The following is a 45959-nucleotide window of genomic DNA, read 5'->3' on the forward strand; positions in this document are numbered from 1 at the left end:
TATCTGGCGTTGACTTTTGGCACGCTGTTGAGTTCTCAAGGAACGGACGCTTCCTTTGTACTCACCCTCGCGGGCTTTCCTCCGGGCTTTCGTTCAGTATTTCGTGTTTCCGACTCTATCAGACTCTTTCTGTCCGACTTCCTCGGTGCTTTCCAGGTCTTCGCTTTCGCGTTTCCCTTTCCGGCGATTCCGACTCTATCAGTGCTTTTCCGTCTCCCTGACCATCGTCCTGCGGACATGCAGAATTTCAGATTAGGGATAGGGTCTAGACCTGTCAGAAGCTACCGAGCCACGGACCCACAACGGGGTGGGTGCCGGTCTCAAGCAGGACTACGACACTACATCGCTCCGGCAGACGAGGCAAACCGTTGCCGGTGCACCCCTAGGTCCGCCAAGCGGCAGCTCTCGTGCGGAACCGGGACTTCTAGTGATTTACCCTACTGAAAAGTACGCCGTCCTCGACAGGTAGTGACGGCGGCACACGAACTCTCCACCCCTGGGAGGCCCCCATGACCAGCGTGACGTCCCCTCTTGCTGGACGCGCCATCGCACTGGCCGCAGTCCCTGACCCGGTGTTCTCCGGCGCGATGGTCGGTCCCGGCACCGCAATCGACCCCGTGCGTGAGCCGTCGGAGGCTGTCGCTCCCGTTGACGGTGTCATCGTCTCCCTGCACCCGCACGCGTATGTCGTCGTCGACGGCGACGGGCACGGAGTTCTGACGCACCTGGGCATCGACACCGTGCAGCTCAATGGTGAAGGCTTCGAGCTGCTCGTGAACAAGGGGGACACGGTGACGCGCGGCCAGGCGATCGTGCGGTGGAACCCGGCAGCCGTCGAAGAAGCCGGCAAGTCGCCGGTGTGCCCGATCGTGGCGCTCGAGGCCACGACCGACTCCCTCGGCGACGTCAGGGAGGACGGCGACGTGAAGCCCGGAGACGAGCTCTTCAGCTGGCAGTGACGCCGGCGCCGTAAGGGCGACCGCGGGTACGACATCCATCGCGGGGGGACTGGACAGGGTCTCGCCGCAACTATCGGAGACGGTGAAATGGAGACAACGCTGCGAGGCGTCGGCGTGAGCCACGGTGTGGCGATCGGCGAGGTTCGGCACATGGGCACGGCGGTTCTCGAGCCGCCGGCCAAGCAGATTCCCGCAGAGGAGGCGGAGCGCGAACAGGGGCGTGCCCGCCAGGCCGTGGAAGCTGTGGCAGCCGACCTGATTGCGCGCGGCAACCTGGCCGGCGGCGAGGCACAGCATGTGCTCGAGGCGCAGGCCATGATGGCGCAGGATCCCGAGCTCATGGCGGATGTGGACCGGCGCATTGCCGTCGGTAGCACGGCCGAGCGGGGGGTGTACGACGCTTTTGCCGCGTACCGGGCTCTGCTGGCCAATGCCGGCGAGTACCTGGCCGGTCGTGTCGCGGACCTGGATGACGTGCGGAATCGTATTGTCGCCCGTCTGCTGGGCGTGCCGATGCCGGGTGTGCCGGACAGTGACGAGCCCTATGTGCTGATCGCGCGGGATCTGGCTCCCGCCGACACGGCTCTGCTCGACCCCACGCTGGTTCTCGGCTTCGTAACCGAAGAGGGCGGGCCGACCAGCCACAGTGCGATTCTGGCGCGGGCCCTCGGTGTGCCCGCAGTGGTGGCTCTTCCAGGTGCCGGCGAGCTGGCCGAGGGCACGGTGATCGCGGTGGACGGCAGTACGGGCGAGATCTTTGTCGAGCCCACTGCGGACAAGCGTGCCGAGCTTGAGGCGGCTGCCGCCGCACGCAGGGCCGCGCTCTCGGCGTCGACGGGTCCCGGTGCGACGTCCGACGGTCACAAGGTGCCGCTGCTTGCCAACATCGGCGGTCCCGCCGATGTGCCGGCCGCGGTCGAGGCCGGTGCTGAGGGTGTCGGTCTGTTCCGTACGGAGTTCCTCTTCCTCGACGACAGCAAGCAGGCGCCGTCTGAGGAGAAGCAGGTCGAGGCCTACCGCAAGGTTCTGGAGGCGTTCCCCGAGGGCCGTGTGGTCGTTCGGGTGCTGGACGCGGGCGCGGACAAGCCGCTCGACTTCCTGACGCCGGCCGAGGAGCCGAACCCGGCGCTCGGTGTGCGGGGGCTGCGGTCGCTGCTCGAGCACCCGGATGTGCTGCGTACGCAGCTGACCGCGCTGGCCAAGGCCGTCAAGGGCCTGCCGGTGTACCTCGAGGTCATGGCTCCGATGGTCGCGGACCGTACGGACGCCAAGGCCTTCGCGGACGCGTGCCGTGCGGCCGGGCTGCAGGCGAAGTTCGGCGCGATGGTCGAGATTCCGTCCGCCGCACTGCGGGCGCGGTCGATTCTGCAGGAAGTCGAGTTCCTTTCACTGGGGACGAACGACCTGGCTCAGTACACGTTCGCCGCGGACCGGCAGGTCGGTGCGGTGTCGCGGCTCCAGGATCCGTGGCAGCCCGCGCTGCTGGACCTGGTGGCGGCGTCGGCCGACGCCGCCAAGGCCGAGGGCAAGAGCTGTGGCGTGTGTGGTGAGGCTGCGGCCGATCCGCTGCTCGCATGTGTGCTGACCGGCCTCGGTGTCACCTCTCTGTCGATGGGCGCGAAGGCGATTCCTTATGTCCGCGCGACGCTGGCGAAGCACACGCTCGCGCAGTGCGAGCGCGCTGCCGCGGCGGCGCGTGCCACGGACACCGCCGACGAGGCTCGGGCGGCCGCGCAGGCGGTGCTGTCCGGAGAGTAATTTCCGGACGGTTTTCGTGTGGACTCGAGGGGCTCCCGGCCGTGCGGCCGGGAGCCCCTCGAGCGTTCACTGGTGGATGTCGGGCTCTTCGATGTCGAAGCCCGGGCAGTACTCGACATCGGGCTCCGGGGATACGGGATCGCCGGTGTCCGCGTCCGTGCAGTAGGCGCTGAATACCTCGCCCGCGGTGAGTGCGACCAGGCGGCCCCGGTGGAGCCGCCAGCCGTGGAGCCGGTCCGGGGCTCCGGGCTCGGTGGTCCTCAGCACTACTCCCCCGGTGCTTTCCACGGCGATACCGGCTGCGAGGACCGTCACGAACTCGGCGCCTTCGGCCTCGGTCAGGCGGACCGGCTCGCTCGCGGTGCACTCCGCGTGGAGCACGGCGAGGAGTTGTTCCTCTTCGGCCGGGACGCTGCAGACGAGGTGGTGGCTGCCCTGGCCGGCCTGTTCGAGCAGGCGGGTGACGAGCCGCGATGCCCTGTCGAGAGCCTCGCGGCCGATGTCCTCGCCGCATTCGGCGCAGTTGCCGAGCCGGGCCAGGAGCAGGGTCGCGTACTCCCAAGTGGCCTGGCGGACCGCTTCGTTGATCAGCATGGGTACGAGGCTGTCGATGGGCTGGCCGGTGTACGGGACGCAGGCGCCGCAGGCCGCGACTTCCGCGGTGAAGCGGGTGCGGCTCTCCGCCGTGTCCGGGTCGATTCCGGTGGTGCGGCAGAACTCCAGGAAGTCTTCGGGATCGAAGAGCGCGACGGTGGTGTGCACGCCCTGGGCCGCGAGGGCCCGGAGCAGCCCGTCGACCTCCTGGAGGTAGGCCGTGTGGTCGTCGAAGGCGAAGGTGCCGTAGCCCGTCATGGAGGCGAAGTCGTGCTCGTCGGCCAGCAGGCCTACGGTGCTGGGTACTTCGCGGCGGAGCGTACGGCGCATGGCCTTGTTCTTGTGGTGCTTCGTGGACTTGGTGCGCGCCATGATTCCCCCTGAGCGCAGTCGGTCATTGCTCACTCAACGTAACCGACTGCACTGACAACGCACTCAGCGTGCGCGCCTCAGCGACGGGTGCGGGCCAGGGACTCGTAGAAGCTCAGGAGGTCGAGGTTGTCGACCGAGCCCGGGTTGACCGCCTTGGGGAGGGGGGTTCCCTGGAGGAGTCGCTTTACGGGCACCTCGATGCGCTTGCCGGTGAGGGTGTGCGGGATGCCGGGGACCTCGATGATCTCGTCGGGGACGTGCCGCGGCGAGAGCTCGGTGCGGATGGCCTGCTTGATGCGGGTGCGCAGGGCGTCGTCGAGGGTGGCGCCCTCGGCGAGGTGGACGAAGAGCGGCATCCAGTATCCGCCGTCGGGCTCTTCGAGACCGATGACGAGGGACTCCCTGATCTCGGGAAGGCGCTCGACCACCTCATAGATGTCGGCTGAGCCCATCCGGACGCCCTGGCGGTTGAGGGTGGAGTCGGAGCGGCCGTGGATGATCACCGAGCCGTGGTCGGTGATGGTGATCCAGTCGCCGTGCCGCCATACGCCGGGGTAGGTGTCGAAGTAGCTGTCGTGGTAGCGGCTGCCGTCGGGGTCGTTCCAGAAGTGGACCGGCATGGACGGCATGGGGTTGGTGACGACCAGTTCACCCACCTCGTTGGTGAGCGGCTTGCCCTGGGGGTCCCACGCCTGGAGGTCGGTGCCGAGGCAGGCGGCCTGGAGCTCTCCGATGTGGACGGGGAGGGTCGGGACCGCGCCGGCGAAGCAGCTGCAGACGTCCGTGCCGCCGCTGACGGATGCGATCCAGAGATCAGAGGTGACCTCGTCGTGGAGCCAGCGGAAGCCGTCGGGCGGGAGGGGGGATCCGGTGGTGGCTACGCATGTGATGCGGGAGAGGTCGTAGTCGCGGGCGGGGTGGACCTCCGCCTTGGCGCAGGCCATGACGTACGCGGCCGAGGTTCCGAAGAGGGTGGCCCCGGTGAGTTCGGCGACGCGCCACTGGGCGCCGGTCTCGGGATAGCCGGGGCTTCCGTCGTACAGGACGACTGTGGTGCCTGTGAGGAGGCCGGAGACAAGGAAGTTCCACATCATCCAGCCGGTGGAGGTGTACCAGAAGAAGCGGTCCTCGGGGCCGAGGTCGCAGTGGAGGCCGATCTGCTTGAAGTGCTCCAGGAGGATGCCGCCCTGGGACTGCACGATGGCCTTGGGGAGGCCGGTCGTACCGGAGGAGTACAGGACCCACAAGGGGTGCTCGAAGGGGACCTGCTCGAAGACCGGTTCCGTGTCCGCGGAGGTGAGGGCGGACCATTCGACGGCGCCTTCGGGGGCCTCGGTGCCGAGGAGCGGGATGTGGACCACGGCGCGAAGGGTGGGCAGCTCGCGGCGGAGCTCGGCGACGGTGTCCCTGCGGTTGTGTTCCTTGCCGCCGTAGCGGTAACCGTCGACGGCGAACAGGACGACGGGCTCGACCTGCTGGAAGCGGTCGAGGACGCTGCGGGCGCCGAAGTCGGGGGCGCAGGAGGTCCACACTCCGCCGACGGCGGCGGTGGCGAGCAGGGCGATGGTGGCCTGGGGGATGTTGGGGAGGTAGCCGCTGACGCGGTCTCCGGGGCGTACGCCGAGGGCGCGCAGTTCGGCGGCGAGGGAGCCCACCTGGCGGCGCAGTTGGGACCAGGTGACCGGGGTGGGCTGGTGGGTCTCGTCGACGTGGAGCAGGGCCGGGTCGTCCGCGCGGGACGGGTCTTCGGCCGTTCGCAGGGCGTGTTCGGCGTAGTTCAGGGTGGCTCCCGGGAACCACTGGGCGCCCGGCATGGAACGGTCGGAGAGGACCGTTTCGTACGGGGTGGAGAAGCGCACGTCGAACCAGTCGGCGACAGCCTTCCAGAAGGTGTCGAGTTCGTCGACCGACCAGCGGTGCAGCGCCGCGTACCCGCCCTCGGCGGGTGCTCCGTACCGCTCGGCCGCCCAGCTCTGGAAGCGGGTGACAGTGGCGGCGGCGATGCGGTCCGCGTCCGGCTGCCAGAGGGGCGCGGTGTTCGCTGCTGAGGACATGGGGCGGCTCCCGGGCTGTACGCGTGGTGTGCGTGTGTCGCGCGCACGTGCGAAGGGTGTGCGCACGAGGCGGCTGACAGGGACGATGCCACGTGATCGTCCCGCACACCAGGGCGGGCCCCCCACAGTCGGGTATCCGGTCATGTGCGCACACCACGGGTGAACGGAAGTTGAACGGCCCCCGTGCGTGTCCGGCCGGGTGGCAGGGTGAGCCGCATGGACGGTCGTGACCTGGTGCGCTCGGTGAAACTGGTCGGTACGGTGCAGGGACTGCGCTTCGCGCGTTCCGCGTGGCGGCGGCGTCGTACGGATGCCTGGGGGCTGCGGCAGCGGGGGCCGGAGCGGGCCAGGGTGCCCGGTGCGGTGACGGGCGCGGAGCCACAGCCGGGCGGCGGGGTGATGCGCTTCGCCCGTTCCGAGCTGCGGGTGATGGTGGCGGCGGGAGGGGCGGTGTTCTGGGGCTGGGACGGCGCGAGTCCGGAGCCCTCGTACGCGCTCGTCGGTGCGTACCCCGAGCCCGATCCCAGGGCGGAGCTGGAGCCGGACAAGGACGGCGGCTGGCAGGTGGTGTCGGAGCGGCTCACGGTCGCCGTTTCGCGGCACGGCGGTGTCGAGGTCCGTACGCCGGGCGGCGTGGTGCTCCGCCGGGATGTGCCGCCGCGCTGGTGGGAGCCGGTCGCGGGAGGGCGTGCGCGCTGGCTGCAGCGCAGTGAGGTGCCGGCGGACGCGCGGTTCTTCGGTCTGGGCGGGCGGTCTTCGGGGTTCCGGCTGCGGAGCGGAACGTACCCCTTGTGGAACAGCGATCCCGGCGGGAGCTTCTCGGGGGGCGACGAGCCGCTCTCCGTCACCATGCCGGTGCAGCTGGTCGTGTCGGACGCCGGCACACATCTCGTCTTCCACGACAACACGTGGGAGGGGCGGGTGACGGTGCGGGAGGGCGAGGAGGGGGCCGGGTCGGGCCATGACCGACCTGGCCTGAGTGAGCTGCGCATGGATGGCGGGCCGCTGCGGTGCTGGGTCGTGGCCGGGACGCCGACGCGTGTGCTGCGGGGCTGGACCGCGCTCACGGGTGCGCCCGCGCTTCCTCCGTCCTGGGCGCTCGGGCCCCAGCACGCGCGGCGGGGGCCCGGCAGCGAAGGGGAGGTGCGGCAGGTCGTCGCCGGCTATGAGGAGCGGGGGCTGCCCCTGTCCGCGTTGCATCTGGACATGGGCGGCCGCGAGGGGTTTCCGGGACTGCCCCGGGTTGCCACGGATCTGAGGGAGTCGGGGGTGCGGCTGGTTTCGGTCCTCGGTCCCGCCGTCAGGGCTGAGCCCGGGAACGCGCTGTACGAGAGCGGAACGGCCGTGGGGGCGTTCGTACGGGACGTACAGGGGAACGAGGTGCGCGGAGCTCTCCGGTCCGGGGAGAGCGTGTATCCGGACTTCACCGATCCCGGTGCGCGGGCCTGGTGGGGAGCGCTGTACAAAGAACGTCTCGCTCAGGGCTTCTCCGGGGTCTGGCACGAAGTGAACGAGCCTGCGGCCTTCGCTCCCTTCGGTGAGGCGACATTGCCGCGCTCCGCACGGCACGACCTGGAGGGCCGCGGTGGCGATCACCGGGAGGCGCGCAATGTCTACGGCTTGGGGATGGCGCGTTCCGGTTTCGAGGGGCTGCAAAAGGCGCGTTCCCGGGAACGGCCGTTTCTGTTCTCGTGTTCCGGCTGGGCCGGCGTGCAGAGGTACGGCGGCACTTGTTCCGGGGGTGTGCCGGCAGGCTGGCCGGGGCTGCGTGCCTCGCTCTCTCTGGTGCTCGGTCTCGGGTTGTGCGGGGTGCCGTACTCGGGAACCGATGTCGGAGGCTTCCGCGGCACGCTCTCGCCTGAGCTGTATCTGCGCTGGTTTCAATTGGGCGCCCACCTGCCGCTGTTCCGGACGCGGGGAGCTGTCACCACGGGCCCGAGGGAGCCGTGGGAGTTCGGCCCGCAGGTGCTCGCACACGCGAGGGCGGCACTCGCCGAACGTGAACGGCTGCGGCCGTATTTCGTGACGCTGTCCCATCTGGCCCGCCTCACCGGTGCGCCTTATGTACGTCCCGTGTGGTGGGGTGCGCCTGAGGACCGGGCGCTGAGGGACTGCGAGGACGCTTTCCTGCTCGGAGACTGTCTGTTGGTCGCTCCCGTACTGGAGCGCGGCGCGGACCGCAGAGCGGTGCGTCTGCCGCGCGGACGGTGGTACGACACGGCGACCGGCGAAGCGTACGAAGGCCCAGGACAGGTGCTGCTTGAGGCACCCCTGTCGCGTATCCCTGTGCTGGCTCGGGCCGGCGCCGTGATTCCTGTCCGCGGTGACGACGGTGGGCAGGCGCTCGAGGTGTGGGCGCCGGCTGCCGGGCGCAGCGGAGGAGGGCTCGTCGTGAGGGATGCGGGTGACGGCTGGGAGAGGGCCGAGATCGAGCGGTTCACTACGCGGGTGAGCGGTGGCCGGGTACTCGTGGAGCGTGAGGGCGGCGGGCAGGTCGGGCTCCCGGTGCGGGTGCTGGGCGGCTAGTCGACGTACCGGGGAACGCTCGTTACGTGTGGCTGTAACTTCCCGAGAACCATCGGCGTACCGCTTCGGTGTGGAGGGGGAAAGCCAGCTCGGCGGGGTCTCGCAGGAGGTGCCAGCCGGTCGTTTCGGTGGTGGGGGCGGACGGCGGGAGGCCGGCGGCGGCGCGTTCGGGCAGCAGGCCGAAGAGGAGAAGGTGTCCGGCCGGGGAACTGAGCGCGTCGGCGAGGCGTACCTGTCCCGCCGCGGCTTCGATGCCTGTCTCTTCGCTCAGTTCGCGTACGACCGCGTGCTGCCAGTCTTCGCCGTGGTCGATGAAGCCGCCGGGTAGCGCGATTTTACCGAGCCGCGGTTCGATGGCGCGAGTGATGACGACGAGTCCGCCGCCCTGTGCGTCGCGTACGGGCAGCAGGGCCACGGCGACGGGCAGCGGATTTCGATAGGCCGTGTCACCGCAGACGGGGCAGGTGCGGGGCCAGTCACCGGCGGGCCGGTACGGCGCTCCGCAGCTGGAGCAGTGGGAGTCCTTGACGGGCTTCTTCGAGGGTGCGGACACGCGCGGACTGTATCCGATCACCCTTCCCTCACGCGGCGTTGACCTGATAGACGGAGGACCATGACACGACTTGCCTCCGCAGTGCGCGCCCTTGCCACCACCGCCGTCACCCTGCTCGCCGTCACAGCGGCCTCGCCCACGGCGCAGGCGAAGCCAGAGCCCAAGGCCCCGAGGGAGTTCGTGTCCCTGCGGTCCGTCGACCCGACGATCATTCAGGAGATGCGCTACACCACCGCGCACAATTTCGTGGGCGTACCGGTGGACGGCTATCGCCAGCCACTCTGCATTCTCACCAGGCCCGCGGCGAACGCCCTGCACGAAGCTCAGACGAAGCTGCTGCGGCGCGGCTATTCGCTCAAGGTGTACGACTGCTACCGGCCGCAGCGGGCCGTCGACCACTTCGTACGGTGGGCGAAGGATCTCGACGACGAGGCGATGAAGGCGGAGTTCTATCCTCATGTCGACAAGTCCGCTCTGTTCGCGGACGGTTACATCGCGGAGAAGTCCGGGCACAGCAGGGGCAGCACCGTTGACCTGACGATCGTGAAGCTTCCCGCAAACGCCACGAGGCCGTACGTCCCCGGAGAACGGCTCGTATCCTGCTACGCGCCCAAGGAAGAGCGCTTCCCTGACAATTCAGTCGACATGGGGACCGGTTATGACTGCTTCGACACGCTGTCCCACACGGAAGACCCGCGCATCCAGGGCGCCCAGCGCGCCAACAGGCAGCTACTGAAGGGACTGCTCGGTGAGCTCGGTTTCGTGAATCTCGCTGAGGAGTGGTGGCACTTCACGTACAAGCCGGAGCCCTTCCCGAACACCTACTTCGACTTCCCCGTCGCCCGCCGGTCGGTCGCCGGGCACTGACGCGGCCGTATCCGGTTCTCCGCCGAGCCATTACCGTGCGCGTATGGAGCAGCGGACTTTCGACTCGTACGAAGAATTCTGGCCCTACTACGTCGCCATGCACTCCAGGGCCGCGACCCGGTGGGTGCATCTCACGGGAACTCTCACCGGACTCGCGGTCAGCGTCTACGGTCTGGCCCGCGGCCGCAAGCGGTACGCCGCCGCGCTGCCGCTCATCGGGTACGGCGCCGCCTGGCCTGCGCATTTCCTGATCGAGAAGAACAACCCGGCCACGTTCGGGCACCCTGCCTGGTCGCTGCGCGGCGACGTACAGATGATCGGGATGATGCTCGCCGGGCGCGACCGGGAGCTCGCGGAGACCGCCGCGAAGTGGCTCGCGGAGAACAACCGCTGACCCCGGTTCCTACCGTGGTGCTCCCGGCCAGCGGTTGCTGTCCATGACCTTGACGCTCCCTCACCACCGGTGAACCATGCTCGTCACGTACGCCGGGCGGGGAGCTGGGACCCTCACTCCGGCTCAGCAGCCATGGGAAACGCACTGCGCACTTCAGAACCGGGGCTGCGGCCCCGGGCGAGGGCCTAGGAGCCGCCATGAGCAACGGGGACATCTTTGCCGGTGAGGTCATCGGCACCGCGATCCTGATTCTCTTCGGCGCCGGTGTGTGCGCCGCGGTCACGCTCAACCACTCGAAGGCGAAGGCCTCGGGGTGGATCGTCATCTCCTTCGGATGGGGCATGGCCGTGCTGGCCGGGGCCTACACCGCCGCCCCGCTGTCGGGCGGGCATCTCAATCCGGCGGTGACCGTGGGCATCGCCGTCGACACCGGCGCGTGGGGCAAGGTCTGGATCTACGTACTCGGGCAGATGATTGGCGCGATGCTCGGGGCCGTTCTCGCGTATCTCGTGTACTACGCCCAGTTCGCGGCCAACAGAGACAAGGAAACGGCGCTGCCGACGCTGGGGATCTTCTCCACCATTCCGGAAATCCGCAGCCCTGTCGCCAATCTCCTCACCGAGATCATCGCGACGGTCGGACTGGTGCTGCCCGTCCTGGCGTTCGGGATGACCAAGGGACTCGGCGAGTCCGGCACCCAGGTACTGATCGTGGCCCTCCTGGTCGTCGGTATCGGTCTCTCCCTCGGCGGCCCCACGGGGTACGCGATCAATCCGGCCCGCGACCTGGGGCCGCGCATCATCCACGCGGCACTGCCGATCCCGAACAAGGGGACGTCCGACTGGGGTTACGCCTGGGTGCCGGTGGCGGGACCGCTGATCGGCGGGGCCCTGTCGGGCCTGATCTACAACGCAGCCTTCTGAACGCAGACGAGGGGACGTCATGACGGAACAAGCCGAGAAGTACGTAGCCGCCATCGACCAGGGCACCACCTCCAGCCGCTGCATCATCTTCGATCACTCCGGGGCGATCGTCTCCGTCGACCAGCGTGAGCACCGCCAGATCTTCCCCAAGCCCGGGTGGGTCGAGCACGACGCGACCGAGATCTGGTCCAAGGTGCAGGCGGTGGTCGCGGGCGCGCTCGCCAAGGCCGGTCTGCGCGCCGGGCAGCTCAGCGCTCTGGGCATCACCAACCAGCGCGAGACGACGGTGCTGTGGGACCGGGCGACGGGCAAGCCGGTGCACAACGCGATCGTCTGGCAGGACACGCGTACCGCCGGCCTCTGCAACGAGCTGGGCGGGGCGGACGGCCAGGACCGGTTCAGGGAAGCGACCGGTCTGCCGCTCGCCAGCTACTTCTCCGGCCCGAAGGTGGCGTGGCTGCTCGACAACGTTCCCGGGTTGCGCACGCGCGCGGAGCGGGGTCAGATCGCCTTCGGGACCATCGACTCGTGGCTGATCTGGAACCTCACCGGCGGCACGGAGGGCGGCGTACACGTCACGGATGTGACGAACGCGGGGCGCACCATGCTGATGGACCTGCGAACGCTCCAGTGGGACCCGGCGATCCTGTCCGCGATGAATGTCCCCGAGGCCGTGCTGCCGGAGATCAGGTCGTCGGCCGAGGTGTACGGGACGGCCGTCGGGCAGCTCTCGGGTGTGCCCGTGGCCTCAGCGCTGGGCGACCAGCAGGCCGCTGTGTTCGGGCAGGCCTGTTACGACGTGGGCACCGCGAAGAACACGTACGGGACGGGCAGTTTCCTGCTGCTCAACACCGGTAGTCGGCCGGTTCCTTCGAAGAACGGGCTGCTGACCACCATGGGGTACAAGATCGGCGGGGAGGCGCCGGTCTACTGCCTGGAGGGGTCGATCGCGATCACGGGGGCGCTGGTCCAGTGGTTCAGGGACCAGCTGGGGATCATCCGTTCCGCGGACGAGATCGAGACGCTCGCGGGAAGCGTCGACGACAACGGCGGGGCGTACGTCGTGCCGGCCTTCTCCGGTCTCTACGCGCCCTACTGGCGCGCCGACGCCCGCGGTGTGATCACGGGTCTCACCAGGTACGTCACCAAGGCGCATCTGGCGCGAGCTGTGCTGGAGGCGACCAGCTGGCAGACCAGGGAGGTCGTCGACGCGATGTTCCAGGACTCGGGCGTGGCCATCACCACGCTCAAGGTGGACGGTGGCATGACCAAGAACAACCTGCTGATGCAGCACCAGGCGGACGTGCTCGGGGTTCCGGTCGTGCGACCGAGGATCTCCGAGACGACCTGCCTGGGCGCGGCGTACGCCGCCGGGCTGGCGACCGGCGTGTGGTCGGACCTGGACGAGCTGAAGTCGCACTGGCAGCGGGACGTCGAGTGGACACCGCGGATGGCGGAGCGGGAACGCGACCGGGAGTACCACAACTGGCGCAAGGCCGTGGAGCGGAGCTTCGGCTGGGAGGAAGAAGGCGGCGAGGGCTGAGCGAGCCGCGCCGGACCCTGTGACCGCGGCCCGTACCCCTGTCGGTGGGGGTACGGGCCGCTCGGGGCGCGTCGTGCGGGCCGCCGAAGGTCAGGTGGCCGCCGCCGTCCGGCGCCGGTCCGCCGAGCGGGCCAGTGCGTGCTCGACGACCGCTATGAGCACTCCCTTGACGGTCTCGCGGTCCCGCGCGTCGCACAGCAACAAGGGGACGCCCTCGTCGAGGTCGAGTGCCGCACGCACCGTCTCCGGCGGATAACGGTCGGCCCCTTCGAAGCAGTTGACGGCCACGGCGAAGGGGATGCCCCGGCGCTCAAAGTAGTCGATGCCGGCGAAGCAGTCCTCCAGGCGGCGGGTATCGGCGAGCACGACCGCTCCGAGTGCCCCCTGTGCCAGCTCGTCCCACAGGAACCAGAACCGGTCCTGGCCGGGCGTACCGAAGAGGTAGAGCACCAGGTCCTCGCGGAGCGTGATCCGCCCGAAGTCCATGGCCACGGTGGTGGTGTTCTTGCTCTCGACGCCGTCGGTGTCGTCGACGGGGCGGCCCGCCTCGGTGAGCACCTCCTCGGTGCGCAGCGGTCTGATCTCGCTGACCGCGCCCACCAGGGTGGTCTTGCCCACCCCGAAGCCACCCGCGACGAGGATTTTGAGCGTCACCGGTTCGATCGGTCGCTTCTTGTGGCTAGAGCGCCCGAAGACCATTGATTACCTCGCGAAGGATGCTCTCGTCCGGCAGCTCGGCCGGAGGTACGGGTCGGGTCACGTGTACCAGCTCGTCTTCGACGAGGTCGCCGACGAGCACTCTGACCACTCCTACGGGGAGGTCGAGGCCCGCCGCGAGCTCGGCGATCGACTGCGGCGTCTCACTGCAGAGTTCGACAATCTCGACGTGCTCGGGAGCGAGCGTCTGGTCGCGCCCGGGATCGTCGGCCGCGGGTTCGGGGACGACCAGCGCGATCAGGTCGAGCCGATGCCGGCTCGCGCTGCTCGTACGGCCACGCGTCATCGCGTACGGGCGTACTACGGGGCCCGCGTCGTCGTCGAACCAGTGCGGCGAGCCCTGCTGACCTGCTTCGCTCATGTCAGCCCACTCACCCTCCGGCGGGCAGACCGGAACGTGGCGCGGTCGTCAGGTGGACGCCGACCCGCTTGACCATCAGCGTCATCTCGTACGCCACCTGTCCAACATCGGAGTCGGAGTCCGACAGCACGGCGAGGCAGCTGCCGTCGCCCGCCGCGGTGACGAACAGGAAGGCGTCGTCCAGCTCCACGACGGTCTGCCGGACGCTGCCCGCGTCGAAGTGGCGGCCGACACCCTTGGCGAGACTGTGGAAGCCCGAGGCGACGGCGGCGAGGTGTTCGCCGTCCTCGCGCGTCAGGCCCTTGGACGTGCCGGTGGCAAGCCCGTCGCTGGAGAGCACCACGGCCTTGCGGATGCTGCCGACGCGGTCGACGAGCTCGTCGAGGAGCCAGTTGAGCTCCCCCGAGCCGCGGCCGGTGGTGTCGTGTGCTGTGGCCTTCGGTGCGGTCATCGACCGTCCCTCTCTGATCTGGTTCCTGGTGCTGTTCCGCCGGGGCCGGGCTCGTCCTCGGCGTTCTGCCGGCGGCCGCGTTGCCAGCCGCGTTGGAGCGAAGCCATCCGGCTGCGTACTTCCGCCGCCTCGCGCTCGGCCTCCTGCTCGGTGGCCGGTGCGTCGTTCGCGGGTTCGGTACGGGCGGTGGCGGCCTCGCGCAATTGCGGCGCGAGATTGGCCTGGCGGACGCGGCGGGGCAGTCCGCCCAGCGGGAGACCGGAAGCCTCGTCCGCCGGTGCGGTTTCCCGTGCGGGTGGTGTGTGGGGTGCGGTGCGTGCTGCTTCGGAGCGTGCTGCGGGTTGTTCGGTGGGGGTGTGGCCGCGGCCGCTGACACGGCGGCCGTTGTCGGCGACCAGAGTCGGCGTGGTGCGGCGGGGCAGCGGAAGAGGGGAAACGGGCGCACCGGGGCGCACGCTCTCGCCGTTCCCGGGAACGTGGTCGGACACCTGCTGGTGTTGCTCACCGGCTGCTTCACGGGCTCGCTCGCGGGAGCGTTCCCGCGAACGCTCGCGGGCCTGGAACAGTCCGCCGCGCACGCTCTCTGTGTCGGCGATGTCGGCGCTGTCTGTGAAGCCGCCGAGCGAGGTCTCCTCCAGGCCCAATGCGCCCAGTGGCGGTTCGAGTTCGACAGGCCCGTCCAGGACCGCCTGTGCGGCAAGTTCGGCGGGCAGGCGTGAGAGTGTCGTCAGGGACTTGCGGCGCCTGCTCTCCCCCGCCTCTCCTGTGCCTCCCGCACCGGCGGAATGCTTACGGTCGAGCCGGAAGCCGGTGCCGTTCGTTTCGGGTGCGTCCGTGAGAAGGGCGGCCGGAATGAAGACGACCGCGGTGGTTCCGCCGTACGGCGACTGCTGGAGCGAGACGCGGACGTTCTGTCGCTGGGCGAGCCGGCTGACCACGAAAAGACCCAGCCGGTCGGTGTCCGAGAGCTCGAATTCGGGTGTCTCCGCGAGCCGCAGGTTGGCGTCGAGGAGGGCTTCGGGCGTCATGCCGAGGCCACGGTCGTGGATTTCGAGGGTGAAGCCGTTGGCGACCCGCTCGCCGTGCACCTGAACAGCGGTGTGCGGGGGTGAGAACACCGTGGCGTTCTCGAGGAGTTCGGCGATCAGGTGGGTGACGTCGGCGACCGCCGGGCCGCCGACCCCGATGCGCGCCAGGCGTCGTACCTCGATGCGCTCGTAGTCCTCGACCTCCGCGACGGCTGCCCGTACGACATCCATGAGCTGTACGGGCTTGCGCCACTGCCGGGACGGGGCCGCGCCCGAGAGGATGACGAGGCCCTCCGCGTGGCGGCGCATACGGGTGGTGAGGTGGTCGAGACGGAAGAGGTCCGCCAGCTCGTCGGTGTCCTCGGTACGGCGTTCCATGGTGTCGAGGAGCGTCAGCTGGCGGTGGAGCAGGACCTGATTGCGACGGGCCAGGTTGACGAAGACCTCGGAGACGCCGCGGCGCATGTCAGCCTGCTTCACGGCGGATTCGACGGCGGCACGCTGAAGGGTGCTCAGGGCCTGGCCGACCTGGCCGACCTCGTCCCTGTCGTACTCCAGCCGCGGAGCCTCGGTCTCCACGTCGACCTCCTCGCCCGCGGCGAGCCTGCGCATGACGCTGGGCAGCCGGACGCCGGAGATTTCGTGGGCTTCCTTGCGGAGCCGGGTGAGGTCGCGGATGAGGCTGCGGCCGATGCGCACGGAGAGGATCAGCGACACGATCAGGGCGAGGAAGCCCAGTACGCCGGCGGCGGCCGCCTTGATGAGGACGCCGAAGGCGACGGGCCCGACGCGGTCCCGGTAACGGTCGCCGGCCTCCTTGCCCTCGCGGGCGAGATGGTCGAGGACGCCGGTCGCGGCCTCGTTCCAGCTCTTGGCGGTGACGGCGCGCGGGCTCTGGGTGGCGCCCGCGGTGATGAGACGTTCCTCCGCGGTACGCAGGGACTGGGTGGCCGGGCTGTCCCAGTAGGCCGCGAAGGTGTCGCGCTCTGTGGCGGGGAGGAGTTCGAGGTTGACGTCGTACAGCAGCTCGCGGTTCGCGGCCAGGGCCGAGACCTCGCGCAGCTCGGGCGCGGTGAACTGGCCGGCGACGAGGCCGGACGCGACGAGCGCGTCCTCGCGGGAGAGCGCCTCGCGCGCGCGGGTGATGCCGACCAGAGCGCGCCCCTGCTTGTCCATCTCCACGTCTTCGAGGGCGTGGAGGGTCATGAGGAAGGAGTAGCAGGGGTCGACGAGCCGGTTGTACTGGTCGAGGGCCTGGCGCCGGGTGACGGTGCTGTTCTCGACCGAGCGACGCAGGGGTTCGATGCCTTCGAACGCTTCGAGGAGTGAGGCCAGGCGCTTCGCCGCCGGGGGGCGCAGGTCGTCACGTACGCCGGGGTCCTGGGCGCGTGCCTTGATCTTCGCGACGGCGTCGTCGGTGGCCGCGCGCTCGCGGCGGAGGGTGGTGAGGGCGTCGGAGGCGCGCGGGTCCGCGAGATAGATCAGCGTCTGGCGGCGCTCCTGCTGGATGTCCCTGACCGTGGCCTCGATGGGATAGCCCATCTGCTCGACGATGTAGGCGACGTCCAGCAGCTGGTTGGCCTCACGGCCGGTGAGCACGGTGGCGAATCCCCACAGCGAGGTGAGGGACACGAGCGGCACCAGCAGCAACGCCACGATCTTCCTGCGGATGGACTTCCCGCGAAAGCGCATGGCCTCCCCCAGCTCGACCTCCGCCGGGCGGAGGTGGTGTTCCGTCAATAAACGGCGTGAGCCTACTACTGTCCCTCGCGCAACTCGAAGGCACGTCCGGGCGATTTTCAGCCGTACTGAGGTGTGTTGATCATGAGTTGTCATGGAATTCCAGGAGTTGGCGGGGCGCCAATGTGGCAAAGGACACCTGTGTGTACGCCCGTTGCCCTTTCGGGGCGGATGGCTGGAATTCTTCGTTCCGCGGGAATCTTCGGGGCTGGCCATTCGTCCTGCTGTACGGGGGAGCGGATCGGGTGAGGCCGTACACGTCACATTCGGCCCGCCGGGAACGGCGTAAAGGGGCGCAAGGCGGGCACCCACTCGTGAAGGCGGAGGTTCCGCGCCCGAGTTGAGGGGCACGCCAGGCGGCGGTGGGGAGTGAAGGTCTGATGGACACGGAAGAGCGCCGTACGGTGTCGGCCGCGGCGCCCGTAGCGTTCGAAATCGCCGAGGAGCCACGGGAGTTCGAGGCGGCCGGGGCTCAGCGGCAGTTGTGGGTGGAGGAGCCCGCGGTACGGCCACGGTTGCCCGATCCGGTCCGTACCGCAGCCGTCCGCGCCGTCATCATCACTTCGCTGACCATGATTCAGGCGATGGTGGCCTACCTGTGCACCCTCGCGGGATCCTGGCTGGCCTTCCCGATGGTGCTGAGCAGCGTGGGCAGCACGGTGGTCGCCACCTGGGGTGTGCTGGACGTGTGGGTCACCCGCCAGGTGTGGAACCAGCGCAACGGCGTGGTGTCCGTCCCGAGCAGTACGGCGCGCCAACTGCGCCGCGAGCGGCGCAATGCGCGGCGGGCGGCCCGCAGGTCCGCCCGTATACGGCAACGGGAGGAAGGGGCCCGGCGGGGTACGGGCCGGCTCTCCCAGGCCTGAGGCTCCAGGCCTGGGACTCAGGGCGCCGCCGCGGCCCGCCCGGCCCCGCCCGCGGGCTCGGCGCCCCGCGGCAGGCTCGCCGCTACTCGGCCGGCGCCGTCGAGCGCTTGAACATGCGCGTCGCCGTGATCTCGCCGTGCACCGTCTCGCCGTCCGGGTCCTGCTGCGGCAGCCCCGGCCGCAAGTGCTCCTCCACGCTGATGTACTTCAGCCCCGCCCGGAGGTCGGCGTCGTTGCGCAGCCGGATGACCAGCGGGAATTCGGCGAGCGCGGTCGTGTCGAACAGCCCGGTCGTATAGAGCAGCTGCACGCCGAGGGCGTCGGACACCGCCCGCTGGAGCTCCAGCAGGTACGTGGCGTTGGCTCGGCCGATGGGGTTGTCGAGGAAGAGCGTGCCCGCGTGCCGGTGCTTGTCGCGGCCCCGGTCGTTGCTGCGCAGCGCGGCCATCGTGCAGTACAGCGCGATCGCGGCCGTGAGCAGCTGGCCGCCCGAGAAGACGTCGCCCATCTGCCCGACCGGAACCCGCTCGGCGCGCAGCACGGCGTCCGGCTTGAGGATCTCGACCGAGATGCCCTTGGGCTGGAGCGCGGCCTGAACACCCCGCAGGAGCAGTGACATTCCGTCCCGGCGCAGGTCGGAGTTCTTCTTCACGGCGGCGCTGGTCGCCTCGTCGATGACCTCGCCGAGCCGCTCGACGAGCGTCGCCTGGTCCGGCTCCTCGAAGCGGATCCGCAGGAACTCCTGACCGGACCACTCCCCGAGGCCTTCCGGCAGCTGGGAGAGCCGCTGGGCCGAGCGGAGCGTCGCCAGGGCGGACTCCACGAGGCCGCGGAGCCGGTCGACGATGCTGTCTCGGTTGCGCTCCAGCTGCGCCAGCTCGTCGGTCAGTACCCGCAACCGGGGCTCGAACGCCGCCGCCCACGCCGCCGCGTGCTCGGGCAGCGAGGCGGCCGGCAGCTCGCGGATCTGCTGGCGCGCGGGGGTGCGTACCTGCTCGTACCGCGTGGAGTTGGCATGCCGTACGAGTACGTCGCTGGCCTCGCGCACCGCGGACTCGGCTCCGGACAGTTCGGCCGCGCACCCGCGCAGCGAGCGGCGGGAGTCGGCCGCCGACTGCCGCGCCTCCTCCAGGCTGCCGGGGTACGCATCGGACTCTTCCGCGCCCTCGTCCTCCTGGTGGTGGTCCCTCAGCAGGTCGCGCAGCAGCGCCCCCGTCTCGTCGAAACCGCCCGCCGCGTCCTCGGCCGCGCGGTGTGCCCGCAGCAGCTCGGCGTGGGCCGCGCGGGCGGAGTCCAGCGCGTCGGTGCGGGCGGCGAGCTCGGAGGTGGCGGTGCGCAGGAGCGTCTGCGCGTGCTCCGCGTCGGCCGGTACGAGTTCGTCGGGCAGCTCGGTGTGCGCGGTGCCGTCCTCGGGGGCGAGACGCTCGGCCTCGCCGCGGAGCCTTCCGAGCTGCTCGCTCGCGGCGGACGCCCTCGACTCCAGCATCTGTACGAGCGATTCGGCGCGCGCCACCGCGGCCTGACGGGACGGGCCGTCGGCACCGTCCGTGCCCTCCAGCATCTGGGCGGCCCTGGTGCGGACCTTGTTGCTGAGCCGGTTGAGCTCGGCGAGGGCGGCGCTCTCGTCGCTCTCGGCCCTGGCCTGCTCGGCGCGCAGGTCGGCGCCGACGCCGACCTTCTCGTAGAGCTGGGACGCGGCGCGGTACGCCTCGCGCAGCGCGGGCAGCGCTACGCGCGGTGCGTCCTCGTCCGGTTCCAGCAGCGTCTCGGGCGCGCCGGCGATCTCGGCCCGCTCGGCGCGCAGTGTGCGCGCGGTCCTGTGCGCGTCGTCGGCGGTGCGCTGGGCGGCTCGGCGGTCCTCGTCGGCGGCCTTGGCGCGCTCCAGGAACACCGTGGCCCTGGCCTCCAGCTCTGCGGCTTCCTCGGTCAGTTCGCGCACCTTGACCTGCCAGGCGGCGCGCTCTCGCAGCCGGTGGGCGAGGCCTGCGAGGGCGTCGGCGACGCGGCGGGCGCGCTGGGCGGCGTCCTGCCGCTCGTCCCTGACTCGGGCGGCTTCGGCCGCGGCCTCGTCGGCCTCGGCGCGGACCGTACGGGCCTCGGCGAGCACGGCTTCGGCCGCCTCGGCAGCCTCGCCTGCCGTCCTGGCGGCCTCGGCCAGTTCGGCGAGCATGCCGGGCGGGCAGTCGGCGCGCCAGGAACCGAGGCGGGCGGCGAGCGTACGGTCGCCGGCCAGTCGGGCCGCGAGCCTGCGGATCTCCTCGTCGCGAGCTATGGCCCTGACCCGCAGCGCCTGGCGTTCCTCGTCGGCCGCGTGCTCGTCGTGCATGGCCGGGTTCGGCGGTACGAGAAAGACGTCGGCGCGCTCGGATCCGGCGGCGCCGGGCGCCGGTACGGGCGCCAGGAGTGCGGCGGCGGTGCCGACGGCGACGGCCGAGCGGGGCAGCAGCGCGGCGCCGGCGAGGGCTTCGCGCGCCCGGGTGTGCGCGTCGGGGTCGGTGATGACCACGCCGTCGACGAGCTCGGGCCGGGCGGCGAGCACGGCGGCGTGGTCGGCGGGGGCGACGGCCTGGGCGAGGTAACGCCAGCCCGGCAGGGCCGGGATGCCGTGCTCGCCGAGGAACTCGACGGTGGCCAGGACGTCGGGGCCGGGCGGCAGCAGCCCTCCGTCGCCGAGCGCGCCGAGGATGCGCGAGTCGTCGGCTGCGGCGGTACGCAGCTCGAAGAGCTGCCGTTCGGCGGAGGTGATGCCCTGGTCGAGCAGGACGAGGAGGTCCTCGGCGTTACGGTCCAGCTCCTCGACGGTGAGGGGGCCTTCAGCGCTGCGGCGGGGGCCGCGGACGGAGTGCGTGGATGCGGCTGACCGGCCGAAGGCGTCGGTGCGAGTGGCTGTGCGGGTGGCGGCGCCGTCGGCCGCGCTGCCCTGAGCGGCCGCCTCACGGTCGTCGGCGCCGCTCGCACCGCCGGATGCGTCCGTCTGCCGGTCGTCCGACTGAGCGCCGTCGGCCCGCCCCTCGGGGGCACCCTCCGCCGACTCCGCGACAGCGGCGTGCACGCCTTGGCTCGCCGGGCGACCGTCGGCAGCGACCGCTCGGCGGGGCTGCGGTACGCCCTTGGCGGCGGGCGGCAAGGGCGACGGCAGGCTGAGCAGTTCCGCCAGGCGGTCCTCCGCTGCGAGCGACTGCGCCGCGCGGCGCTCCGCTTCGTACGCGTGCTCCGCGGCCTGCGCGGCATCCGCCGCGCGTGCGGCCGCCAGTTCGGCGCGCGCCTCGGCGCCGGCGGCCTCCTTCGCCCGGTCGCCCGTCGCCCGGGCGGCTTCGCGCGCGGTGTCCCACGCGGCGACCGCCGTTTTCTCCGCGTCGGTCGCGGCCAGCGCCGCCCGCGCCGGGTCGGCGTCCGGGGCCGTGTCGTCGAGCCAGCCGGCGTGTACCGCCTCCGCCGTTTCCTGTTCGACCTCGGAGAGGCGCTGGCGCAGGTGCCCGGCCTCGCTACGGGCGCGCTGCGCCTGCGTGGCGGCAGTGGTGGCGTCGCGGTGCGCTGCCTCGCCCGCCTCCTGAAGGGCGGCCGAGCGCTCTTCCTCCTCGGCGGCGACCCGCTCGCCGTCCTCGGCTGCCGCGTGCAGCGCCCGTACGAGCTCACCCGCGGCCGTGGCACGGGCGGCCAGCGCCGGGGCGGCGTCGCGCTCGGCCTCGCGGATGGCCACGGCGACGCGCGCGGCACGGTCCGCGGCGGCGCGGTGGCGCAGTACGGCCTCGGCGGCCTGCCAGGCGGCGTGCAGTGTGCGGGCGTCGGCGAGCTCGCGGCGCTGCGCGCCTGCCGCCTTCTCGGCGGCGGCGAGAGCCAGCGAAGCGTGCCGGTAGGCGAGTTCGCTCGCGATGAGGGAGCTGCGGCTGCGCTCCTGTTCGGCCTCGGTGACCGTGTGCGCGGTGACCGTGACCTGCTGGGCGAGCTCGGCGGTGCGGCCGCGCTCCTCGTCGGCTCGCGCCGAGAGCCGACGGGCGAGCGTACGGGTCCTGCGCTCGGCGGCGGCGTGGACGTCGCGGGCTCGCACGCGCGTCTCGGCGGCGTCGACGATGCGGCCGAGCAGGTCGACGGAGCCCGCCGTGAAGTCTCGTTCGGCGGTGAGCTCGGCCCGGCGGCCGAGCTTGTTGCCGAAGCCGTGGACGAGGTCGGCGAGGCCGTCGGTGTCCCTGGTGTCGGTGACGGCGCGCAGCAGCAGGTCGGTGAAGTCCGAGTCCTTCTTGACCGCGAAGAGGCCGGCTGCCTCGCCCTCATCGGCGTTCATCTCGCGCTGATAGCGGAAGAGTTCAGGGTCGAGGCCCAGGTCACCGAGGTGTTCGTTCCAGCGGTCGTGGATCTCTTCCCAGTGGATGTCCAGGTGCGGGTATGCCTTGCCGGCGTCGGTGATCGCGTCGCGGAAGCCCTTCATGGTGCGGCGGCGGCCCTTCGCGCCCGAGACTCCCTCGCCGTACGGGCGTACGGCAGTGGACTCGGCCACCGGCAGCGAGTCGAGACTGAGCCCGGGGCCGGGGCGGAAGGAGTACCAGGCCTCGGCGAACTTCCGCGGGTCGTTGGACACCTGCCGCCCGCGCCACTCGCTCACCTTGCCGACGACCACGCATTCTCCGGTGAGCGTGTGCTGCCATTCCAGCGCGACGTGACCGCAGTCGTCAGCGAGCAGGAATTTGCGCAGTACGCCGGAACTCGCGCCCCCGAGCGTGTTGCGGTGGCCCGGCAGCATCACCGAGAAGATCAGCTTGAGCAGGACGGACTTGCCGCCGCCGTTCTCCAGGAAGAGCACGCCGGCGGGCGCGGGCCTGCGCGGCGGGCCGACCGGCTCATCCTCGAAGAACTCCGCCTGGGCGGGGGCGGGGTTGGGCACGGGCTCGCCGACTCCGCGCAGGTCAAGCACGGTGTCGGCGTAGCGCGCACCGGCGGGCCCGATGGAGTAGAGGCGGACCCGGGACAACTCGTACATGGCGGCGGACTCTCGTCGTAAGTCGTGAAGTGGAGCGGCAGGTGTGGGGCGACTGCTCGGCCCGTCGGCTGGTTGGCCGGCCGGCCGTGGGTCAGGCGTGGAAGGGCAGGCCGGCCTCGGCGGTCAGTTCGAGGTCGTCGGCGTCCGACGGCGGCACGAGCGTGGCGCTGCCGTCGGTCACCGGCACCACGCCCAGTTCCAGCAGCTCGGCCATGGCGGCGCTGCCCGCCATGTCGCGGACCTGCAACTGGTAGCGGGCGGTGGTGCGGTACGCCCCTCCCGCGTCGTCACCCGTGCGGTGCAGGAAGCCGGAGTCGGCAAGGAAGGCAACGGCCTTGCCGACGATGCCGGTGGTGGAACCGGCCAGCCGCCGCGCGTCCTTGGTGGCGCCGGTCGCGCTGCGGCGGGCGTAGATCCGCCAGGCCGCTTCGAGGCCGGGGGCCTCGGTGGCCGGGTCGGTGTTCTCGCCCTGCTCGTCGGCGCGCTCCTCCAGGCGGCGGCATGCCTGGCGCACGAAGGCGTCGACGCCGTTGACCGTTATGCGGCCGATGTAGCCGTCGTCGGCGAGGTCTTCGGGGCGGGGGAAGGCCAGCGCGGCGACGGCGAGGTGCGCGAGGCCGTGCAGGAACCGGTCGGCGGAGTCGGCGGAGGCACGCCGGGCGTAGTCGCCCATGCGTACGGCGAAGACGGAGTCCTCTCCGGCGGAGACGGCCATGCCTGCGCGTGTGGAGACTTCCAGGACGATGAGCCCGAGCCCGGTCGCGACGGCGTCGGCGAGCCGTGCGAAGGCGGGCTCTTCGCGGTAGCGGCGGAGGAGGTCGGCGTACTCCATGTCGCGGGCGGGCAGCAGTTTGGGCTGGAGGCCGAAGGACACGAGCCGCGCGGCGTCGGCCGCGTCGGCGGGCGTGACGGCGGGCGTGACGGCGCCATGCGCGGCGGGCGAGGGAGCGGTCGCGGACACCTCGGCGGGCTCGGCGGGCATGGGGCGCTCGGCGCGCTCGGCATGCTCGGCCGTGGCCGCTGCGGTTGCGGTTGCGGTTGCCTCGTTGACGGCTCGCTCGCTCCACGCGTCGGCGTGCTCGGCGTGGTGGTCGCTCACGGCTGCTGCTCCTCGGTACGGAAGTTCTCGGTTTCAGGTACGGACGGGATGGCGCGCCCCGCGCGTGGAGCGCCCGGAATCCCGGCAGGGGCAGCACGGTCACCACCCTGCGGCCGCGCGTGCGGCGCACGGGAGTGCGGCGCGTGGCCGAGCGGCGGCCGGACGCGTGGCACACCCAGGCGCACCGCGCGGCAACGTCGCCTGTGCCCGTACGCCGAACGACCGCACGCCGCGTCACCGCCCACGGCGTCACCGCGAGACAGGTCACCGCGCTGGGTGTCAACACGCAGCGTGCCACCACCCCACGGGGCGCAACCGCCCAACACACGACCACGCGGCGCGTGGACGGCTGTGTGTGCTGTCGCAGGGGCGGAGGCGGGAGTGGCGGGTGTCGCCGTGTGGGGCGGCAATGGAATCGCCGTACCGGCCCTGCCTGGGTCCGTGCTGGTGGCGCCTCTCGTGATCATGCCGCCTCCGTCCGGTCCGCGGCCATCCCGGCGGCGTCCAACAGGGCCATGCCCACTATCAGGTCGGCGCCGCCGAACTCCGGGTCGTCGAGCTCGGTGCCGTCGTCCACCGCGAACAGCAGCCGCTTCTCGCCCTGCCGGTAGGCCGTGCCGACCGGCGGGCTCGCCGCGTGGACCGCGAGCAGCGCGACCAGGTACGGAAGCTCCGGGTCGCGGCGACGTGCCTCGGCCAGCAGACCGGACAGCCTGCGCGGCGCATCGTGCGGCAGGTCGAGCAGCTCCATCGCGCTCGCCAGCTGTTCCTCGCTGAACCGGCTGTCGTCAGGGGTGGCGATCAGGTCGGGCTCCTCCATCTCGGCGCCCAGATGATCCCGCTCCACCGGCGGCGTCAGCAGTATGTCGACCAGGTCCCCGACACGTACCGACACGGGCGTGCGCAGCCCGGTTCCGCGTGCGAAGAAGGCGTCGGTGACCCGGATCGCCTGCTCGACCGGCAGGGGCAGCAGCGGCGCGACGAGCTGGCCGTACAGGTCGAGTCCCGTCCGCGCCGTGGGCGTGGCGAAGGCCTGGCGGTCCTGCTCCGCGCGGAACAGCGGTCCCGCGTCCAGGAGCCGGGACTGGAGCTGCGTGTGCCTGCGGATGCAGTCCTTGACGATGTCGACGAGCTCGGCCGCGCGTCGCTTGTGCTCCGGGTCTTCGGCCTCGTCGCGCGCCTTGCGGATGTTGGTGAGGATCGCGTTCTCGTGCCGGTACCGGTCGGCGACGTGGTCGAGCGCCTCGGCGATCATGTCGGGCACGGAGTTGAGCCAGTCGACGGCGCGCACGTTGCGCCGGGTCGCCTCCAGCGTCCTGCGGAGCGTCTCGGCGTACTGCACGGTCCGGTAACGGGCCTGCTCGGCGGCGAGCTGGGCGTCGGCGAGCCGGCCCCGGCTGATCAGGACTTCGAGCTTGACCTCGGCGGCGATCTGCGCGCTGGTGACGTCCGTGTCGAGGGCGCCGACGAGGACGTTGACCGCCTCGTCGGTGGTCCGCAGATAGACGCTGCCGCCGTACCCGGGGACCTCCTCGATGAGCTTGAAGTCGTAATCCCTGCGCACATAAGCACCGTCGGGGCCGAAAGTGCCATAAACCGCCCGGAAGCCGCGGTCCACGCTTCCGACGTTGATCAGGTTCTCCAGGACCCAGCGGGCGACGCGCTCATGCTCGGCGAGCGGGCGGTTCGGCGCCTGGGCGGCGACGCGCGGAAGGAGTCTGGCCACTATCTGCTCGTGGTCGGCGCCCGTGTCGAAGTCCATGTTGAGCGTGACGAGGTCGATCGCGGCGAGCGCGACCTCCGCCATCGCGTAGACCGAGTACTCACCTGCGAGATTCGCCTTGCGTACGTCGAGATCGTGCAGCGGCGCCGTGCAGGCGAGCGCGCGGAGCCGCCGCGCGAGCCCCTCGTCGGCGGCCGGGCCCTGTGCGGGCCGCGGCCCCGCGCTGAGCTGGGGCGGAACGAATTCCGTCGATGCAGGCGAAGTCACGTGGCACAGATTAGGTCCTCGCACTGACAACGGTCGAAACGGCGCAGAAGCGACCGCACGCGCAGGACCGGGTCAGCGGGGCCACAAGCCCCTCATGTCCCCCAGTTCCCGGTCTCGATGTGGCGTGCGTACACCTCGACGAGCTGGGTGCGGGAGTCGTCGAGATAGCCGGCGAGCAACTGTTCGCCGGTCGTATTGTCGCCCGTGCGCAAACATTCCAGAATCTGCCGGTTCCGTACGAGATAAGGCTCGTGCAGTCGGCGCGGATCGGCCACCACATGGAAAGCGAGGCGCAGTTCGGCCAGGACGCTGCGCATCAGCTCGTCGGTGCGCGGACTGGCGGCGAGGGCGACGAGTTCGCGGTGGAAGTGGATGTTGGCGGTCGATACGCCCTTCCACTCCCGCCGCGCCGCGGCCCGCTCGCCGTCACCTACGGCCTTGTCGAGGCCGTCGAGGGGAAAGGGCGGCGCACCGAGTCCGCGGACGACGGCACATTCGATCAACCGCCTGATGCGGTAAATGTCCTCTACGTCCTCTACCGCGAGGACACGGACGAAGACTCCGCGGTTGAGCTGGTGAACGAGTAGCCGCTCGTGGGTCAGCAGCCTGAAGGCCTCGCGCAGCGTGTTGCGCGAGACGCCGAGCGCCTTGCCGATGCTGTCCTCCGAAAGGCGCTCCCCCGGCGGGAAGTAGCCCTCGGCGATGCGGGTGCGGAGGATGTCCGCGACTCGCTCCGCCGTGCTGGTGCGGCCCAGCAGCGGGCGGTCGTCGGCCAGCCCGCCGGCCTCGGACTCCGTCGTCCTCACAGCGCCTCTCTCCCTCAGCTCCCCGCGTCGGCCGCTATCGCCGGTCGCGTGGTGTCCATCGTAGAAGCAAGAACGACCCGACATGACTCTTGTCGGATCGTTCAACAATCCCCTACCTTGGCGTCACCGCACGGTCTCCGGCGCACTCCTCCTCCCTCCTCCCTGCTGCGAGGTGCAGATGAGTACCACCCAGGCACAGCTGAAGCAGAACGAACTCCCTGACGACAGTGGTGCGTTCGCCTGGCTGCGTGCCCTCGGGCCGCGCGGCCGCCGCGCCTTCGGCGGAGCGTTCGGCGGATACGCCCTCGACTCCTACGACTTCTTCACGCTGCCGCTGAGCATGGTGGCGATCTCCGCCTACTTCAGTCTCAGCACCGGGCAGACCGGCCTCCTCACGACCGTCACCCTGGTCGTCTCCGCGATCGGCGGCGCCATCGCGGGCATCGCCGCCGACCGCATAGGCCGGGTGAAGGCGCTGATGATCACGGTGATCACGTACGCGCTGTTCACCGTCCTGTGCGGGTTCGCACCCAACTACGAGACGCTGCTTGTCTTCCGCGCGCTCCAGGGGCTCGGTTTCGGCGGCGAGTGGGCGGTCGGCGCGATCCTGGTGGCCGAGTACTCCTCGGCCAAGCACCGCGGCCGTACGCTCGGAGCCATCCAGAGTTCCTGGGCGGTCGGCTGGGCGCTCGCGGTCATCGTCTACACACTGGTCTTCCAGTTCCTGGACCCGGACACGGCCTGGCGCGTGATGTTCTGGACCGGCGCTCTTCCGGCGCTCCTGGTGATCTGGGTACGCCGCCACGTCAGCGACGCACCGGAAGCGACGCGGCGTCGTCTCGCGAGCAGCGACAAGGGCTCCTTCACGACCATCTTCAAGAAGGACCTGCTGCGCACCACGCTCTTCGGTGTGCTGCTTTCCACCGGTGTGCAGGGCGGCTATTACACGCTCGCCACCTGGGTGCCCACCTACCTCAAGACGGAGCGTGGCCTTACCGTCGTCGGCACGGGCGGCTATCTGACGTTCCTCATCTCGGGTGCCTTCATCGGCTACCTCACGGGCGGCTATCTCACCGACAAACTGGGCCGCAAGAAGAACATCGCTCTCTTCGCGTTCCTGTCGGCCGCCTGCATCGCCGCCTACACCAACATCCCCTCCGGGGCGAACAATGTGGTGCTCGTCCTGGGCTTCCCGCTGGGGTTCTGTATGTCGGCCATTTTCAGCGGCTTCGGTTCGTTCCTCAGTGAGCTCTATCCGACGGCGGTTCGCGGGACCGGTCAGGGGTTCACGTACAACACGGGCCGTGCCGTGGGTGCGTTCTTCCCGACGCTCGTCGGCTTCCTGGCGGGCAGCTGGGGAGTCGGCGGCGCGCTGATCTTCGGTGCGGTCGGTTACGGGCTCGCCGTACTGGCACTGTTCGGGCTTCCCGAGACGCGCGGAAGGGAGCTCCAGTGAACGTCACCACGACGCACAGGGGAACGACGGGCAAGAGCCCCCGGGAAGCGCGCGAGCTGTTCCGTGCGGGGACCAGGTCGACCACCGCCGGATGGGCGCCCGGACACGCCCAGGCGAACCTCCTGTCAGTGCCCGCGGACTGGGCGTACGAAGTGCTGCTCTTCTGCCAGCGCAATCCGAAGCCCTGCCCGGTGCTGGACGTGACCGACGCCGGGTCCTGGAGCACGCCGCTGGCACCCGGCGCCGATCTGCGTACCGACCTGCCCGGCTACCGGGTCTGGCAGCACGGCGAACTCGTCGACGATCCCACCGAGGTGACCGGCCACTGGCGCGACGATCTGGTGTCCTTCCTCATCGGGTGCAGCTTCACCTTCGAGGCGGCCCTGTCGGAAGCCGGTGTGCCGATGCGTCACGTCGAACAGGGGCGCAATGTCTCGATGTACACGACGGGCCGCCCGTGCCGTCCGGCGGGACGGCTGCACGGCCCGATGGTGGTGTCGATGCGCCCTGTTCCCCCGGACCACCTCTCCGCGGCGATCCGGGAGAGCGCCCTGCTGCCCGACGTACACGGCAGTCCGGTGCACTGCGGTGAGCCGGCCGGGCTGGGTATCGCGGACCTCGGGCGCCCGGACTTCGGCGATCCGGTGGACGCGGAGCCGGGCGACATTCCGGTGTTCTGGGCGTGCGGGGTGACACTGCAGGCTGCGGTAATGGCCTCACGGCCGCCCTTCGCGATCACCCACGCACCGGGCCAGATGTTCATCACCGATGCCCGCGACGAACAGTTCCGCGTGGCCTGACAGGAGACGGATCCGTACATGACCTCGGTTTCGATCGATCTCAACGCCGACCTCGGGGAGGGGTTCGGGCGCTGGCAGTTGACCGACGACGAACAGCTGCTGTCCGTCGTCACCAGCGCCAACGTCGCCTGCGGCTTCCATGCCGGTGACGCGGCGACCATGCGCCGCGTCTGCGACCTCGCGGCCGAGCGCGGGGTGCGGATCGGTGCCCAGGTTTCGTACCGCGATCTGGCCGGCTTCGGGCGGCGCTCGATGGACGTCCCTTCGGACGAACTCGCCGCCGAAGTCGCCTACCAGATAGGCGCGCTGGAGGTGTTCGCGCGAGCGGCCGGTTCGTGGGTCTCGTACGTCAAACCGCACGGCGCGCTTTACAACCGGGTGGTGCACGACGAGGAACAGGCGGCCGCTGTCGTCGACGGTGTACTGCTCGCCGGCGGCGAACGACCGGTCCTGGGACTGCCCGGATCGCGCTTCCTGGACATCGCCGCAAAGGCCGGGCTGCCGGTCGTCGCCGAGGCGTTCGCGGATCGTGCGTACACGCCGGAAGGGACGCTCGTTCCGCGCGGACAGGAGAACGCTGTCGTCACGGACCCGGGAACGGTCGTTGAACGCTCCCTCTCCATGGCCCGGTTCGGCGTGGTCACATCGCACTGCGGCCGCCCAGTAGGCGTGCGTGCCCGCTCGCTGTGCCTGCACGGGGACACCCCGGGCGCCGTCGGCCTGGCCCGCCGCGTACGGGAACGTCTGGAGGCCGCAGGCGTCCGGGTGGAGGCCTTCGTATGAGCACCATGCGGGCACTGCCGGTCGGTGACCGCGCCCTCCTGGTGGAGCTCGACAGCGGCGAGGAGGCGGAAGCGCTCCACGCGGAACTGCTGCGGCGCCGGGCGGCGGGCACGCTCCCCGCCGTGCGGGAGATCGTCCCTGCGGCGCGCACGGTGCTGCTCGACGGCCTCGACGATCCCGGGCGCTTCGCGGAGCGCCTGGCCGGATGGGAGATCCCGCCGCTGTCGCCCGGCGTCGGGGGCGCGATCGAAATCCCGGTGCGTTACGACGGTCCCGATCTCGCGGTGGTGGCCGGGCTGTGGGGCGTACCCCCCGACGAGGTGGGCCGGATTCACTCGGCGACCGAGTTCCGGGTGGCGTTTTGCGGGTTCGCTCCCGGGTTCGGCTATCTGACCGGTCTCGCCGAGCGGTACGCCGTGCCGCGCAGGGCCACGCCGCGCACAGCGGTGCCGGCGGGCGCCGTCGCACTGGCCGGCGCGTACACGGGGGTGTACCCGCGCTCGTCCCCCGGCGGCTGGCAGCTCATCGGCTCCACGCGGGCCGTGTTGTGGGACCACGCGCGGGTGCCCGCCGCTCTGCTCACGCCGGGCGCGCGGGTGCGTTTCGTACCGGAGGAGCTGTGACGGACCGGGCTTTCGCGGTGGTACGGGCGGGCGCGCTGACGTCCGTACAGGACCAGGGGCGGTCCGGTCATGCTCACCTGGGGGTGCCGCGCTCGGGCGCGCTGGACAGGCCCGCGAGCGATCTCGCGAACCGGCTGGTGGGCAATCACGCGGAGGCAGCCGTCCTGGAGACGACTCTGAACGGCTGTGCGGTACGGCCGCGTTGTGCGGTCACCGTGGCGGTCACCGGTGCGCCCTGCCGGGTCACCGTGGACGGCCGCCCCGCCGCCTGGGGCGCACCGGTGCGCGTGGCGGCGGGAGCCGTACTGGAGGTGGGGCAAGCGGCGGGTGGCGTACGGAGCTATGTCGCGTTCGCCGGAGGGATCGCCTGCGAACCCGTGCTGGGCAGCCGCTCCACCGATCTGTTGTCCGGACTGGGCCCCGCGCCCCTGACCGACGGTGCGGTGCTGCCGCTGGGCCGCGAGTCAGGGCCACCGGTGTACGCCGATGCCGTGCCCTGGCAGGGGCCGCCGCGCGAACTGGTGCTGCGGTTCGGTCCCGGGCCGCGTACGGACTGGTTCACCGTACGGTCGCTGCACACCCTGGCCAAGGCGGTCTACCGGGTCTCCTCCGCGAGCAACCGCATCGGGCTGCGCACGGACGGCCCCCCTCTGGAGCGCGCCGTGCACGGTGAACTGCCCAGCGAGGGCATGGTCCTCGGCGCGGTGCAGGTCCCGCCGGACGGGCGCCCTGTGGTCTTCCTGGCCGACCACCCCACTACGGGCGGATATCCGGTGATCGCGGTCGTCAAGGAGTCGGATCTCGCCGCGGCGGCGCAGGCCGCGCCCGGTACGCCGATCCATTTCGTCCCCGCAAGGAGGCGCTGAGAGCCCTCAGAACCCTTCAGGAAGCGTCAGGGGCGCCGTATCCGCCCCCGCCGGGCGTCCGGATCACCAGGACGTCCCCGGGCCCCACTTCGGCCGTGTCGCAACCCTCCAGCGGCGTGAGGGTGCCGTCGGCGCGCTCGACGAGGTTGCTGCCGGTCGCTCCGGGCCCACCGCCCGCCATGCCGTACGGCGGGACGCGGCGGTGGCCGGAGAGCAGCGCCACCGTCATCGGTTCCAAGAACCGGATCCTGCGTACCACCCCGCAGCCGCCCCGCCACCTGCCGTCTCCCCCACTGCCCTCACGTACGGAGAAGCCGTCCAGGCGCACCGGATGACGCCACTCCAGCACTTCGGGGTCGGTGAGGCGCGAGTTGGTCATATGGGTCTGCACGGCATCGGCCCCGTCGAATCCGTCGCCCGCCCCCGAGCCGCTCGCCACGGTTTCGTAGTACTGCACGTGGTCATTGCCGAAGGTGACGTTGTTCATGGTTCCCGAGCCCTCGGCCTGGACGCCGAGCGCGGCGTACAGAGCGCCGGTCACCGCCTGCGAGGTCTCGACGTTGCCGGCCACGGTCGCGGCCGGATGGACGGGCGCGAGCATGGAGCCTTCCGGGACTCGCACCTCCAGGGGTTCGAGGCAGCCGCTGTTGAGAGGGATGTCGTCGGCGACGAGAGTCCTGAAGACGTACAGAACGGCCGCCATGACCACCGACTTGGGCGCGTTGAAGTTCCCCGCCTGCTGAGGCGCCGTACCGGCGAAGTCCAGGACCGCGCTGCGTGCCTCCCGGTCCACCCGCAGGGCGACCTGGATGACGGCTCCACTGTCCGTCTCATAGCGGTACTCGCCGTCCCGCAGCCCGGCGACGATACGGCGCACGGATTCCTCGGCGTTGTTCTGTACGTGCCGCATGTACGCCTGGACCACATCGAGCCCGAACTGGTCGACCATGCGACGCAGTTCGGCGATGCCCTTCTCGTTGGCGGCGATCTGCGCGCGCAGGTCGGCCAGGTTGGTGTCAGGGTCGCGCGACGGATACGCGGCGGTGGTCAGCAGTTCGCGCGTCTCGTCCTCGCGCAGCCTGCCGTCCCTCACGAGAAGCCAGTTGTCGAAAAGGACGCCCTCTTCGTGCACGGTACGGCTGAAGGCGGGCATGGAACCGGGGGTGATGCCGCCGATCTCGGCATGGTGTCCGCGCGAGGCCACCAGGAAGCGCAACGGACCGCCGTCGGCGTCGAAAACGGGGGTCACCACGGTGACGTCCGGCAGGTGTGTGCCCCCGTGGTACGGGTCGTTGATGGCGTACACGTCGCCAGGGCGCATGGCCCCCTCGTTGCGCCGCAGCACCTCCTTGATGGACTCCCCCATCGAACCGAGGTGTACGGGAATGTGCGGGGCGTTCGCGATGAGATTGCCGTACGCGTCGAAGAGTGCGCAGGAGAAGTCCAGCCGTTCCTTGATGTTGACGGAGTGGGCGGTGTTTTCGAGGCGTACGCCCATCTGCTCGGCGATGGCCATGAAGAGGTTGTTGAACACCTCCAGCATGACGGGGTCCACGTCCGTGCCGACCGCCGTTCTGCCGGGCCGCGGGCGCACGCGCGTGAGCAGCAGATGCCCCCGTTCTCCGGCGGCCGCCTGCCAGCCGGGGTCGACGACCGTGGTGGCGTCGTCCTCGGCGATGACGGCGGGGCCTTCGACGGTGTCCGTGGGCCGCAGGTCGTCGCGCCGGTACAGCGGGGTGTCCTGTCGGCGTCCCTCGGTGAACATCCGTACCGTCGAACGGGGCCTCAACGTTCCCGTGTGCGTGCGCCCTTGCGTGATGTTCCCGGGAACGCTCGGTCCCGCCACGCCCACGCCCACGGCCTCGACCGAGACGGCTTCCACAACCAGCGGCTTGTCCATGGTGAAGGCGTACCGCGCACGGTGGTCCGCTTCGAAGGACGCGCTCATGTCCTGGACGCTGCTCAGGGCCACCGGAAGGCTCGCGTCCGTACCGGCGTACCGGATCAGCACGCGCGCGTGCGTGCTGATCGCCGTGTCCGCGATGCCGTCGGCTCGCAGTTCCTCGCGGGTACGTCCGGCCAGCCGGTCGCACAGTTCCCGTACGCGCCCGAGCGTCTCCTCGTCGAGCCGCGCCTCGACCGACTGCTCGCGCATGGCGGTCGCGTCGGCCAGCCCGATGCCGTACGCGGAAAGCACGCCGGCCAGCGGAGGCACGATGACCGTGTTGACGCCCAGCGCGTCGGCGACCGCGCACGCGTGCTGTCCGCCCGCGCCGCCGAAGCTGGTGAGGGCGTAGCGGGTGATGTCGTGACCACGCTGTACGGAGATCTTCTTGACGGCGTTCGCCATGTTGAGCACAGCGATGTCGAGGAAGCCCGACGCGACCTCCTCGGGGCTGCGCCGTACAGCGGTCGCTTCCGCGACGTCGTCTGCGAGCCGCGCGAACCGGCGGTGCACCGTCCCGGCGTCCAGGGGCTGGTCGCCGTGCGGTCCGAAGACGGCGGGGAAGTGGTCCGGCTGGACGCGCCCGAGCATGACATTGGCGTCGGTGACCGTGAGGGGGCCGCCGCGCCGGTAGCAGGCGGGCCCCGGGACGGCGCCCGCCGAGTCGGGCCCGACCCGGTAGCGCTGGCCGTCGAAGTGCAGCACGGAGCCGCCGCCCGCCGCGACGGTGTGGATGTTCATCATCGGAGCGCGCATGCGTACGCCCGCGACCTGCGTGCCGAAGTCCCTTTCGAACGTGCCGGCGTAGTGCGACACATCGGTGGACGTGCCGCCCATGTCGAAGCCGATGACGCGCTCGAACCCGGCCTGTTCCGATGTACGCGCCATTCCCACGACGCCACCCGCGGGGCCCGACAGCACGGCGTCCTTGCCGCGGAAGTGTGCGGCCTCGCGCAGCCCGCCGTTGGACTGCATGAACATCAGACGCACGCCTCGCAGTTCCGTGGCGACCTCGTCGACGTACCGGCGAAGGATCGGCGAGAGGTACGCGTCCACGACGGTGGTGTCACCGCGCGGCACCAACTTGATCAGCGGGCTGACCTCGTGCGAACAGCTCACCTGGGTGAACCCGAGTTCACGCGCCACGGCGGCGACGGCGGACTCGTGCGCGGGATGACGGTAGCCGTGCATCAGCACGACGGCGGCGCTGCGGAAACCGTCGCTCCGCGCGGAGCGCAGTTTCTCGGTGACGGCCGCGAGATCCAGCGGCCGTACGGTCGCGCCGTGCGCGTCGATCCGTTCCGGTACTTCCACGACGCGCTCGTACACCGCCTCGGGCAGCACGATGTGGCGGTCGAAGAGCCGGGGGCGGTTCTGGTAGGCGATGCGCAGGGCGTCTCCGAAGCCTTCGGTGATGACCAGTACGGTCGGCTCCCCGCGCCGCTCCAGGAGCGCGTTGGTGGCGACCGTCGTGCCCATCTTCACGGTGTTGATCCGGTCGGCCGGGACCGGCTCGCCGGGTCCGAGCTCCAGCATCAGCCGGATTCCGGCGACGGCCGCGTCCCGGTAGCGCTCCGGGTTGTGCGAGAGCAGTTTGCGGGTGACGAGCCGCCCGTCGGGCCGTCGGCCCACTACGTCGGTGAAGGTGCCGCCACGGTCGATCCAGAATTCCCAGCGCCCGCTCATTCTCCCATTCTGGCAAGGCGCGGCGGCGATACGGCGGCGAGCGCGGCCGAGAGCGCCTGGGAGGCGCGCAGATCGAGCCGCGTGCTGGTGCCGCGTGCCGTACCTCCGCGGCCGCCAGGCCCAGGAGTTGCGGCAGCAGGTCGGTGGAGCGGCGCGCCAGCCAGCCGGTGCCCGCCGTCAGCAGCCACAGGAGAGCGGCCGCGTGGGTGGGCGGGGGCTGCTCGGGTTCATGCCCCGGCGCCGCGCCGGTCGCGAGCCCTTCGGCGGCGAGCAGTGCGTGAAAGCGGGCGGCGATCAGCCGGTGCCCGCGCTCGCCCGGGTGCAGCCTGTCCGCGCTCCACAGGGCCCGGTCGGTCACCCAGGTGGCCTCGGCGACGTGCAGGTGTACGGCGCCGTAGCGCGCCGACAGGGCGGTCGCGGTCAGGGCCGCGTACACCCCGTCGAGCTGGACCGTGAGGTCGTGGATGTCGAAGGTGCGGCGAAGGGTGTCGTGGACGCCGACGACTACCGAGGCGATGTCGGGGGTGAAGGCGAGGGCGCGGGGCGCCTGGCGTTCGGCTACGTCGCGGGTGAGGGCGCCGCTCACGGCGTAGTTCTGGAATTCGGCGGGCTGGTCCGTGCGGCGAGGCCGTTGGCCAGTAGCGCGGCCCAACCGCGCCAGCCGCCGGCCACGGGGTCCCCGACGCCCTCAGTGAGGGAGTCCCCCAGGGCCGCGAACCGCACCGGCCGCACGGTGCCAGGGCCGGGCCGGGGCCGACGAGTCTTTTCCCCAACCCGCCCCTTCCCGCAACTGGGGCTCCGCCCCAGACCCCGGTCCTCAAACGCCGGACGGGCTGGGTGGTTTCGGGGGAGCTCAGGGCACGCCCGAAGGGCGTCCACGGGCCCAGCGTGGGCTTCTGGGGTCATGACGTCACCTGCCGTTCCCGCGTCAGCGCCTTCGCATCGTGCGCCGCCAGGAACGCTTCCACCGCTGCCGGCCAGTCGAAGAGTTGACGGCGTCGGCGAACACCTCGCCTGAATCGGTGGCCGACAGGCCTGCGTCTGCGATGACCTCCGGGAGTGCGGAGGACGCACTTGCGACGACCGGAGTGCCGCAGGCCAGCGCCTCCAGTGCGGACAGTCCGAAGGTTTCGGCGGGGCCGGGGGCCAGGCAGATGTCCGCCGCCGCCTGAAGGTCGGCCAGTTCGTCTCGGTCGGCCACGTGTCCCAGGAAGAAGGCGGGCAGCCGTTCCGTGCGCGCTCTGCGCATCAGGCCGTCCCGCAGGGGCCCGTCCCCCGCGATCACCAGTGCCGCCCTCACGCCGTTCCCGCGAAGCGCCGCAAGGGCGTCAAGGGCCGTTCCCGGGTGCTTCTCCACCGACAGACGCGAGCACAGCAGGAGCAGTACGTCGTTCCCGTGTGCGTGCCGTGCGCGCAGCGCCGTACTGCGGCGCCCGGGACTGTATATATCCAGGTCGACGCCCAGGGGGGCGCGCACCACATTGCGCGCCCCTATGCGTACGAACTCACGCTCCGCCCACTCCGTCGTACACACGATCCGCGAGTACGCCCACGCACTGCGCAGGTTCAACCGGTCTGCAGGGCGCAGTGGGCCACGCCGTTGACGTCGGGCGGAAAGGACTCGGTGACGATGACGACACGCATACGCATACTCGTGTTGTCGTCGCGCCATGAGTGTCCCGGCCGACTTGGATCTTTCCGGGCGAGGAACGTCCTATGAGCGTTTGGCCCCCGTGCCCGTCACGCCGCCCTGGCGCCCGCTCCGTGGCGCTCGTTCTCAGACAGCGGGCGCGTCCGGCCCGATCCTGCTCCGTACGGCGGTCTGGACCTCGGCCTCCTCGGCCGGGTCGGCGGCGAGCCGCCGCAGTCTCTCCGCCACGCGCGCGTCGCCGGTCTCGGCGTGCCGTGCGGCCACTTCTCTGGTGGTTTCCTCGCAGTCCCACAGGCACTCGACAGCGAAGCCGGTGGCGAACGAGGGGTCGGTGGCGGCCAGGGCGCGCGCCGCGCGGCCGCGCAGGTGCGAGGACGCCGTCTCCCGGTAGACGTGGCGCAGTACGGGCGCCGCGGCGCAGATGCCGAGCCGTCCCGCGCCGTCCACGAGGGTCCACAGGAGCGGTGCGTCGGGCCCGTCCGCCCGTACGGTCTCCCGCAGCGCACCGAGCACGAGCGGCGCGTCCTGGGCCCCGCCCCGGCAGGCGAGCACGCCGGCCGCCGACGCCCCGAGGGCGTCGGGACGATGCACCCAGCCCCGCGCGCGGTCCACCGCGTCGGCGCCGCACATCCGCTCGAAGGCGGCGACCGCGGCGTCCGCGACGGTACGGGAAGGACTCTGCACCGCCGCTTCGATGAGGTCGAGCACGACGGGGTCCCGTGATTCGGCGAGGTAGTGCAGCGCGGTGCAGCGCGCGCCGTCCTGGCCGCCGCGCGCCGCCTCGACGATCGCCGAGCGGTCCGCGGGTCCGGCGACGGCCGTCAGACACCTGGCGGCCGGCACATGGAGCGGCGTACCGCGGTCGAGGCCCTGCTGGGCCCAGTCGAACACGGCCTGGACGCTCCAGCCGGGGCGTGGCCCCGTCGGCCGCATCTGCCGCTGCCAGCGGTGGAACGAGCCCTGCTCACCGGCCGCCCGCACGCGGGCACCGATGCTTTCGCGCGGGTCCTCCGACCACAGCCGCCAGGGCCGCGGCTCGAAGGCGTCCCGCACGGCGGCGGCCAGCTCGGCCTCGCCCTCCGCGGTGCCGGGGAACCGGGCGAGAACGGCCACGGCGAGGCCGCGCAGTCCGGCGTCGTCGTCACGCAGGGCGAGCTCGTCGAGGGCCCACGCCCAGTTGGCGCCGGTCCTGGCGTACCTGCGCAGCAGTACGAGAGCGTCGTCCCTGCCGTACGAGGCGAGATGGCCCAGCACGGCGAGCGCCAGGCCGGTCCTACCCTCGTCGTCGTCGACGAGGTCCTCCGGGTCGAAGAGGTGCTGCTCGATCGCTTCGAGCCCGCCGTCGAGATCCAGGTAGAGGCGCGCGTAGTAGAGCGAGCGGTTCTCGACCTGCCAGTCGTGGCGGGGGTCGTCGAGAACGCAGTGGTTGAGAGCCGCGAGCGCTTCGGGGCGGGGCGCGGCGAGCGCGTGCAGCGTGCCGTCGCCGCGGCCCCTCTGCAGGAGGCCGAGCAGCGTGCCGCTCGGCGCTATGACTGGATCGAACATGGAAAAAGCCTCACATCAAGCTGTCGACGCAACCGGGATACGTGCCGTGTCTAGGCCGCGCGGCAACATGTCCGGGCGTCCGCCGTCGACTCTTGCTCGCTGTAGACCATCTTCCTCTGCCTCTCGTCGGTGGGCCCGGAGTGGGCCCGCTCACATTCCCCGTGATCCGGCAACTTCTGCCCGCATCGCGTGCATGTGAATCCGACGTCATGATGACCCAGCCATTTCACCGACGCGACCACATTTACGGCGACCCGGTCATCGGGCCCCGAAGAGCTCCAGCAGGTCCTTCTTGTCGAACATGCGAGCGGTGTCCACCGCGGACGGCGTTCCGGCGGCCGGGTCGGCGCCTCCCTCGACCAGTGCGCGGACCACCGCTTCCTCGCCCTTGAACACGGCGCCTGCGAGCGGCGTCTGGCCGCGGTCGTTGGCCCGGTCGGGGTCGGCCCCACGGCTCAACAGGGCCTCCACGGCGGCGGCGTGGCCGTGATAGGCCGCGAGCATCACGAGAGTGTCGCCCCGGTCGTTGGTGAGGTTCGCGGACACGCCCGCGTCGACGTACGCGGCGAGCGCCTCGGCCTCTCCCTGACGCGCCAGGTCGAAGACCTTGCCGGCCAGTTCGACCACCTCGGGATCCGGGGTTTCGCTCATCGGACGGACCGCCTTCCACTGCCGTTCACTGCTGTGACCTGTACGTACGGCACCAGCGCCGTACGAGTGAATCGTCAGGGTACTGCCCGCTCGCCGACATGACGCGGCCCGGCAGCGGCAAAGATCGGGGCGAGCCGACCCCGAAGCCGAGCCGCATCGGCCACTCCAGTGAAAAACCTGAAAAGTAACCCATTTGCACCTTTTGCCGTATAGATACATGCTGTGAGCCTGGAAGAACTCATGGTGACTGTCCCCTCAACCAGGAGAACCTCATGATCCTGTCCATCTCAGGCGTCGTGCTTCTCGGCATCATCGTCTTCCTCTTCTTCCGGAAAGACGGCCTCAAGGCGTCGCACGCCCTCGTCTGCGCACTGTTCGGCTTCTACCTCGCGGGCACAGCCATCGCACCGAGCATCAAGGCCGGAGGCGCGAGCCTCGCCGGCCTCCTGGGCGGGATCAAGTTCTGACCTGCCGTAACCGCTTCAACACACAGGAGACCGAAGTGGCCCGGCGACCTCGTCAACTCCCTCGCATTCTGAGCAGCGGCAGTGCCTCGATCACCCGCAGCCGCGAGATCGCGCGCACCGCGGCCGACAGCGCCACCGACGTTCTCCACCCGCTGATCACCATCACCCGTGGTCTGCGGCAGCTGGCCGCCGCCGGCCGGCGCAAATGGACCGATACGCCCAAGGACCGGCGTGGTCCCGCGCTGTTCGTAGTGGCGGCCGTCGTCCTGGTGGTCGCGCTCATCCCCTACGGGCCCCTGCTCGCCCTGATCACGGTGATGGCCGCGGCCGCCTGGAAAGGACGGGAACGCACCCCCGCGCGGAGCGGACCCACCGAGGCCGAGAGCGACCGGCTCCGGGCCCTCTACGAGGCCCTGGTGCCGTACTTCTCGGTGGCCGAGCACCCCAGCCCGATGTTCACCCACGGCGGTGAATGGGACAAGGCATTCCCCGAGTACGACTTCGACGACGGCCGGCTCGTCCGGCTTCTGGTGCGCTACCCGGCGTACTTCACCGACGGCGAGGCCTCGTCCCGGGCGCGCATCGAGCAGCTGCTGCACGCCAAGTCGGGCCGCGGCCGCGAGTACCACTTCGAGTGGGACGAGGAAGGCAACCAGCTCGTCATGACGGTGCTGCCCCCGCTGCCCACGTCCATCGCCGCCCAGCACTTCGTCACCGCGCCCGGCGAGACGGTGCTGGGCTTCACCGACGCCGACGCGGTCCAGCGGACCGTGCCCGTCACGGAGGGCGACAGGACGTACGACGCCCCTCCGGTGATCTGGCGGACCGGGACGCGCTCCACCGAGCCGCATCTGCTCGCCGTGGGGCAGCCCGGAAGCGGTACGAGCAGTCTGCTGCGCTCGATCGCTCTGCAGGCCCTCCAGCACGGCGACGTGGTGATCGTCGAAGGCAGCGGCACCGGCGAGTACGCGTGCCTCACGGGAAGGGCCGGTGTACTGGCGGTCGAATGCAGCCTCCCGGGAGCGCTCGCCAGCCTGGAATGGGCGGCACACGAGACCGAGCGGCGGCTGATCGCCGCGAACCGCGCCCGGCAGGCCGGGCACCCCACCCCGGAAGACACGAAACGCCCGCTGTGGATCCTGCTGGACCGGCCGAGCGTGTTCGGTCATCTGGCGGCCGCTGACGGGCGCACCGATCCGCAAGCGCTGCTCCAGGTGCCCCTGCGGCACGGCAGGGCGGCGAATGTGACGGTCGTGGTGGCCGAGCAGTTCGACGCCATGGACGCTCTCAGCGAGACCGTGCGGTCCCACACACGCGCGCGCGTGGCGCTCGGTCCGGCCGTTCCCGGGCAGGTCGAATCCGTGCTGGGGGAACCGCCGCACACCACACCGACGCGCGACACCCCGCCCGGCCGCGGGTACGCACGGCTCGGTACGGGTCCCGTGATGCGGCTCCAGGTTCCGGCGACGCCCGATCCGTACGACGACGCGACGAGCGAGGCGCACCGGCAGGCCGTCATCGAGCTGCTTCCCGAGCTCGTACTTCCCACGGGCGCGGACACCCGGGCACAGCCCCGGATCCAGCCCCCGGCGCAGGAACCGGAGCCGGTGCCGGCCGAGGGCTGACCCGGGAGCGTTCAGCAGGGGACCGAAAGGCCCGAAGGGCCCCGAGACCCGTCAGGCGACGAACGTTCGCGGGGCCTCGGCGCCGTTGCTCGCTCCGCTCTCCACCAGCCTCGCGGCGGCCGCGAGCCTCACCGCCGCCTCCTCCGCCACCGGGCCGCCGACCGTGAACGGCAGCCGTACGTACCCCTCGAAGGCCCCGTCGACCCCGAAGCGCGGCCCCGAAGGGACCCGTACACCGACGCGCTCACCCATCTCGGCGAGCCGCGAACCCGACAGCCCTCCGGTGCGGACCCAGAGCGTCAGCCCTCCGCTCGGTACGTCGAATTCCCAGTCCGGCAGTTCCCTGCGCACCGCCGTCACCAGCGCGTCGCGGTTCTCGCGCGCCTGCGTGCGGCGGATCTCGACGGCCTGTTCCCAGCCGCCCGTGCTCATCAGCCAGTTGATGGCGAGCTGTTCCAGGACGGGCGTACCGAGGTCCGCGTACGCGCGTGCCGCCACCAGGCTGCGGATCACGTCGGGCGCCGCCCGCACCCAGCCGATGCGCATGCCCGCCCAGAAGGCCTTGCTCGCGGAGCCCACCGTCAGGACCGTGCTGCCCGACGGGTCGAAGGCGCAGACCGGCCGCGGCATGTCGACATCCGCGTCCAGACGGAGCTCGGTCATGGTCTCGTCCACGACGAGTACGGTCCCGGCCGAGCGCGCCGCGTCGACGAGCCCGCGCCGCTGGTCCTCGTCGGCCAGGGCGCCGGTCGGGTTGTGGAAGTCGGCGACGACGTACGCGAGTCGCGGCGCGGCGTCGCGCAGGACCTGTCGCCAGCGCGGCAGGTCCCAGCCCGTGAGCCCCTCGGCCATCGCGACGGGCACCAGCCGGGCGCCCGCCTCGCGCATCAGCTGGAGGATGTTGGCGTACGACGGCGACTCGACGGCGATCCGTTCGCCGCGCCCCGCGAAGAGATGGCAGATCGCGTCGATCGCGCCCATCGCACCCGTCGTGACCATGATCTGCTCGGGCATGGTGGGGATGCCGCGCGCCGTGTACCGGTCGGCCAGCATCTGACGCAGGGCGGGCAGGCCCGCCGGGTAGTCGCCGTGGGTGTGGGCGTACGGCGGCAGCTCCTCCAGCGCGCCCTGGACGCCTCTGGTGAGCCACGGCTCGGGCGCGGGCAGCGCGGCGCAGCCGAGGTCGATCACCGAACCGAGGGACTCGGGCGGCAGGGGTTCGAGGCCGCGCGCCGGCAGCGGGTTGCCCGCGGGGACGGCGGTCCAGCTGCCGGCTCCCCTGCGCGACTCCAGGAAGCCCTCGGCGCGCAGAGCCTCGTACGCCGCGGCCACGGTCGTACGGCTGACGGCCAGGGCCACCGCCAGCTCGCGCTCGGCGGGAAGCCGCGCGGCGACCGGCACCCGGCCCTCCAGGACCAGCAGCCTTATGCCGTCGGCGAGGGCGCGGTAGGCAGGCGGCTTGCGCGTGCCGGGGCCGGCCGGACGCGACTGCTGGGCGTTGAGCTGCCTGGCGAGCTGAGCTGCCCCCACCGCCGAAGTCCACTGCGCCATAATTTCCAGTCCACCTCACTCGAATTGGCCATGGATGACATCTTCTGCCAAGCCACAGAGTGTCATGCGGCGGTCCAGTAACGCCACCACTTCCAGGCAAGGAGCGCAAGTGCCCATGCAACTCACCCGTCGGCTGTCGCAGCTGTACATCGGTCTCGTGCTGTACGGAGTGAGTTCGGCGCTGCTGGTGCGCGCCGGCCTCGGGCTCGAACCGTGGGGAGTGCTGCACCAGGGCCTCGCCGGGAAGACCGGGCTGACGATCGGCGTGGTCTCGATCATCGTCGGCGCCGCGGTGCTGCTGCTGTGGATCCCCATCAAGCAGCGGCCCGGGCTCGGCACCGTCTCCAATGTCGTGGTGATCGGCGTCGCGATGGACGGCACGCTCGCGGTCGTACCGGACGTGCACGGCCTGGCCGGGCAGATCCCGCTGATGATCGCCGGCATCGTGCTGAACGGCGCGGCGACGGGCCTTTACATCGCCGCCCGGTTCGGGCCCGGTCCGCGCGACGGGCTGATGACCGGACTGAACCGCGTCACCGGGCGCTCCATCCGCCTCGTACGCACCACCCTCGAAGTGGCGGTCGTCGCCACCGGTTTCGCCCTGGGCGGCTCGCTCGGTGCGGGCACCGTCATCTACGCCCTCGCCATCGGACCGCTCGCCCAGTTCTTCCTGCGCGTCTTCGCCGTCCCCACGGCGGACGCCCGCAGTACGGTCGTCGCCGCCGGTACACCACAAGCCGCGATAATCGCCCGGTGAATCGCGTACGCCATCCCTATCTCGACCATCCCGCGCCGCTCGCCTTCGCCCATCGCGGCGGGGCGGCCGACGGCCTGGAGAACACCGCGGCGGCGTTCCGGCGCGCCGACGACGCCGGATACCGCTACTTCGAGACCGACGTGCACGCCACGGCGGACGGCCGTCTCGTGGCGTTCCACGACGCGACCCTCGACCGGGTGACCGACGCGCGGGGCCGCATTTCGGCGCTTCCCTGGAACGACGTCAGCCGTGCCCGGGTGGCGGGGAAAGAGCCGCTGCCCCTCTTCGAGGAGCTGCTCGAAGAGTTTCCCGACGCACGCTGGAACGTCGACATCAAGGCCGAGCCGGCTCTCGGGCCGCTGGTCGACCTGATCCGCAGGACCGGCGCGTGGGACCGGGTGTGCGTCGGGTCGTTCAACGAGAACCGGGTGGCCAGGGCTCAGCGCCTCGCGGGCCCCCGTCTCGCCACTTCCTTCGGCACGGCGGGCGTCCTCGGGCTGTGGCTGCGTGCGCGCTCCATACCCGCCGCGATACGCCGCAGTGCGGTGTGCGCCCAGGTTCCCGAGATCCAAAGCGGCATCAGGGTCGTCGATCACCGCTTCGTACGCACCGCACACGCGCTCGGCCTGCAGGTCCACGTGTGGACGGTCAACGATGCGGACCGGATGGCAGCGCTTCTCGATCTCGGTGTGGATGGCATCATGACGGATCACATCGAGACGTTGCGAACGGTGCTGACCGAGCGGGGTACTTGGCTTTAACCGGCTTTGACCGGCTTAACCGGCCCGGCCCGGCGTCCGCCCCGTGACCCGCGACGGCACGGGGACGAGCGAGGGGGCGCGCGGTGAGCTCTGGCACCGTGGACCGTACGGACGGTACGGACGAGGGGGGCGGCCCCGACGGGGCGGCGGGCCGCAGGCGCGAGCAACGCGGCTGGTACTTCTACGATTTCGCGTGCTCGGTCTACTCGACGAGCGTGCTCACCGTTTTCCTCGGCCCGTACCTGACCACGGTCGCGAAGGCCGCGGCGGACGCGGAAGGCTTCGTCCACCCGCTGGGCATTCCGGTGCGGGCGGGATCGGTGTTCGCGTACGCCGTCTCCATGTCCGTCGTGGTGGCCGTCCTGGTCATGCCCCTGGTGGGTGCGGTGGCCGACCGTACGGGCCGGAAGAAGCCACTGCTCGCCGCGGCGGCGTACACCGGAGCGGCCGCGACGGCGGGCATGTTCTTCCTGGACGGGGACCGCTATCTGCTGGGCGCGTTCCTGCTGATCGTCGCCAACGCCGCCCAGTCGGTCTCGATGGTGCTCTACAACGCCTATCTCCCGCAGATCGCGGAGCCGCACGAGCGCGACCAGGTGTCGTCGCGCGGCTGGGCGTTCGGCTACACCTCCGGCGCCTTCGTGCTCGTCCTGAACCTCGTCCTGTACTCGGGTCACGAGAGCTTCGGGGTCTCGGAGTCCACGGCCGTACGGATCTGTCTGGCCTCGGCGGGCCTGTGGTGGGGCGCCTTCACTCTCATACCGCTGCGCCGGCTGCGCGACCGGCGGGTGGCGGCGCGCGGTGAGGAGGGCGCGGGCAAGGTCGGCGCGGGCTGGCGGCAGCTGGTCGCCACCGTCAAGGACATGCGCCGCCATCCGCTGACGCTCTCCTTCCTGCTGGCCTATCTGGTCTACAACGACGGCGTCCAGACAGTGATCTCGCAGGCGTCGATCTACGGGTCCGAGGAACTGGGCCTCGACCAGACGACCCTCATCACCGCCATCCTGCTGGTCCAGGTGCTCGCGGTGGCCGGGGCGCTCGGCATGGGCCGGCTGGCCCAGCGGTTCGGCGCCAAGCGCACCATCCTCGGCTCGCTCGCCGCCTGGACCCTGACGATCGGCGCCGGCTACTTCCTGCCGGCCGGGGAGCCCGTCTGGTTCTACGCCCTGGCCTCGGCCATCGGCCTGGTTCTCGGCGGCAGCCAAGCCCTCTCGCGCTCCCTCTTCTCGCATCTGGTGCCGCGCGGCAAGGAGGCGGAGTACTTCTCGGTGTACGAGATGAGCGACCGGGGCATGAGCTGGCTGGGGCCGCTGGTTTTCGGCCTCGCGTACCAGCTGACCGGCAGTTATCGGGACGCGATCATCTCGCTCGTGGCCTTCTTCGCACTGGGATTCGCCCTCCTCGTACGGGTGCCCGTACGGCAGGCCGTGGAGGCTGCGGGAAACCCCGTACCGGAGCGGATTTAGACCTTGAAGTGAAAGGCCGGTAGTGTACGCCTTTGGCTCGCCAGGCGGACCGTTACTGCGCGCTCGGAAATCGACAACGCTGGGTGACATCTGCTGCCAGAAGTGACAAACCGGGCACTGGTGGGTACCCAACTTTTTGGGAAAAGCAGCGGCACGACGGGCGACGCATGACCCGCAACGGGAATCTTTACCGCCGACCGGACGTTGACCGGATGACGACGACAGCGACACCTGTCCTGTGGGCGACAAGCCCGGGAGGCACGATTCATGAGTGAGCGAGCTCTCCGCGGCACGCGACTCGTGGTTACAAGCTACGAGACCGACCGCGGCATCGATCTGGCCCCGCGCCAGGCGGTGGAGTACGCATGCCCGAACGGACATCGATTTGAGATGCCGTTCTCGGTAGAGGCCGAAATTCCGCCGGAGTGGGAGTGCAAGGCGTGCGGCGCCACTGCCCTCCTGGTGGACGGCGACGGGCCTGAGGAGAAGAAGGGCAAGCCCGCGCGTACGCACTGGGACATGCTCATGGAAAGGCGCACCCGCGAGGAGCTCGAAGAGGTCCTGGCCGAAAGGCTTGCGGTACTGCGATCCGGCGCCATGAACATTGCGGTGCATCCGCGGGACAGCCGCAAGTCCGCGTAACGCTCCGGCGTTGCGCCTGACGGCAGTCAGCACAACAGCAAGAGCCGCGGGGGGGGGGGGGGGCCGCAGTGTGGGGTTAAACCCCACCGCCCGGGCAGTAATGTGGGC

34 protein-coding genes and 2 pseudogenes are annotated in these 45959 nt (G+C 70.8%); 19 read left to right on the top strand and 17 right to left on the bottom strand.

Going from position 1 to position 45959, the window contains the following annotated elements:
* Positions 1–509: 509 nt before the first annotated feature.
* Both ABZX79_RS35215 and ptsP read left to right on the top strand, forming a co-directional pair.
* Entirely contained in the window at positions 510–959 is a 450-nt protein-coding gene (locus tag ABZX79_RS35215) for a PTS glucose transporter subunit IIA (RefSeq protein WP_355267260.1), read from the top strand.
* A gap of 87 nt (positions 960–1046) precedes the next feature.
* Positions 1047–2717 (top strand): phosphoenolpyruvate--protein phosphotransferase, encoded by a 1671-nt coding sequence (ptsP, locus tag ABZX79_RS35220; protein WP_355267262.1) that lies wholly within the window; start codon positions 1047–1049, stop codon positions 2715–2717.
* A 66-nt stretch (positions 2718–2783) separates the two neighbouring features.
* Here the strand turns inward: ptsP and ABZX79_RS35225 are convergent, their stop codons facing one another.
* Both ABZX79_RS35225 and ABZX79_RS35230 read right to left on the bottom strand, forming a co-directional pair.
* Positions 2784–3683: a hypothetical protein gene (locus ABZX79_RS35225; protein WP_355267265.1), complete on the bottom strand. Its 900-nt coding sequence runs from the start codon at positions 3681–3683 to the stop codon at positions 2784–2786.
* Between the two features lie 77 nt (positions 3684–3760).
* Positions 3761–5737 carry an acetoacetate--CoA ligase gene (locus ABZX79_RS35230; RefSeq protein WP_355267268.1) on the bottom strand — a complete coding sequence of 659 codons (1977 nt, stop codon included), beginning with the start codon at positions 5735–5737 and terminating at the stop codon, positions 3761–3763.
* Positions 5738–5953: 216 nt separating this feature from the next.
* On the opposite strand from ABZX79_RS35230, the gene ABZX79_RS35235 reads away from it, so the two are divergent.
* Positions 5954–8263 (top strand): glycoside hydrolase family 31 protein, encoded by a 2310-nt coding sequence (locus ABZX79_RS35235; protein ID WP_355267271.1) that lies wholly within the window; start codon positions 5954–5956, stop codon positions 8261–8263.
* A 22-nt stretch (positions 8264–8285) separates the two neighbouring features.
* Here ABZX79_RS35235 and ABZX79_RS35240 read toward each other — a convergent pair whose 3' ends face one another.
* Positions 8286–8816, bottom strand: coding sequence for an NUDIX domain-containing protein (locus ABZX79_RS35240; protein WP_355267274.1), 531 nt, complete (start codon positions 8814–8816; stop codon positions 8286–8288).
* 60 nt (positions 8817–8876) lie between these two features.
* Between ABZX79_RS35240 and ABZX79_RS35245 the strand changes: the two genes are divergently transcribed.
* The 4 genes from ABZX79_RS35245 (at position 8877) to glpK (ending at position 12543) form a co-directional block, all read left to right on the top strand.
* Complete coding sequence (locus ABZX79_RS35245) at positions 8877–9683, top strand: M15 family metallopeptidase (RefSeq protein WP_355267277.1); 807 nt, start codon at positions 8877–8879, stop codon at positions 9681–9683.
* Positions 9684–9726: 43 nt separating this feature from the next.
* The gene (locus ABZX79_RS35250; protein WP_355267280.1) at positions 9727–10077 is read left to right on the top strand and encodes a DUF962 domain-containing protein; all 351 of its coding nucleotides are present in this window, start codon (positions 9727–9729) and stop codon (positions 10075–10077) included.
* A gap of 197 nt (positions 10078–10274) precedes the next feature.
* Entirely contained in the window at positions 10275–11000 is a 726-nt protein-coding gene (locus ABZX79_RS35255) for an MIP/aquaporin family protein (RefSeq protein ID WP_355267283.1), read from the top strand.
* A gap of 19 nt (positions 11001–11019) precedes the next feature.
* Positions 11020–12543 (top strand): glycerol kinase GlpK, encoded by a 1524-nt coding sequence (glpK, locus tag ABZX79_RS35260; protein ID WP_355267286.1) that lies wholly within the window; start codon positions 11020–11022, stop codon positions 12541–12543.
* Positions 12544–12633: 90 nt separating this feature from the next.
* Here glpK and ABZX79_RS35265 read toward each other — a convergent pair whose 3' ends face one another.
* From ABZX79_RS35265 to ABZX79_RS35280, 4 genes are read right to left on the bottom strand one after another with little or no spacing between them, the layout of a single operon-like run.
* Positions 12634–13242 (bottom strand): ATP/GTP-binding protein, encoded by a 609-nt coding sequence (locus ABZX79_RS35265; RefSeq protein WP_355267289.1) that lies wholly within the window; start codon positions 13240–13242, stop codon positions 12634–12636.
* The gene (locus ABZX79_RS35270; RefSeq protein ID WP_093801939.1) at positions 13223–13621 is read right to left on the bottom strand and encodes a DUF742 domain-containing protein; all 399 of its coding nucleotides are present in this window, start codon (positions 13619–13621) and stop codon (positions 13223–13225) included. The genes ABZX79_RS35265 and ABZX79_RS35270 overlap by 20 nt, the downstream gene beginning before the upstream one ends.
* Positions 13622–13631: 10 nt before the next feature.
* Positions 13632–14072: a roadblock/LC7 domain-containing protein gene (locus ABZX79_RS35275; protein WP_355267293.1), complete on the bottom strand. Its 441-nt coding sequence runs from the start codon at positions 14070–14072 to the stop codon at positions 13632–13634.
* Positions 14069–16792 (bottom strand): nitrate- and nitrite sensing domain-containing protein, encoded by a 2724-nt coding sequence (locus ABZX79_RS35280; RefSeq protein ID WP_355267296.1) that lies wholly within the window; start codon positions 16790–16792, stop codon positions 14069–14071. The genes ABZX79_RS35275 and ABZX79_RS35280 overlap by 4 nt, the downstream gene beginning before the upstream one ends.
* A 428-nt stretch (positions 16793–17220) precedes the next feature.
* Here ABZX79_RS35280 and ABZX79_RS35285 point away from each other — a divergent pair, with 428 nt between their 5' ends.
* Positions 17221–17706, top strand: coding sequence for a hypothetical protein (locus tag ABZX79_RS35285; RefSeq protein ID WP_355267299.1), 486 nt, complete (start codon positions 17221–17223; stop codon positions 17704–17706).
* A gap of 82 nt (positions 17707–17788) precedes the next feature.
* Here ABZX79_RS35285 and ABZX79_RS35290 read toward each other — a convergent pair whose 3' ends face one another.
* The 4 genes from ABZX79_RS35290 to ABZX79_RS35305 form a co-directional block, all read right to left on the bottom strand.
* A complete protein-coding gene (locus ABZX79_RS35290; RefSeq protein ID WP_355267302.1) occupies positions 17789–22681 on the bottom strand; it encodes a hypothetical protein in 4893 nt (1630 codons plus the stop codon).
* Positions 22682–22772: 91 nt separating this feature from the next.
* Positions 22773–23780 carry a hypothetical protein gene (locus tag ABZX79_RS35295; RefSeq protein ID WP_355267305.1) on the bottom strand — a complete coding sequence of 336 codons (1008 nt, stop codon included), beginning with the start codon at positions 23778–23780 and terminating at the stop codon, positions 22773–22775.
* Between the two features lie 463 nt (positions 23781–24243).
* On the bottom strand, positions 24244–25770 hold the full coding sequence (locus ABZX79_RS35300) for a hypothetical protein (RefSeq protein ID WP_355267308.1): 1527 nt from the start codon (positions 25768–25770) through the stop codon (positions 24244–24246).
* Between the two features lie 92 nt (positions 25771–25862).
* The gene (locus ABZX79_RS35305) at positions 25863–26576 is read right to left on the bottom strand and encodes a GntR family transcriptional regulator (protein ID WP_355267311.1); all 714 of its coding nucleotides are present in this window, start codon (positions 26574–26576) and stop codon (positions 25863–25865) included.
* A gap of 178 nt (positions 26577–26754) precedes the next feature.
* Between ABZX79_RS35305 and ABZX79_RS35310 the strand changes: the two genes are divergently transcribed.
* The 5 genes from ABZX79_RS35310 to ABZX79_RS35330 are packed head-to-tail and all read left to right on the top strand — an operon-like array spanning position 26755 to position 31104.
* Positions 26755–28032 carry an MFS transporter gene (locus ABZX79_RS35310; protein WP_355267314.1) on the top strand — a complete coding sequence of 426 codons (1278 nt, stop codon included), beginning with the start codon at positions 26755–26757 and terminating at the stop codon, positions 28030–28032.
* Positions 28029–28832 (top strand): putative hydro-lyase, encoded by an 804-nt coding sequence (locus tag ABZX79_RS35315; RefSeq protein ID WP_355267317.1) that lies wholly within the window; start codon positions 28029–28031, stop codon positions 28830–28832. The genes ABZX79_RS35310 and ABZX79_RS35315 overlap by 4 nt, the downstream gene beginning before the upstream one ends.
* Positions 28833–28850: 18 nt before the next feature.
* Complete coding sequence (locus ABZX79_RS35320) at positions 28851–29615, top strand: 5-oxoprolinase subunit PxpA (protein WP_355267320.1); 765 nt, start codon at positions 28851–28853, stop codon at positions 29613–29615.
* 5 nt (positions 29616–29620) lie between these two features.
* The gene (locus tag ABZX79_RS35325; RefSeq protein WP_355267347.1) at positions 29621–30238 is read left to right on the top strand and encodes an allophanate hydrolase subunit 1; all 618 of its coding nucleotides are present in this window, start codon (positions 29621–29623) and stop codon (positions 30236–30238) included.
* The gene (locus ABZX79_RS35330) at positions 30235–31104 is read left to right on the top strand and encodes a biotin-dependent carboxyltransferase family protein (RefSeq protein ID WP_355267322.1); all 870 of its coding nucleotides are present in this window, start codon (positions 30235–30237) and stop codon (positions 31102–31104) included. The genes ABZX79_RS35325 and ABZX79_RS35330 overlap by 4 nt, the downstream gene beginning before the upstream one ends.
* A gap of 16 nt (positions 31105–31120) precedes the next feature.
* On the opposite strand, the gene ABZX79_RS35335 is transcribed toward ABZX79_RS35330, so the two are convergent.
* The 5 genes and pseudogenes from ABZX79_RS35335 to ABZX79_RS35355 form a co-directional block, all read right to left on the bottom strand.
* Positions 31121–34735 (bottom strand): hydantoinase B/oxoprolinase family protein, encoded by a 3615-nt coding sequence (locus ABZX79_RS35335; RefSeq protein WP_355267325.1) that lies wholly within the window; start codon positions 34733–34735, stop codon positions 31121–31123.
* Positions 34732–35467, bottom strand: a pseudogene (locus ABZX79_RS35340) (SGNH/GDSL hydrolase family protein). Before ABZX79_RS35340 ends, ABZX79_RS35335 begins: the two are co-directional and overlap by 4 nt.
* A 170-nt stretch (positions 35468–35637) precedes the next feature.
* Positions 35638–36314 (bottom strand): annotated as a pseudogene (locus tag ABZX79_RS35345) (glycosyltransferase); the annotation flags it as partial.
* Positions 36315–36512: 198 nt separating this feature from the next.
* The gene (locus ABZX79_RS35350) at positions 36513–37931 is read right to left on the bottom strand and encodes a HEAT repeat domain-containing protein (RefSeq protein WP_355267328.1); all 1419 of its coding nucleotides are present in this window, start codon (positions 37929–37931) and stop codon (positions 36513–36515) included.
* Positions 37932–38189: 258 nt separating this feature from the next.
* Entirely contained in the window at positions 38190–38582 is a 393-nt protein-coding gene (locus ABZX79_RS35355; protein WP_355267331.1) for an ankyrin repeat domain-containing protein, read from the bottom strand.
* 272 nt (positions 38583–38854) lie between these two features.
* Here ABZX79_RS35355 and ABZX79_RS35360 point away from each other — a divergent pair, with 272 nt between their 5' ends.
* Both ABZX79_RS35360 and ABZX79_RS35365 read left to right on the top strand, forming a co-directional pair.
* Complete coding sequence (locus ABZX79_RS35360; RefSeq protein ID WP_028814016.1) at positions 38855–39049, top strand: hypothetical protein; 195 nt, start codon at positions 38855–38857, stop codon at positions 39047–39049.
* A 35-nt stretch (positions 39050–39084) separates the two neighbouring features.
* Positions 39085–40674 carry a hypothetical protein gene (locus ABZX79_RS35365; RefSeq protein WP_355267334.1) on the top strand — a complete coding sequence of 530 codons (1590 nt, stop codon included), beginning with the start codon at positions 39085–39087 and terminating at the stop codon, positions 40672–40674.
* Positions 40675–40725: 51 nt separating this feature from the next.
* On the opposite strand, the gene ABZX79_RS35370 is transcribed toward ABZX79_RS35365, so the two are convergent.
* Entirely contained in the window at positions 40726–42225 is a 1500-nt protein-coding gene (locus tag ABZX79_RS35370) for a PLP-dependent aminotransferase family protein (protein ID WP_355267337.1), read from the bottom strand.
* 64 nt (positions 42226–42289) lie between these two features.
* On the opposite strand from ABZX79_RS35370, the gene ABZX79_RS35375 reads away from it, so the two are divergent.
* The 4 genes from ABZX79_RS35375 (at position 42290) to ABZX79_RS35390 (ending at position 45851) form a co-directional block, all read left to right on the top strand.
* Complete coding sequence (locus ABZX79_RS35375) at positions 42290–42982, top strand: hypothetical protein (protein ID WP_355267340.1); 693 nt, start codon at positions 42290–42292, stop codon at positions 42980–42982.
* Entirely contained in the window at positions 42979–43743 is a 765-nt protein-coding gene (locus tag ABZX79_RS35380; RefSeq protein WP_355267343.1) for a glycerophosphodiester phosphodiesterase family protein, read from the top strand. Before ABZX79_RS35375 ends, ABZX79_RS35380 begins: the two co-directional genes overlap by 4 nt.
* Before the next feature lie 98 nt (positions 43744–43841).
* The gene (locus ABZX79_RS35385) at positions 43842–45209 is read left to right on the top strand and encodes an MFS transporter (protein ID WP_355267350.1); all 1368 of its coding nucleotides are present in this window, start codon (positions 43842–43844) and stop codon (positions 45207–45209) included.
* 267 nt (positions 45210–45476) lie between these two features.
* On the top strand, positions 45477–45851 hold the full coding sequence (locus tag ABZX79_RS35390; protein WP_014044757.1) for an RNA polymerase-binding protein RbpA: 375 nt from the start codon (positions 45477–45479) through the stop codon (positions 45849–45851).
* Positions 45852–45959: the final 108 nt, after the last annotated feature.

The organism is Streptomyces sp. NPDC002994 (assembly GCF_040611155.1).
Taxonomy (GTDB): Bacteria; Actinomycetota; Actinomycetes; order Streptomycetales; family Streptomycetaceae; genus Streptomyces.

Bases quoted from the DNA above. Each gene is read 5' to 3' on its own strand.
- ABZX79_RS35320 (WP_355267320.1), top strand. From the start codon at position 28,851: ATGACCTCGGTTTCGATCGATCTCAACGCCGACCTCGGGGAGGGGTTC.
- ABZX79_RS35370 (WP_355267337.1), bottom strand. From the start codon at position 42,225: ATGGCGCAGTGGACTTCGGCGGTGGGGGCAGCTCAGCTCGCCAGGCAG.
- ABZX79_RS35255 (WP_355267283.1), top strand. From the start codon at position 10,275: ATGAGCAACGGGGACATCTTTGCCGGTGAGGTCATCGGCACCGCGATC.
- ABZX79_RS35285 (WP_355267299.1), top strand. From the start codon at position 17,221: ATGGACACGGAAGAGCGCCGTACGGTGTCGGCCGCGGCGCCCGTAGCG.
- ABZX79_RS35215 (WP_355267260.1), top strand. From the start codon at position 510: ATGACCAGCGTGACGTCCCCTCTTGCTGGACGCGCCATCGCACTGGCC.
- ABZX79_RS35290 (WP_355267302.1), bottom strand. From the start codon at position 22,681: ATGTACGAGTTGTCCCGGGTCCGCCTCTACTCCATCGGGCCCGCCGGT.
- ABZX79_RS35250 (WP_355267280.1), top strand. From the start codon at position 9,727: ATGGAGCAGCGGACTTTCGACTCGTACGAAGAATTCTGGCCCTACTAC.
- glpK (WP_355267286.1), top strand. From the start codon at position 11,020: ATGACGGAACAAGCCGAGAAGTACGTAGCCGCCATCGACCAGGGCACC.
- ABZX79_RS35325 (WP_355267347.1), top strand. From the start codon at position 29,621: ATGCGGGCACTGCCGGTCGGTGACCGCGCCCTCCTGGTGGAGCTCGAC.
- ABZX79_RS35350 (WP_355267328.1), bottom strand. From the start codon at position 37,931: ATGTTCGATCCAGTCATAGCGCCGAGCGGCACGCTGCTCGGCCTCCTG.
- ABZX79_RS35265 (WP_355267289.1), bottom strand. From the start codon at position 13,242: ATGGTCTTCGGGCGCTCTAGCCACAAGAAGCGACCGATCGAACCGGTG.
- ABZX79_RS35375 (WP_355267340.1), top strand. From the start codon at position 42,290: ATGCGGCGGTCCAGTAACGCCACCACTTCCAGGCAAGGAGCGCAAGTG.
- ABZX79_RS35335 (WP_355267325.1), bottom strand. From the start codon at position 34,735: ATGAGCGGGCGCTGGGAATTCTGGATCGACCGTGGCGGCACCTTCACC.
- ABZX79_RS35275 (WP_355267293.1), bottom strand. From the start codon at position 14,072: ATGACCGCACCGAAGGCCACAGCACACGACACCACCGGCCGCGGCTCG.
- ABZX79_RS35270 (WP_093801939.1), bottom strand. From the start codon at position 13,621: ATGAGCGAAGCAGGTCAGCAGGGCTCGCCGCACTGGTTCGACGACGAC.
- ABZX79_RS35245 (WP_355267277.1), top strand. From the start codon at position 8,877: ATGACACGACTTGCCTCCGCAGTGCGCGCCCTTGCCACCACCGCCGTC.
- ABZX79_RS35360 (WP_028814016.1), top strand. From the start codon at position 38,855: ATGATCCTGTCCATCTCAGGCGTCGTGCTTCTCGGCATCATCGTCTTC.
- ABZX79_RS35280 (WP_355267296.1), bottom strand. From the start codon at position 16,792: ATGCGCTTTCGCGGGAAGTCCATCCGCAGGAAGATCGTGGCGTTGCTG.
- ABZX79_RS35390 (WP_014044757.1), top strand. From the start codon at position 45,477: ATGAGTGAGCGAGCTCTCCGCGGCACGCGACTCGTGGTTACAAGCTAC.
- ABZX79_RS35230 (WP_355267268.1), bottom strand. From the start codon at position 5,737: ATGTCCTCAGCAGCGAACACCGCGCCCCTCTGGCAGCCGGACGCGGAC.
- ABZX79_RS35235 (WP_355267271.1), top strand. From the start codon at position 5,954: ATGGACGGTCGTGACCTGGTGCGCTCGGTGAAACTGGTCGGTACGGTG.
- ptsP (WP_355267262.1), top strand. From the start codon at position 1,047: ATGGAGACAACGCTGCGAGGCGTCGGCGTGAGCCACGGTGTGGCGATC.
- ABZX79_RS35225 (WP_355267265.1), bottom strand. From the start codon at position 3,683: ATGGCGCGCACCAAGTCCACGAAGCACCACAAGAACAAGGCCATGCGC.
- ABZX79_RS35310 (WP_355267314.1), top strand. From the start codon at position 26,755: ATGAGTACCACCCAGGCACAGCTGAAGCAGAACGAACTCCCTGACGAC.
- ABZX79_RS35355 (WP_355267331.1), bottom strand. From the start codon at position 38,582: ATGAGCGAAACCCCGGATCCCGAGGTGGTCGAACTGGCCGGCAAGGTC.